The sequence below is a fragment of the Aquimarina sp. ERC-38 genome (assembly GCF_026222555.1).
GTDB lineage: Bacteria > Bacteroidota > Bacteroidia > Flavobacteriales > Flavobacteriaceae > Aquimarina.
In genome coordinates, this window is sequence record NZ_CP098511.1 from 2,070,660 (window position 1) to 2,128,330 (window position 57,671).

The following is a 57,671-nucleotide window of genomic DNA, read 5'->3' on the forward strand; positions in this document are numbered from 1 at the left end:
TTCCTTCCTTAATTCGGTTTTCAATATCCGGTTTTACCCAATATTTTACCCGTTCACCAATTTGAGGGCCACGTACAATCATGGTAACTTCCGCACCTTTTCGATAGCATTCTAAAGCCGCATCTACCGCAGAATTACTGGCACCTACCACCGCTAATTTCTGTTTCGCATAAAAATGAGGGTCATCATAATAATGCGAAACTTTAGGTAATTCTTCTCCGGGAACTTGTAAACGATTCGGAATATCATAAAAACCGGTAGCAATAATTACAAAGCTTGCCGTATACTGATCTTTATTAGTATGTATTAAAAACTCCCTGGTTTGTTTTGTAACTTCAATCACCTCTTCGAATAGATGAATATTTAAATTATTAGAAGTCACAATTCTTCGGTAGTATTCTAAAGCTTCATCTCTTTTAGGTTTCGCTTCCTTACTGATAAAAGGGATGGCATCCAGCTCCAGTTTTTCTGAAGAGGAGAAAAACTGCATGTTCTTAGGATAATTAAAGAGCGAATTGGTAATAGGTCCTTTTTCTATAATTACATAGGATAATCCTTTCTTTTTGGCTTCCAGCCCACAAGCAATACCAATGGGGCCACCACCTACAATAACAATGTCAAAGGTTTTCATACTGCCGTAAATTTTTTAAGTTCTTGAATGGTAGCAATAGGATCTGCACTTTTAAATACAAAACTACCAGCTACTAAGACATCAGCTCCTGCTTTTTTTAACTGCAAAGCATTCTCATCAGTAACACCTCCGTCAATTTCAATTTGTGTTGTTGCATTTTTTTTAAGGATCAGTTCTTTAAGAGCTTCCACTTTTGTGAACGTATTTTCTATAAAAGATTGTCCGCCAAATCCGGGATTAACGCTCATTATGCAAACCAGGTCAATATCCTTAATAATATCAGTTAATAACGATACGGGGGTATGCGGATTTAAAGCAACCCCTGCCTGCATTCCTTCTTTTTTTATAGCCTGTAAGCTTCGGTGTAAATGGGGACAAGCCTCATAATGTACAGTTAATATGTCACTACCCAATGCAGCAAAAGTACCGATATAACGGTCCGGATCCGTAATCATTAGATGAACGTCTATAGTTTTCTTAGCATATCGGGTGATAGCTTCTAAAACCGGCATTCCAAAGGAGATATTAGGAACAAAAACACCGTCCATAATATCAACATGAAACCAATCGGCTTCACTCCGGTTTACCATTTCAATATCACGTTGTAAATTAGCAAAATCAGCCGCTAATACAGAAGGAGCAATTTTTGTCATTATTTTTTATTTCAAAAATACTGTTTATCGGTTACATGATATAATTTCTAAAATGCAATTTTATTTTAAAAAATTATGGATTAAGTATTCATATTTTACGAATTCTTTAGGGGCGTTTGATTTTTCCAATTCTATAAATTGGCACAGTTCCTCATAGCTGTTATGATTCTTTTTTGCTGTTGCAAATAAACAATCGTACTCCGAAAAATGAAGTGTCCTGGTAGGTTTGTCTATAAATTTAATCAAATTGTGATGCCTGTGATCCTTTTCTATTCTGGCGTATAGTTGATTTACTTTATTACGTTCTCCTTCAATAATCTGAAAAAAGTTACCTTCTGAAAAGAGTAGAATACCATCAATACAATTAGCCATATTACGTTCTCTGGAATAGGTAAATAAGTTTTCTAAATTCAAACTGGAGAGATAAGAATGCGCAGTACTAACGTAGCTTATTGTTTTTTTGGTAGGTTCTGGCATAGTACTTAGATAAATATTCCCTATCAAGATATTGAACTCTATCTACCCATTTGTGTTTTAACAAAGAAAAGTATGCTTTCATCAAGATTTTAAAATGAAAAAACCTCCGGTAATCAGCCGGAGGTCATTCATCAATCAAAAAACGAACAGTTATATTGAAGTAACTGCTTGTGCTTGCAAGGTAATAAATATTTAGATAATTTATTAGCCTAAATAAGTTTTTAAAATTTTACTACGTGAAGTATGCTTTAAACGTCTGATTGCCTTCTCTTTAATTTGCCGAACTCTTTCACGGGTCAGATCAAAGGTTTCTCCGATTTCTTCGAGGGTCATCGGATGTTGATCTCCTAATCCAAAATATAACCGAATTACATCTGCTTCTCTGGGGGTAAGGGTTTCCAGAGCTCTTTCAATTTCTGTCCGTAAAGATTCATGTAATAAAGAACGATCAGGATTAGGTGATTCACCAGAATTTAAAACATCGTATAGATTAGAATCTTCACCTTCTACAAGAGGAGCATCCATACTTACATGGCGTCCTGAATTTTTCATGGATTCCTTAACATCGTTAATGGTCATATCCAACTCTTTTGCAATCTCTTCTGCACTTGGCGGACGTTCATGAGATTGTTCTAAAAAAGCATAGGTTTTATTAATTTTATTAATAGACCCAATTTTATTTAAAGGTAGACGAACAATTCTGGATTGTTCTGCCAATGCCTGTAAGATAGATTGTCTGATCCACCATACGGCGTAGGATATAAATTTAAAACCTCGGGTTTCATCAAATCGCTTTGCAGCTTTAATCAGACCTAGGTTCCCTTCATTGATTAAATCCGGAAGTGTTAATCCCTGATTTTGATATTGTTTGGCTACCGATACTACAAAACGTAAATTCGCTTTTGTTAGTTTTTCTAAAGCACGTTCATCACCAGCTTTAATACGCTGTGCTAATTCTACTTCTTCATCAGCCGTAATCAGGTCTACCTTCCCAATCTCTTGTAGATATTTATCCAGGGATGCAGTTTCCCGGTTGGTAACCTGCTTTGTAATCTTTAGCTGTCTCATCTAAATTTTTTAGGGGTTTGCAATTATGACTTCTGGAGCCCTTCTATACTAGTTATACGTAAGACGTTGCAAAAATGTTACAAAAAATTAATTTTAATTTAAAATTTTGTCAAATCTCGCTGGTTTTTACATAAATAATGAAAGAAAAGCTATCTTGTTTTTTACAAAACACTTACTTTTATAATAATACAAAATGAAAAAAAACACAAATTTAATTTGGACATTCATGTTCATTCTAACGGTAAGCGTATGTTCTTCCGGATTAGCACAAAATCAAAATCCTAAAACTCCAACTGAAGAACTTCTGAATTATTATAGGTTGTATAAAGAAAGAATTCAAAACAACAATCTTCAAAAAAAGAATGCAATAGGTAAGGAGTCATATAATATGCCTTTGGGAGTTAACCCTTATACCAGTTATTTTTCCGATAAAGGAAGTGCTGAACAATGGAGTAGGTATTATTATGAAATAGCACAAGCCAAAAACAAAAGTACACTTAGTAGAAAAATGAATATTGCTACTTTTAATGAGAAGGAAAGGCCAGGGGAAAATCTAAATGACACGAGCGATAACTCAGAATTTATTTCGAATTTCGGGAGTGGTCCAGATGATACAAATACATTTTTAATCAATGGTAACTTAGGCCCGGAAGAAAAACCTAAAACAGATTTACAAATATTTGAAACCGAAGAAGACAATGGTTCTATTCCCCTGGCGAATCCTATAGATCTTCCGGAACCTATCACTAACTATAATACAAGGGCCAGAATTGGAGATGGCCCGCAAGGATCAGAAAACGGGGGTAACGGCGATTTTGATTTTTACAAAGTTTCTTTACAAGAAGCAGAGCTGGTACAATTCAGTATTTTAGCAACCGATTCTATTCCGTTTAATCCGGCAGTTCTTATTTACAACGAAGAAGGAGAGATATTAAGGTTTGGATTTTCATTAACAAGACCTCAGATTTCTCTTGAATTTATCCCTCCTGTTGCAGGTACTTATTACTTTGGGGTATATGATTTTGAAACTTTATTTCAAACCATACCTTTTCAACCTTTTAATTCGGATTCAGGAGGAGGCGTAGTATTAGAAGGTAATTACATATTGCAACTTGGCTATTTTGGCAAAATTACAGATAGGGATTTCTATTCATTTTCACTTAAAAAAGGGGATGTGTTTGGGGTAGCTATTGACGGAATTACCAGAACAAATACCAACCTGTTTCTGACAGATGATAACCTGGGAGCGGGAACTCGTAATTTTACCAATTTTCAAACTCAAGGTTCCCCCTTACCGGATAACGGAGAAACTACGCTGTCTTATGTAATTCCTGAAGATGGTGACTATACCTTGTCCATTGGCACATCTGTAGGTCCGTACACCGCAGAGATTCTGGCTACTAGGTCCGGATTAGAGACTAATAATAAAGGAAAAAAACAAATAGTCTACTTAGATTATACGGGGTCAGAATTTAATCAAAGGGCATTTTTTAATGTTCCGGATACAATTGGGGTTAACGATGATGTTATAAACCAGGAACGTTTTTTATCTCCGTTTGAGGATTTTCTGGAAAATTGGGGGATTGAAAATACAACTTTAAACCGGGTACGGTTGATTCATGAAATTGATAAAGTAGTTAAAGAAAAGCTTAAACAGGAATTAAGAGAAAAAGGAATCAATCCCGGTCTTGATATATTAATACTTAGTGATTTAGGTAGTGATTTCTTAGGGAATACGATACCAAAGATTCTAAATAAAGCAAATATTCCATTTAGTAAAGTAATTGTAGGAGGTACTATTGAAGAATCCGGTATACGGACTATTGGTATTGCTAATGAAATTGACAGTGGAAATTTTAGTATTGAAGACGAAGCTCTAGTACTATTGGATCTATTAAGTAATACGGACCCTGAAGATCCTAATTCTATTAATAATATACCACGTGCGGATAATGTACCTATTGAAGAATTAGTAGCGGTTGTTGTTGGAAATGTAATTGCTCATGAAATTGGACACTATTTAGGAAACTACCATACTAATGCTGCTAATGACGTCTTTTCTATTATGGATGAAGGAGGTAACCTTAACGGAATAGCAGGCGTAGCCGGTGAAGCTGCATTTGGTGATGAGAGTACAGTAGATGTTATGTTTAGCAAAGATGCTTATAGCCTAGCCGAAGCTTTTCTCCCGGGAGGTTCAGACCAGACGGATGTAAATACTGCTTTTGCGCTAAGTTTTATTCCTTTTGGAAGAAAAAGCTCGGATGATAGTACGATAAAGGAAATATTAGCTTTAGAAAATCAGGTGTTAAATGATCTCCAAGAAGTAGTAAGCACGGAAATATTAAGTTATCCTAATCCGCAATCGACTTCAGGTATTGCTTCCTTACAATTAGGAACTGAGGTATACGGAGCTACTAAAGTTACAATACTTGATATCCATGGGAGAACCGTTCAAACGGTATTTGATGGGGTTATTAAGAAAGGAGAAAATAAAGAAATCATCACGGATGCTCAAAACTTAAACTTATCTCGTGGCGTGTACACTTATGCTATAAAATCAAATAATAAAACCTTTTCTCATAAGTTTGTAGTGAATTAAAAAAGCTTAAAACTTCAATTATTCAATTAGCTAAAATACAATAACGCCTTCAGATTTTGAAGGCGTTATATTTTCTACTTACTTGAACGACACACTTATAATAATTTGCGGAAGACTTTTTTGTAGATATCTATTATCTGAATAAAAAAATATGGGAAACCTCTCTCGGTGAAATTTTGAAGCAATATCAACTGTCAGAAATATAGCTTCCTAAATTACGCAAAGAAAATATTAAAAAACCTTAATTAATTCTAAAATTAAGTCAAAATACTCTCATTCTTCTTTATTGAATTGATAAAATTATGTATTATCGTTTACAATACTCACTTTTAAAACCTATATTATGAAAAAAAGTACCAATTTAGTTTGGACACTCGTGTTCATGCTAACCTTAAGTACATTCTATTCCGGATTTGCACAAATTCAAAATTCTAGAACAAAAGCTGAAGAATTCCGAAACTATGTTAGGCTGTATAAACAAGAAAAACAGAATCGTCTTCAAAAAAAGAGTTCAGAAAGTAAAGAGTCCTATCAAATGCCTCTTGGGGTTAATCCTTTTACCAGTTATCTTTCAAACAAAGGAAATGCCCGGCAATGGAGCAAGTATTACTATGATCTTGCACAAGCGAAGAAAAGAACTAAGCTAGGTAAAAAAAGAAGTATGGCTACTTTTACCGAAAAAGAGGAACCAGGTAAAAACCTAAATGACACTATTTCTAGTGCAGAACCTATTCCTAATTTCGGAAGTAGTCAAAATAATACTAATGAGTTTCAAATCAACGGAATTTTGGACAGGGAAGTAGGTCCTGATTTTAACTTTGAATTTTTTGATAGCGAAGAAGATAATGGTTCCATTCCTTTAGCTACGCCTATTGAGCTTTCAGAGCCTCTTACTGATTTTGTAACGCAAGCTAGAATTGGAGATGGTCCACAAGGAGCTGCTAGTGGGGGTAATGGAGATTTTGATTTTTATAAAGTTTCATTAAAGGAAACAGAATTAGTAGAACTTTCTGCTTTGTCATTAGATACTACGGCTATACGTCTTATTATCCTTGTATTTAATGAGCAAGGAGAAGAGTTGGATTTTTCTTTTCCGGCAGCTATAACTTTTATAGATTTCATAGCTCCGGCTACAGGTAATTATTATTTTGCTGTATATGACTTTGAAACTCTGATTGGATCAGAATCAGAAACAGAACCTCTTCAACCCTTTGATTCAGCTTCAGGTGGCGGAGTTGTATCAGAAGGGGATTACCAATTTCAACTGACTTATTACGGTGAAACTCCAGATACGGATTTTTATTCCTTTTCACTTAAAAAAGGAGATGTGTTTGGGATTGCTATCGATGGGATTACGCCTACAAATACCAGTTTATTTTTAGATGATAATGATTTAGGGATCGGTACTCGATTCTTTCAAAATTTTTTAACTCAGGAATCACCCTTACCTGATGATGGATTTACTTCTTTTTCCTACGTAATTCCTGAAGACGGTGATTATAAGCTATCTATCGGTGGATCGGTTGGTTCTTATACAGCAGAAATTATTGCTAGCAGACCAGGATTTGAAACTAATAAGAAAGGACAAAAACAGATTATATACCTAGATTATACCGGAGCTAAAACTACCCAAAAAGAACTTCTTGATATTCCTGATAGTATTGCAGTAGGTAATGAGGAGGTAAATAGAATACGGCTTTTATCTCCATTTGAAGATTTTCTTACTAACTGGGGAGTTGAAAATACAACCTTAAACCGGGTACGGTTAATTTATGAAATTGATAAAGTAGTTAAAGAAAATTTGAAAAAGGAACTAAAGGAACAATGGATCAATCCGGATCTTGATGTGTTAATACTTAGTGATCTTGGGAGTAATTTTCTAGGAGATAACATTCCAAAAATCTTAAATAGGGCTAATATTTCTTTTAGTAAAGTCATTGTGGGAGGTACCATCGAAGAATCCGGTATAGAAACTCTTGGTATTGCCAGTGCAATTGATATTGGGAACTTTAGTTTTGAGGATCAGGCTTTAGTATTGTTAGATGAATTAAGTAATGTAAATCCCGATAATCCAAATTCTATTAACAATATACTTCGTACAGATGATGTACCTATCGAAGAATTAGTTACGGTTGTTTTAGGAAATGTAATTGCTCACGAGATTGGCCATTATCTAGGAAATTTTCATACTTCTAACGAGAACGATGTATTTTCCATTATGGATGAAGGTGGTAATATAAATGGTCTTGCCGGAATTACAGATGGAGCTTTTGGCGATTCTAATACGGTAAACGTAGATTTTGCTAAAGATGTTTATAGTAATTTTGAAGGTTTTTTTCCGGAAGGATCTAATCAAACAGATGTAAATACCGCTTTTGCATTAGGTTTTGTTCCCTTTGGAAGAAAAAGTTCGTATGATAAGACCATTCCGGAATTACTGGCTTTAGAAAACCAAGTGTTAAACGAATTACAGGAAGTGGTAAGTGAAGAAATATTAAGTTATCCTAATCCACAATCAGTTTCCGGAACAGCTAGCTTACAACTAGGTACGGAGGTATATGGAGCTACTAAAGTAATGGTACTTGATATGCATGGAAGAACCATTCAAACCGTATTTGATGGAGTTATTAACCAAGGAGAGAATAAAGTAATTACCACAGATGCTCAAAACTTAAACTTATCTCGTGGGATGTATACTTATGCTATAAAATCAAATAATAAAACCTTTTCTCATAAGTTTGTAGTTAACTAATATCCTGAATGGATAAAATGCTTTTATCAGCTAAAAAACAACAACGCCTTCAAATTTTGAAGGCGTTGTTTGCTTCATGTTAAAAGGAAATAAACTAGTCCCTTCTTCTATTTTCACGAGGCTTACGGTCGTTTCCTCTTTTATTACGATCATTATTCCGGTCTCTGGGAGGTCGTTCTGTATAACCTTCCGGCTTAGGTAGAATAGCTTTACGAGAAACCTTCTTTGCGAATTTTTAAATAAAAAAGGCTAATTAAAAAAGAAATCTTATAAGTATTATAAATATTTTACTAAAATGTATTTCGTTTTTAAATTTTTGTCAAAGTTTATAGTTTTCCATATTAATAAAAAAAGAAAAGCTATATTGATGTTAGATAAAACACTCACTTCTAAATCACTACGAAATGAAAAAAAGTACAAATTTTGTCTGGATACTAGTATCCATTTTATCCTTAGGCGTATTTTCTTCAGGATTTTCACAAACTCAGATTGAAGAAACTCCGGCAGGAAGAGATTTGATGAATTATATTAATAGGTACAAAGAGAAAAAACAAAATAACCTTCAAAAAAAGAATTTTTCAGAGACAGATTCTTATCAAATGCCACTAGGGGTAAACCCTTTTACCAGTTACTTTTCAAAACAAGGGAGTACTCGACAATGGAATGAGTATTATTATGAATTAGCAAAAGCTAAAAATAAAGGAAAGCTTCGTTCAAAAATGAGCACGGTCAATTTTAACGAAAATGAAAGTGCAGGACAAAACTTAAATGATGCTATTGAAAATGCAGAAACTATTTCCAATTTTGGAAGTAGTAATGATGAAGCAAACACCGTATTTATAAATGGTACTTTAGCTTTAGAAGAAGTTCCTGACTTTTCTTTTCAGGTATTTGAAACTGAAGAGGATAATGGTGCAATTCCTTCAGCTAGTTTGATTGATCTTCCCGAACGTTTTGCTTTTTATTTTACAGAAGCAACTATAGGAGATGGTCCTCAAGGATCGGTTAACGGAGGTAATGGTGATTTTGATTTTTATAAAGTCACATTAGAAGAGTCAGAATTAACGCAGGTCATAGCCCAAGCAACAGATTCCATACCTATTAATCTAGCACTAATTATTTATAATGAACAAGGTCAAATTTTAGATTTTGATGTTCGACCTACACCTCAAACCGTTATTGAATTCATAGCTCCTGAAGCTGGTAACTATTACTTTGCTATTTATGAGTTTGAAACTTTATTTGGGGCACTGCCATTAAATCCTTTCGATCCTACTTCGGGGGGTGGGGCTGTAAATGAAGGTTCTTATGCACTGCAACTTAGTTATTTTGGCGAAACCCCAGATACGGATTCTTATTCTTTTTCCCTTAAAAAAGGAGACGTATTTGGAGTAGCAATTGACGGAGTATTAAGGACAACTGCAAGTCTTTTTTTAAGTGACAATACCCCTGGGATTAGTACTCGTGACTTTACTAATTTTTTATCTCCTAATTCTCCTCTACCATCTAATGGGCAAACTACTTTATCTTATGTGATCCCGGAAGATGGAAATTACACATTATCTATCGGTAGTTCCCTAGGACCTTATACCGCAGAAATTCTTTCTTCTCGACCAGGGCTGGAAGCTAATAGTATAGGAAAGAAGCAATTAATTTACTTAGATTATACAGGTTCAGAGTTTGTACAAAGAGAATTTTTTAGGGTTCCTGATACAATTTCAGTTAATGATCCGGTATTGAATCAAGAACGTTTCTTATCTCCATTTGAAGATTTTCTTACTAACTGGGGAATTGAAAATAATACATTCAACCGAGTACGTTTGATTCACGAGATTGATAAAGTTGTAAAAGAAAATTTAAAACAAGAATTACGTGAGAAAGGCATTAATCCAGAGCTCGATGTATTAATATTCAGTGATCTAGGTAGTGATTTTCTAGGTGATAGAATACCTAGTATTTTAAACCGGGCCGGAATTCCATTTAGTACTGTTATCGTAGGAGGTACCATTGAAGAATCAGGTATAGGAACTATTGGTATTGCAAATGAAATTGATAGTGGCAATTTTAGTATTGATGATCAAGCTTTAGTATTGTTAGATGAGTTAAGTAATGTAGATCCCAATAATCCAAATTCTATTAATAATATTCCTCGAGCAGATAATGTCCCTATTGAAGAATTAATTGAAGTTGTCCTAGGAAATGTGATCGCTCACGAAATTGGGCATTATCTTGGAAATTATCATACTACTAATTCTAATGAAGTATTTTCCATTATGGATGAAGGTGGTAATATAAATGGTCTTGCCGGGATTACAGATGGAGCTTTTGGTGATGCAAATACAGTTAATGTAGATTTTGCTAAAGATACTTATAGCTTAAATGAGTCTTTTAGTCCTTTAGGAATTGATCAAACAGATGTAAATACTGCTTTTGCTTTAAGTTTTATTCCCTTTGGAAGAAAAAGTTCAGATAATGTCACTACTGAGATTTTAGCTTTAGAAAATCAAGTATTAAACGAATTACAGGAAGTGGTAAGTACGGAAATAGTAAGTTATCCTAATCCACAATCAGCTTCCGGAACAGCTACCTTACAACTAGGTACGGAGGTATATGGAGCTACTAAAGTAATGGTACTTGATATGCATGGAAGAACCATTCAAACCGTATTTGATGGAGTTATTAACCAAGGAGAGAATAAAGTAATTACCACAGATACTCAAAACTTAAACTTATCTCGTGGGATGTATACTTATGTTATAAAATCAAATAATAAAACCTTTTCTCATAAGTTTGTAGTTAACTAATATCCTGAATGGATAAAATGCTTTTATTAGCTAAAAAACAACAACGCCTTCAAATTTTGAAGGCGTTGTTTGCTTCATGTTAAAAGAAAATAAACTAGTCCTTTCTTCTATTTTCACGAGGCTTACGGTCGTTTCCTCTTTTATTACGATCATTATTCCGGTCTCTGGGAGGTCGTTCTGTATAACCTTCCGGCTTAGGTAGAATAGCTTTACGAGAAACCTTCTCTTTACGGGTTCTGGAATCAATACCAAAATATTTGACATCAAAAACATCACCCATTTTTACTACATCACTTACATTCTCAGTGCGTTCCCAAGCGAGTTCAGATACATGTAGCAATACTTCATTACCCGGAGCATCCAGGTATTCTACCACTGCACCAAAGTCAAGCATTTTAATAACCTTTACTTCATATACGCTTCCTACTTCTGGTTTAAATGTGATAGAATCGATTTTTGCTAATACTTTATCAATACCGTTCTGATCAGTTCCCAGAATTTCTACTAATCCTTCTTCGGTTACCGGATCTTCGTTAATTACAATAGTCGTATTTGTTTCTTTTTGAAGTTCTTGTATAACTTTTCCACCCGGTCCGATCAATGCACCGATATACTCTCCAGGGATCTTAGTCGTTACCATTTTAGGAGCATGTGCTTTTACATCCGAATTAGGTTGAGCAATGGTATCTATTAATTTCTCTAAAATATGTAATCTTCCTGCGGCTGCTTGTTTTAAGGCATTTACCAGGATTTCATACGATAAGCCTTTGACCTTAATATCCATTTGACAGGCAGTAATTCCGTCTGCAGTACCGGTTACTTTAAAGTCCATATCTCCCAGGTGATCTTCATCTCCCAAAATATCACTTAATACTGCGTATTCGCCTGATTCTCCGTCTGAAATCAGTCCCATGGCAATACCAGAAACCGGTTTTTTTAACTGAACCCCAGAATCCATCAAAGCCATTGTTCCTGAACAAACCGTAGCCATAGAAGAAGAACCGTTAGATTCTAATACTTCAGAAACTACACGAACCGTATACGGACAATCCTCGGGGATCATTCCTTTTAAAGCACGTTGCGCCAGGTTACCATGTCCCACTTCTCGTCTGGAGGTACCCCGGATCGGACGTGCCTCACCCGTAGAGAAAGGGGGGAAGTTATAATGCAAATAAAATGTTTCTTCTCCTTCATAAGAAGGCATATCAATTTGGTTGGCTTCTCGCGAAGTACCCAGGGTAACAGTAGCTAAAGCTTGCGTCTCTCCACGGGTAAAAATCGCCGAACCATGTGTAGAAGGTAAATAATCCACTTCACACCAGATAGGCCTGATTTCATCCGGTTTACGGCCGTCTAATCGAAGTCCTTCTTTTAAGGTAAGGTCGCGAACCGCTGCTTTTTCTGCTTTGCGGTAATATTTGGAAACCAACTCTCCAAAATCTTCTAATTCTTCTTCAGAAAAAGTTTCTTTAATTTCTTCTTTAATTTCAGAGAAAGCTAAACCTCTTTCTTTCTTTCCATGTCCACCTTTGGCAACCGCATAAACTTTGTCATAAGCCATTTGGTGGATTTTCTTTTCTAATTCTTCATCTTCTCGTTCCGGGTCGTACTCTCGAACCTCTTTTTTACCAAAAGCTTCTGCTAGCTTAAGTTGTGCTTCACATTGCTTTTTGATATGTTCATGAGCGAATTTAATGGCTTCCACCATTTCTTCTTCGCTAATTTCTTTCATTTCTCCCTCAACCATCATTACAGAATCTGCGGATGCTCCGATCATCATATCAATATCGGATGCTTCTAATTGCTCTCGGGTAGGATTGATGATAAACTCACCATTTACCCGTCCGACCCTTGCTTCGGAAATAGCACATTCAAACGGAAAATCCGAAAGCTGAATAGCTGCAGAAGCTGCTAATCCGGCCATAGCATCCGGCATTACATTTTCATCATGAGACATTAATTGAATCATGACTTGTGTTTCAGCATGATAATCTTTAGGAAATAAAGGACGTAATACACGATCTACTAATCGCATGGTCAATACCTCTCCATCACTAGGCCGGGCTTCTCTTTTAAAGAACCCCCCGGGATATCTTCCTGAAGCTGCAAACTTTTCCCTGTAATCTACTGTAAGTGGTAAAAAATCAACGTCGCTCTGTTTGTAATTAGATACTACTGTACAAAGTAGCATACACTTACCAGACTGAACCACTACAGATCCGTGTGCCTGCTTTGCCAGTTTACCGGTTTCAATAGAAATTTCTCTCCCATCACCGAGGTCGATAACCTCGCGATATACCTTTGGAATCATATTTTAATTTTAGGTACTACTAGCTACGGTTATCATCTGAATAACCTGTAACAAGTATATTAAACATTGGTTTAGCCTTTATACTCTGGCTTGACGAGGTTGTGTTGTGTGTCGTAGTAAATGAACCAATGAAAAACTAATAAAGAAGTACGGCTTACACCGAAAAAAATAAGGAGAGACTAAAAAGCCTCTCCTTCGTCATGTTATTTTCTTAATCCTAATTCTTTAACAATAGCACGATAGCGCATAATGTCTTTTTTAATTAGGTAGTCCAGAAGGTCTCTTCTTTTTCCTACTAATTTTACTAAAGAACGTTCTGTATTAAAATCTTTTCTGTTCTTTTTTAAATGCTCTGTCAAATGTGTTATTCTGTAAGTAAATAATGCAATTTGACCCTCTGCCGTTCCGCTATCGGTTTTACTTTTACCGTGCTTTTCAAAAATTTCTTCTTTAACTTCTTTTGTTAAATACATTCCAATATTATTTAAATGATTTTTATGTATTGATCTTTTCAATCTGGCTGCAAATATACACTATTAATTATGTTGTACACTTATTGTGAACTAATTATTTTATCTAGTAAACTAAACCCTTTACCGATAATACTGTTTTCCAATAATTCTAAGTTTTAATCGGAGTTGTTAATCAAATTAATTTTCATAGTTCTCAAAATGAATGCGATATAAATGAATTTATAATGACTGAAGGATTGAAAAACTTTTAAATTCATAATAAGTAGGGGAAATTGTATATAAATTCCTATTAAAATTATTATAACAACGGTTATTTTTCTTTATTTGTATAATTCAAATTAAAAAAAACACACAAAATGAAATCAACTAACCTTACCCTTCTTTTTTGTTTTTTATACACCGGTATTTTCTACGGGCAACAAATTAAAGATACACCCACCCGGAACTGCGCTGCGGTAGAATATCTTAATAAAAAATTAGAAGATAATCCAAAATTATTAGTAAAAAAGGCCGCAATAGAAGCCGAAGTTCAGAAAAACATAAAAAGCCTGAACAAAAGTATTGACGGACAAATTATTACCATACCGGTAGTTGTGCATGTATTGTACAATACGCCACAACAAAACATTAGCGATGCACAGGTTTTATCTCAAATCGAAGTATTGAATGAAGATTTTAGGAGGTTAAATAGTGATCGTGATAATGTATGGTCACAAGCTGCGGATGTTCAGATAGAGTTTTGCCTGGCACAGGTAGATCCTAATGGAAATCCTACAAACGGGATTATTCGTAAGGCTACAAATGTAAGAGGTTTCAGTGGTGAAAATATGAAGTTTGATTCCAGTGGTGGATCTAATGCCTGGCCTACTGATCAATATATGAATATGTGGACGGCCAATTTTGCCCGTAGCGGGTTATTAGGTTTTGCCCAGTTTCCCGGATTAGGACCGGATGCTACGGATGGGGTGGTGATGGCTCCGCAATACTTTGGAAGCAGTGCCAAAGGAAACGGGTTCTTTTTGCGGGCACCTTTTGATTTAGGAAGAACGACAACGCATGAGGTTGGACACTTTTTAGGATTGCCTCATATTTGGGGTGATGGTAATTGCTCAAGAGATGACGGGATTAATGATACCCCTAATGCTAGCGGTCCTAGCGGAGGTTGCCCGATCGGTGCATCAAGTTGTGGTAGTTTAAATATGGTACAAAACTACATGGATTATTCAGATGACGGATGTATGAACTTATTTACGAGAGGACAGAAGAACCGTATGAGAGCCTTTTTACTAGGTAACGGATTCCGGGCAAAATTAGCACAATCTACTCGTTGTTCAAAAGATGCAGTAATAGATCCTGATCCTAAACCAGGATGTAGTGATGTACGCCTATCTTTTACTTTTGATAGCTATCCGGAAGATATTTCTTTTGAAATTAAAAATAGCAATGGAAACGTAGTTGCCAGTGGAGGTCCTTATACAGATCAAAATGCCGGAGCTTCTCTTAGTATTACCGAATGTTTGAATAACGCTTGTTATGAGTTGGTAATTACAGATTCCTTTGGGGATGGTTTGTGTTGTCAATATGGTCAAGGCTCTTATGAACTAGTAGGTAAAGATGGTACGGTCTTAGCTTCAGGTGCTGCTATTGGTAGTGGGGAGGCTACAGCTTTCTGTTTAGGTACAACTACTAATGTAATTAGTAATAGTAGTGCAAGAACAACTGAAACTGAGATTACACTATATCCAAATCCTGTTTTTGATACTGAAATCAATATAAACGGAGCTATATTAGGCGATCCGTATCAGATCATCAGCTTACAAGGACGTATCTTATCCAGTAGCACTTTAGATAATACAACACTTAATGTAGGTAATCTTACACCGGGTATGTATATTTTAAAAATTGGTAAAGATTTTTCTAACACCATACCTTTTGTAAAAAAATAAAGATATTTAATACAGTAATTAAAAAGGCTACCTAAACAGGTGGCCTTTTTTTAGTTAAGTAAATCTTGAAGGGCATTGTTATTTTATGAAATTTCATGATATCTAGCATTAATTTAGTGAAAAATCTTAGGAATAAAACACAAGCTAGTTTTAGCTTATTGAATGATAAGAAAATAGTGAGGTATTAATGATTTCAAGAAGAATTAACTCTAAATGATTATATTTAAACACAGTAAATACGTATAAAAAAGTAGTTATTTAATGAAAACATATCTGGAAGCAACAGCGGAGTCAGGACAGTTATTTTATCGTAATTTATTATCTAAAGGAGAATTTATAATGTTAAACTTGCTGCGTTATAATACTACTGCAGACTATAAAGCATATCCTCACCTACAACCTGCCCAACCCATTACAGGTGAAGCTGCCTATCAATTGTATATGAATGCAGTTATGTCTGAATTAAAAAATATAGAGAGTCAAGTGCTTTTTTACGGAGAAACTAACTATTTTCTGATAGGCCCACAAGAAGAAAAATGGGATGCCATGTTGTTAGTTAAACATAAATCAGTAGCCAGGTTTATGGAGTTTGCACAAACCTCAGTGTATTTAAAAAATAGGGGTCATAAAGTAGCAGCATTAAAAGACTTTCGGTTATTACCTAGTAAAGAAAAAGAAGGATTGCTATCGTTTAAGGATAGATAGCTTACTGGTATTTCAATTGCTTTAAATTTCAGTTAGTCTAAGCTTGTTAAAGTAGTTGAAAAGGTTCAATAATCTAACAAGCTCTTTCTAACTTATTTTTAATAATTTACTACACTTATTAATACTTGTAAAGTTATTACTACACTTGATTTAGCTAGTAGGTAATGGCCGATTCAGTATCAAATTCAGATATAAATTTATTTTTCGCTTTAGCTCCTGCCTGGGGGTGATAAAATCTAAAAAACCGTGCTCCAGTAAAAACTCCGAAGTTTGAAAGCCTTCGGGAAGTTCTTTTCCTGTCGTATCCCGTACTACTCGAGGACCTGCAAATCCAATCAAAGCTCCGGGTTCGGCAATATTAATATCACCTAACATAGCAAAAGAAGCCGTAGTACCTCCGGTAGTAGGATCAGTACATAAGGAAACATAAGGTATTTTGGCATCTGCTAATTGCGCAAGTTTAACTGAAGTTTTAGCCAATTGCATTAAAGACATGGCAGCTTCCATCATACGGGCCCCTCCGGATTTGGAGATAATAACTAATGGAATCCGTTGTTTTAGAGAATAATCTGCGGCACGTGCAATTTTTTCACCTACAACACTTCCCATAGACCCTCCTATAAAAGCAAAATCCATACAGGCTACTACGAGTTCATTACCATCAGATTTACCTACGGCAGTCCGTACGGCATCTTTTAAATTGGTTTTTTCCTGTGCAGCTTTTAAACGGTCGGTGTATTTCTTATTATCTTCAAATTTTAAAGGGTCTTTTGAAGTAAGATTTGCATCTAACTCCTTAAACTTATTATTATCAAAAATAATCTCAAAATACTCTTTACTTCCAATACGGACATGATATCCGTCTTCCGGACTTACGTAAAAGTTTTTTTCCAGTTGTTCGGCATCTACGATCTTACCGGTAGGAGACTTGTACCATAATCCTTTAGGAACGTCTTTTTTATCTTCGGTTGCGGTTTGAATTCCTTTTTGTGTTCTTTTAAACCAAGCCATACATTACTTACCTTATTACGTTGAAATCCTTTTTTGGTTACCTACCTCCGCTATAACGTTCCTACGTTATTTAAATCTTCAAAGGCTTTCTTTAAACGTTCTTTAAACGTAAGTTCACCTTCACGTAACCACTTTCTAGGGTCGTAATATTTTTTATTTGGTTCTTCAGAGCCTTCCGGATTACCAATTTGCGTTTTTAAATAGTCAATCTTACCGGTCATATAATCCCGGATACCTTCACAAAAAGCAAATTGTAAATCCGTATCAATATTCATTTTTATGACTCCGTATCCGATGGCTTCACGAATTTCTTCCAGAGTGGAACCGCTACCTCCATGAAATACAAAATCAATATGATTATGTTCAACTCCGTACTTCTCGGATATAAATTCCTGAGAATTTTTAAGGATTTTAGGAGTTAGTTTTACATTTCCGGGTTTGTACACTCCATGTACATTACCAAAAGCTGCAGCTACGGTAAACCGATGGCTTACTTTGCTTAATTCTTTATAAGCATAAGCTACTTCTTCCGGTTGGGTATATAATTTAGAATCATCAACATCACTGTTATCAACACCATCTTCTTCTCCTCCGGTAATTCCCAATTCGATTTCCAGGGTCATCCCTAATTTTTCCATTCGCTTCAGGTACTCCTTACAGACTGCAATATTTTCTTCAAGAGGTTCCTCGGATAAATCCAGCATATGCGAACTGTAGAGAGGCTTTCCTGTTTCTTTATAAAAAGCTTCTCCGGCATCTAATAGGCCATCAATCCACGGAAGTAATTTTTTTGCACAATGATCCGTATGCAAGATAACGGTCACTCCGTATGCTTCGGCTAACATATGTACGTGTCTTGCACCGGCTGTTGCTCCCGCAATTGCTGCTTTTTGGGCTTCATTTGATAGTCCTTTTCCGGCATTAAACTGTGCACCTCCGTTAGAAAACTGGATAATCACCGGACTGTTTAATTCAGCCGCAGTTTCCAGTACCGCATTGATAGAATTAGATCCTATTACATTGACAGCTGGTAAGGCAAAGCCTTTTTCTTTAGCATAGTTAAAAATCGCTTGAACTTCATCTCCCGTAGCAACGCCGGGTTTTAGATTATGACTCATAAGTGTTGATTGTAATTGTAAGATCACAAAAATAGTAAAATATCAGGACGCTAAAGGTTGTATTTAGTTTATTATAAAGAATTGTCATCTTCCATGGTTTTAAAAAGGATAGTTGATTCCGACATTAAAAACGGTTTTTGAAAAATTATAACCTCTAAACCACCTTTGATCCGCATTATTAGCCGGATTAAAAGTTTTAAAACCTAAATCCAACCTAACTACAAAAAAATCAAAGTCGTATCGTAACCCAAAACCGGATCCTACTGCTAGTTCCCGTAAGTCCCGGATGCCTTCAAACCTGGAGGCTTCATCAGTAATATTGTCCTGATAGTTCCAGATATTACCTATATCGGCAAAAAGCGCACCTTGTAAGGCTCCTAGAATGGGATATCGGTATTCAATATTAAAAGCAAGTTTTAAGTTGGCTTCATTAAACTCATCCTGTCCGCCACTACTACCTGGTCCTAACTCGTATGGTAACCAGGCGCGGTTATCATTGGGGCCACCGGCAAAAAAACTTCGGGCAAAAGGGATGCTATTTGCATTTCCGTAAGGAACCGCTAATCCGCCAAAAGTACGAATGGCAAAAATACGTTTACGCCCCAGATCCCAGTGTTTAATGTAATCCAACTCCAACTTGGCATACTGTGAAAATTCTACTCCGAAAATAGAAAAACGGTCATTTTCGTTTCTCTCCAGTTTGGCAAAATCAGCAATGGTGTTTAATAGGTTTCCGGCAGCAGCTAGTTTAGTTCGAAATCGGTAAAAAGTTTCATCAAAAAGATTTTCCCGTGTATTTTTAATAAAGGTATAACTGGTGGTAAAGATTAGATTGTCTTCGGTTAAGCGTTCTTTGCGTTCGTTGATATTTCGGATTTCCTGTAATTGGTCTGGCGTAATATCTTCATCAACCGTTTCAGGGTTTAGGGATTGAGCTAAAAAACTATCGGCTCCTACTGGAATTGATAGTGTATTTTCGGTATTCTCATTATTTTCATTAAAAAAGGCAGACCCGGGATTTAATACTGCTACGGCAATGGTATTTAACCGCTGAAATGAATTTCGGTAAATATTAAAGAAATTATTAGTGTTCAAGTTACGAACGTATTGTACGTTGATAACATCAACCTGATGGGTTAGGGTTTTGTTAGGTCGCCAGGTATAATTAAAAATACCGGAAGCATTTTGTTTATCCAAACCTATATTCTGTTGTGCATTAATTCCAAAAATTAGATTAGTGGTAGGCGACATGTATTTTGGTATAAAACGCTTTAGGTCAAAGGGGAAAATGATCTTTGGAAAGGTTAATTTAAAATCCATTCCAATTTCAGCAATATCAAAAAATTCACTCTCCGTATTGACCGGGTCCCGGGAAGAACCTACACTTCCTCTACCGCTGATTTCTAACAATTCTGCCCCCTTAAATACATTTCGGATCAACAAGGAACCCCCGAATCCCAGTCCGAACACTTGAATGGTAGACCTGGAAACATCAAATTCGAAATTTGCACTGTATTTTTTACGTGGAGTTAATAAAATAGTAGCAATCAGGTCTTCACCTTTAGGATCATCCAGATCGGGCTCGTACTTAATGTTAGGGTATTTAAAAATCCGTAGATTGCTTATTTGATTATAAGTAAGTGTTCTGTCCTGATCCCTGAAAATTTCTCCTGGAGTGATTAATATGGAGTTAGTAAGCGCTTTACGGGTAAATTTACGTTTCCCATAACTGAACATGCTGTATTTTCGGTAATTCGTAGTATCCTGCGGAATTTTATCGCGATTGGCATAGTTATAATCTGAGAAAATATGCACTTTACTGATTTTATGAACGGTAAAAGGATGTACATAGGTAGCGTCATCTTCAGTAACACTTTGATTATTAATTGAGAGGTTTAAATTGATCCTATGATCCGTATTAATTGTATCCGCATCATAAGTAATAAACTCTTTTTCAAAATGATAAAGTCCGGAATTTCGAAATAAGGTAGTCAAACGTTCGCGTTCAGCTTCTACATCAGCTGTTTTATACTGTGCCCCGGTTTTTAATAGGGATTCATCCAGATGCAGTTGGTAAATAGAATCAGCCACTTTAGAAGTAATACGAGTCTTTACGGCAGCTAAGGTATAAGGTTGGCGCGGTTGAATATAATAGTCAACAGTAGCTCTTTTATTATCAGAATAATCAATCTTATAACCAGTACTTACGTTAAACCATCCATTGTTCCAGTAATACGCCTGTAATCGTTTTTCTGATTTTATCGTTTTTGCACTATCAATGACTACAGGAGCCTGACCAGTTTCTTCCAGCCATTGATTAAAACCGGCATATCCCACACCTAGTCGCTTCACCTGTTTTTCTGATAATAACTTAGTTATGTTTTTTTTTAATTTGGGATGTGTTGATAACCACAGCGCATAAGCAGAATCAGGGTTTTTATTGGCAAGATTATAGATATGTAAACGTAAAGGACTGCCTAATAATTTGACATTGGGCTGTTGTGATAGCAGACTTTTTATTTTACTATCTTTGATTTTAACACTATCAACATAAATGGTATTTTCTTCAAGAAGATGGTCAGACCCGGCAACTTTTTTAACCGCATTACACGACTGTAAAAAAAGTAAAATGCTTAAAAAGCACCCTATTTGGAGAATAAAATATTTCAATCCGAACACATTATAGTTCAAAAATACATTATTTGAATGGTTAGTAAAAACCAAAAGAAACTTATCAAAAGTCTTGCTTTCAAAAAATATAGAAAACAACATGGTTTATTTATAGCGGAAGGGGTTAAGTTAATAAACGAGCTATTACAACAAGAGTTACAGGTACAAGCCATATACACTATAAACCCCGCACTATTTAGCCAGGTTACAGCAACCGTAGTAACGGTTACCGAACAGGAATTGCAGTCACTTAGCTTTTTAAAAAAATCCCAACAGGCTTTGGCTTTATTTTATGCCCCGGAGTATAACTTACAAAAGCAACCGGAAGTATTATTAACCCTGGATGATGTACAAGATCCGGGAAATTTAGGTACGCTTATTCGTTTATGTGATTGGTTTGGTATTAAAGACGTAGTTTGTTCTTTACACACCGTAGATGCCTATAATCCAAAAGTTGTACAGGCAACGATGGGTTCAATTGGTAGGGTTCGGGTTTTTTACAAGGAATTATCCGGGTTTTTTCAAACCTTATCAGAAGATACTGAAGTATACGGAACTTTTATGGAAGGTACCTCTATCTATAAAACCCGGTTTCAAAAACCTTCCGTATTCATATTAGGTAATGAAGGCAAAGGTATTTCTGATACGGTTAGCAAATGGGTCACACAACGAATTACTATACCCAAATATGATCGCAACAACCAGGTAGAAAGCCTAAATGTAGCAACTGCCGGAGCCATCTTACTAAATGAATTCCGACGGCAGTAATTTTAATTTTACTGAAAGGTAAAATTAATAAAAACTCCCTGTGTTCTCAATTTATCTATACCGGAAGTATAAGGACTAAACTCGTCATCATCCCTAACTAATTCATCAGAAGATGCAAAAATACCCCGAATGGAAGGAGTAAATTTAAAGTAATGCAGGTAAAAATCAATACCAAACCCTAATTCGAAGTAACTGGTGTTAGTAGTCATTCTGAACTGACCGTCCTGGTTATCGTCCGGATTGTCTTCATTACTGGAAAGATTGATCGAAGTGGATAATCCTCCTACAATAAAGGGTTTAAAGTTATTTAAACGTTTAGTGGATACTTTTAATAATAAAGGGATATGAATATAGGTAGAGCGTACCTCCCGCATCCTGAATTCTTCCCCAATATCCGGATCTGTAAATTCTAAGTTTCTTTGTGAAAAAGTAACTAGGGGTTCCAGGCGTAAATCGAGATAATCGTTGATTCTTAAATTTCCTAGTAGCCCAACATTAAATCCGGTGATTACATCATTTTGTACAATAATGTCATCATCAAATTCGTCTGCGGTATAATCAAAATTAAAGTTATAACTGTTAAACCCTAGGATATATCCGTAACTCAATCGTTTCTTATCAAAATTTTGAAGGTTCCGAACCCGTTCTTTTGAAAATAATTGCGCATTTACCACTTGCGAAGCGAAAGCAATCAGGATGATTAGTACTACTTTTTTCATTTGCATGTATTCTACGTACAGAATTTTAAGGTAAAACAACTTATTTTATAGCTTCATATATAGTAGCTACCCCTAGAGTTTGTGGCATGTCTTTACTACTAGTAAACCCAACTTTTAATAAAATATTGTTGAAAGCCTGTCCAAAAGGGAACACAGCAGCACTTTCACTTAAATATTCATAGGCGGTTCTATCTTTAGAAAATATTCTGCCTATCAGCGGAAGTATCTTTGAGGTATATAATCGATATCCTTGTTTAAATGGGGTTTTAGTAGGAACCGAAGTCTCTAGCACCAGTAAAGAACCGCCCGGTTTTAAAACCCGGTGTATTTCAGAAAGCCCTTTTTCCAGATCTTCAAAATTTCGAACGCCAAAAGCGACCGTTACCACGTCAAAATAAGCGTCCTCATACACTAAGTTTTCACTATCTCCTACCACCATAGTAATTTGCTTGTTCAGTCCTTTTTGCATCACTTTATTTTTCCCAACCTCAAGCATGTTTGGTGAAATATCAAGGCCTACGATCTCAGGGGCACCGGTTTCTTGCAGAGCAATGGCCAGGTCTCCCGTTCCGGTTGCAACATCCAGAATTTTTTGGGGATTTTTACGTTTCGCCAGTGCCACTACTTTTTTTCTCCAGGAGATATCAATACCAAAAGAAATAACGCGGTTTAAATTGTCGTATTCCCCAGATATGGTATCAAACATTTTTGTTACCTGGGCTTTTTTTGAACTGTTTTTGTCGTTGTACGGAGTAACCTGTTTGGCCATAGCTAAAATTTAAGCAAATATAAGCTATTGAAAATGACCAAAAGATTGCATTTCTATTAATAACTACCGTATTCCATAAAACAAAGCATGACTTTTTAACTATTTACAGAATGAGTTATGGAAACTATACTTAGGGTACTATATTATTTTATTTACAGTGCAAATTACATTATCTTTGCAACTCCTAAATAATTGTCATATAAATTCTCACAAAATAATTGATACCCGTGAAATCGTTAACTGTATATGATCAATAACTCAATTTATAAATGAAAATAATTATTGCCGGTGCTGGTGAAGTCGGATTTCACCTGGCAAAATTGCTATCATTCGAATCACAAGATATTACTCTTATTGACCCGAATAAAGAATGTTTACATTACGCTGATAGTCATCTGGATATTAGAGTAATTAAAGGTGATGCCACTTCAATTTCTATTTTAAAAGAGGCCAGGGTTCAAAATACGGATATGGTTATTGGGGTAACGGCCAGTGAAACTACTAATATCACCGTATGTGTGCTGGCAAAACAATTGGGAGCTAAGCGGACGATCGCCCGTATTTCTAATTCCGAATTTATAGAAAATAAAGAAGAAGTAGGGTTTACTCGTTTTGGAATTGATGAATTGATTTCGCCGGAAGCACTGGCAGCTAATGAAATTGAACTCTTACTAAATCAATCTGCCTTTAGTGATACTTACGAATTTGAAGATGGTGCTTTAACCATGGTAGGTACCACCTTATCCGAAGATGCACATTTTATTGGTAAAACAGTTCGGGAAGCTGCAGAAGTATTTCCAGAGTTACATTTTATGCCTATTGCCATACAACGGGCAGGAACTCAGTATACCATTATTCCCAGAGGAGATACTACTTTTAAAGAAAATGACCAGGTATACTTTACCACTTCAAAAGGAGGGGTAGAAGAGTTGTACGGTCTGATCGGTAAAGAAAAAGAACAGATTAAGAAAGTAATGATCCTGGGCGGAAGTAAGATAGGATATCGGACTACCTGTGATCTTTGCGACCATAAATTCAGGGTAAAATTGATTGAAAGTGACAAGGATAAAGCTTTTGACCTGGCAGATGAGCTTCCTTCGGCTTTAGTAATTAACGGGGATGGTAGAAATGTAGAACTGCTGGAAGAAGAAAATATTAGCGATATGGACGCTTTTATTGCAGTTACCGGAAATTCTGAAACTAATATTATGTCCTGTCTGGTAGCTAAATCTAAAGGAGTACACAAAACAATTGCTCTAGTAGAAAACATGGATTATTTTCAATTATCGCATTCTATTGGGATTGATACTTTAATAAATAAAAAATTATTAGCGGCTAATAATATATTCCGGTTTGTACGGAAAGGGGAAGTGGTAGCAATGACCAAACTCAACAATATGAATGCGGAGTTATTGGAATTTATCGTGCAACCCAGTTGTGAGGTCGCCAGTACTGCTATCCGGGAATTGGATTTTCCTCGATCGGCTATTATTGCCGGGGTCATTCGTAACGGGAAAGGAATGATCCCACTAGGGGATTTCTTTATTCAGCCCGGAGATCGGGTAGTGGTTTGCTGTCTACCGAAGGCTATTAAAAAAATTGAAAAGCTGTTCCTGTAGATGCCGAAGCTTAATTATAAAATTATCATCCATATCATGGGACTATTGTTGCTTTGCAACGGTGGTTTTATGTTACTTGCCACATTGGTTAGCTTTATTTATGCCGATGGGGTGACTGTTCAAATTATGGCTGCTTCTCTGGCAACCATGATTGTCGGGGTCATCATGATGTTTATAACCCGGGAACATAAAAAAGCTTTAGATAAGCGTGAAGGTTATATTGTGGTATCCTTTGGATGGATATTCATGTCTTTAAGCGGGATGTTACCTTATTTGATATCCGAAGCAATTCCTACGGTAACTAATGCTTTTTTTGAAACCATGTCTGGATATACCACCACCGGTGCCTCGATATTAAACGATATAGAAATTGTACCTAAAGGTATTTTATTTTGGCGTAGCCTTACGCACTGGATAGGCGGGATGGGGATTATTGTATTAGCCGTGGCAATTTTACCTTTATTAGGAATAGGAGGAATGCAGCTTTTTGCCGCCGAAGCCCCAGGTCCCAGTGCTGATAAATTACATCCTAGAATTACCGATACTGCCAAACGTTTATGGCTTATTTATTTCGGTTATACCGCAGCACAAACACTTTTTTTAAAGTTGGCCGGGATGGACTTCTTTGATGCAATCAATCATGCATTAAGTACCTTATCTACTGGAGGTTTTTCTACTAAAAATGCAAGTGTTGCCTACTGGAATGATCAACCGTTGATTCAATATATTATCATCCTTTTTATGTTTTTAGCAGGGATGAATTTTATTTTAAGCTACTTTGCTTTTAAAGGAAACTTTAGAAAATTTTTAAAAGACGAAGAGTTTAAACTATATAGTTTTTTTACCGTATCTTTTACTTTAATAGCTGCCGTCATTATTTATCTAAAAGCAGACCCTTCTATGTCAGTTATTGATCATCCTATGGTTTTAGGAGAGGGAGAGAGCGCCTTTAGGCATGCATTATTTCAGGTGTTGGCAGTTGTCACAACAACTGGATTTGTCTCAGCAGATTTTACGGTATGGACCCCTTTTTTAAAAATTTTCTTCTTCGGGTTGATGTTTTTAGGAGGTTCCGCAGGTTCAACCTCTGGGGGGATGAAAGTAGTACGCCATTTAATTACCATCCGGAACGGAATCATGGAGTTTAAAAGAACCCTACACCCTCGGGCGGTACTTCCGGTACGGTACAATGACCGGGCAATTTCAAAAGAGATTGTTTTCAATATTCTCGGTTTCTTTATTCTCTATATGCTAGCTTTTATTATAGGTTCTTTAGTATTAGGAACGATGGGACTTGATTTTGAAACGGCTATTGGTGGTGCTGCTTCTTCTTTAGGAAATGTAGGGCCTGCTTTTGGTAAGCTGAGTCCGGTAAATAATTTTGATGTATTACCGGATGCTGGAAAATGGTGGTGTTCCTTTTTGATGCTAATCGGACGTTTGGAATTATTTACGGTTTTGATTTTATTAACTCCTTTCTTCTGGAGAAATCGGTAAGAACTAATTAAAAAACTAAAGAAATAAGGGAAATATATATTTTATCAACATAATAAATTTGATTTAAAATATGAAAGAAAAGAAAAAGAAATTCTGGATAAGTTTTGCAATTGGGGTAGTAGTAGGTGTTATCGTTTATCAAATTGTGTTTAGGCTTGTGTCATAAAAAAGGAAAAACAAGACTGTTTAAAAAGCCTAATCTACTATTATTTCGAGCGCAGTTAAAAATTATAACAACTTTAATTATCAGATAATCCACGACAATCTACACTGAAGCTAGAGGATGAGCTTAATGTAACTTAATAGTAAATAGACCACTTTTTAAACAGCCAATTTTAGCATTATTTTTCTTAAATTAAGAAACCGATTCCTTAATTCGGCTGATGGCTTCTTTTATTTGATCAGTACTTGCTGCATACGAAATCCGAATACAATTTTTGTTTCCAAAAGCTTCTCCGGTCACCGTTGCTACATTAGCATGTTCTAGTAAATACATAGAAAATTCAGAAGCGTTGTTAATAGTAGTTCCATTTAAGGTTTTACCAAAATAATGCGAAATATCCGGGAATACATAAAAAGCACCTTCAGGTTCGTTACATTCAAAACCTTTAATGTCTGATAGTAGATTAAGGATTAAAGACCTTCTTTCTTTAAATTCATCGACCATGTATTGAATTCGGCTTACCGGTTCTTTTAGCGCAGTAATTACCGCTCTCTGTGCGATACAATTTGCTCCGCTTGTTACCTGTCCCTGTATTTTATTACAAGCTCTAGCAATTGCGGTAGGTGCTCCGATATATCCGATTCTCCATCCGGTCATGGCAAAAGCTTTAGCTACCCCATTTACCGTTACCGTACGATCATACATATCTTCAAATTGTGCCATAGAAGCATGATCTCCTACATAGTTAATATGTTCATAGATTTCATCACTTACTACAATAATATCCGGGTATTTTTGTAAAACATCGGCAAGTGCTCGTAATTCTGACTTACTGTAAATAGAACCACTAGGATTACAAGGTGAACTATACCAAATCATTTTGGTTTTGTCTGTAATAGCATTTTCCAGTTGTTCTGCCGTCATTTTAAAATCGTTATCAATAGAAGTGGTTACTTCTACCGGTACACCTTCGGCCAGTTTTACAATATCACTATAACTTACCCAATACGGGCAGGGTAGGATTACTTCATCTCCCGGATTTATATATACCTGTGCCACATTATATAAAGATTGTTTAGCCCCGGTAGAAACTACAATTTGAGAAGCATCATAAGTTAAATTATTATCACGTTTAAATTTAGTAATAATAGCTTCCTTTAACTCTACGTATCCGTCAACCGGAGTATACGAATTATAATTATCGTTTACCGCCTGTATGGCAGCATCTTTAATGTAATCCGGAGTATTAAAATCCGGTTCTCCTAAGCTTAATCCGATAATGTCTTTACCTTCTGCTCTTAGCTCTCGTGCTTTGGCAGCCATTGCCAGGGTAGCAGAAGCTTTTAATTGATTGATTCTGTCAGATAACTGTACGTTAGTTTTTGTAGAAGTACTCATAGGTATAAAAAAAGTAATAAGCTGGTTTATGACGATAGTGCCGGATTCATCCCCATTTCTTTTAAATGTTTAAAATGAGAGATAATCGCACTACGCGTGGTTGAATATTCATTATACGGCAAATTAAATTCTTTTGCCGTCTGCTTTACAATTTTGGATATTTTAGTATAATGAACATGACTGATATTTGGAAAAATATGATGTTCTACCTGATGGTTTAAGCCTCCCGTAAACCAATTGACCAACCGATTCTTTGTGCTAAAGTTAACTGTAGTAAACAACTGATGAATTGCCCAGGTGTTTTTCATGGTTCCCGTATTGTCCGGTAACGGCATTTGTGCTTCTTCTACCATATGTGCCAATTGAAAAACCACACTTAAAATAAGTCCGGCAACATAGTGCATTACAAAAAATCCAATAAGAATCTTCCACCAGGCAATAGCTAAAAATAGCATAGGGATTACAATCCATACTACGGCATATATAATTTTAGTTACTACAACCGTGCTCCATTGTTTTAGCGGACTTGGTAATTTACCATACGATAGTTTTTTAGCCAGGTAACGTTTGGTTTGTTTAAAATCCGTAGTAAGTGCCCAATTAAAGGTAAGTAGCCCGTATAAAAAAACAGAATAATAATGTTGAAATTTATGAAAACGTCGCCACTTGGCATGTTTTGTAAAACGAATGACCCTCCCGGCATCCATATCCTCATCATGCCCGTGAATATTAGTATAGGTATGATGCAGTACATTATGTTGTACCTGCCAGTTATAAACGTTACCCGCAAGGATATACATGCTACTGCCCATTAACTTGTTGATCCATTTCTTTGATGAATACGAACCATGATTCCCATCGTGCATCACGTTCATCCCTACGCCAGCCATGCCTACTCCCATAATAATAGTTAACAAAAGCATCCACCACTGGGATATATCAAGGGTAAGAATTAGAAAATACGGAGTTAAAAAGATTGAAAACATAATAATAGTCTTCACATGAAGTTTCCAGTTTCCAGTCCTCTTTAAATTGTTTTCCTTAAAGTACGTGTTGACCCTTTTATTTAAAGTTCGAAAAAATTTAGCCGAATCAACTCGACTGAATTTCACATTAGCATTTATCATGAGCAAGTTTTTTAAAGAGTCAAATTTGATTTATGTTAAATCAAAGGTAAATTTAAGTATTTCTATACATCTACCTTGGGTTGTGAACGTGAAATATTGAAAGAACGTGTATTTTTGTGAGTTTAATTAATAAATTGTGGAACTTTTACTTAAATATTTTCCGGACTTAACAATTGTTCAACTTCAAAAGTTTGAAAAGCTTCAATATATTTACAAAGATTGGAATGCAAAAATCAATGTAATTTCTAGAAAAGATATTGATTTTTTATACGAACGTCATATTTTACACTCGTTAGGAATTGCAAAAATTCAAAGGTTTAAACCTAATGCTTCGATATTAGATGTAGGTACCGGAGGTGGATTTCCAGGAATACCTTTAAGTATTCTTTTTCCGGAAAGTTCTTTTCATTTAATTGATACGATTGCTAAGAAAATCAAAGTGGTAAAGGAAGTAGCTAGCGCACTGGAACTGGATAATGTGTTAGCCGAACAAAAAAGAGCAGGAACTTTTGATGGTAGGTATGATTTTATTGTAAGCCGAGCGGTAACTAATATGCCTGATTTTGTAAAATGGGTTCGGAAAAATACTAGAAAGCAATCCAAACACCCATTAGCAAATGGTGTTTTATACTTAAAGGGCGGAGATTTAACCGAAGAACTAGCTTCGTTTCCTAAAGCCACGGAATATTTATTATCTGATTATTACGAAGAAGCCTTTTACGAAACTAAGAAAGTAGTGCATTTGCCAGTAAAGTATAAATTGTAGATGCAATTATTACGGGAAAGTTTAAAACTATAAACTGATTGTCCGTTCAGCGTAATTTACAAGCTGTCTTTTTACTTATTACAATACGATACATAATTCGTTATGGGAACTATGATTTATCTGGTTTTAGCTATTAATGCGTTATACTTCGTTATTTGGAGGACAAAAAATAATCCGGTTGAATGAAAAACATACAACCGGATTGTTCTAAATTTTAATAAATATATAAAACTATAGTTTGATTATTTTTTCAGTCGCAATCGCTTTGTTTGCTTCAGAACCATTTATAATCTTAATAAAATAATATCCTGAAGAAAGGTCACTCATATTAATAGTAGTTTGGTTATCTTCAAATTTAACCTCTTTTTGTAACATTCCCAAGGTGTTATACACTTTTGCATAAGAACCTGCTTGAATGCCATCTATAGTAAGTATATCCTGCACCGGATTAGGATATACCTTTATTTCGGTATTTTCAATATTATCTGCTTTTCCGGATTTATAGGTAATCAATAACTGGGGAGGTTTGTTACCTTTATGCTCCTTAGATTGGAAGGCAAAGTCATTGCCTGAAACCGCACTCATAACCAGGGTTAACTTACGTCCATTAGTAATTTGAGTAGCATCCAAAGAAACTTTTCTAGTAGTCCCAATAGGATACGTAGCATTTATATTACCTAATAATCTGGTAGCACGAGGTTTATTGGCATTAGAAATATTAGTTTCGGTCCAATTATTGGCATTCCCCTTATGAATATTTACACTACCATTACCTGCATCCGAATCTACGGTAAAATTTAAATCTACTTTTTCAATAGTACCTTTGATAGAAGAAAGATCAAACATAAGATAAGCAGTTCTTCTATTTTGATCTAGTCTTACAATAGATTCATTGTACCTGGTAGATCCTTGTAAGTAGGCATCGTGTATTGGAGATAATCTCACAACTTGTGCACGAGAAGCTCCCTTCTTAACGACTATTTTATCGATATTAAATAAGAACCCTGCTTTTCCTTTATAACGTAGTTGTAGATTTTTCTCTCCGTTTGATAGTAATACTCTTTTACTGTAATTCTTATAAGTATCCCATTGACCTGTGACCGGAATATTGATAGTACCGACTACCTTACCAGCTTCCAGAATTTCTACAGTTCCACCGGTACCCGCACTAGAAGCATAAATATCAAATTTATATGCACCACTACCGTTTACTTTTACTTTATATTCCGTAGCATCTCCGTTTCTTATATATCCAAGATTTTTACCTGACGGTCCAGGTAGGTTTTCTACTCTTACGCTTCCTGATTTTGAAAGAAAATCTTCTGCCTCAAAACTACCGGGAATCGCGATTGCCGAAGTCGGAGGAGGGGGAGGAGGTGTAAGCGTCTTATCGTCCACAAACGGATTGCTGTTGTGAGGAATCGGATTAGAATCCTGACCCTTATTATTGTTAGTTCCGTCATCTTTTATAAATCGTATATACCCCTCATGGATTCCTTTAGTTCGATTCATAATTTTCACGTATAGATCTCGACCGGATTTAAAATAAGCATCACGTTTTGAATCTCGTAAAGCTTTTAAACTCTTTAGCTGTGGTAAATCTATATTGTTAATAGTTCCTCTTGGTTTTATTACATTCCCCATATTAACCATACGTAATACTACCCCTAGGCTATTACGAGGTCTTGACCACTGGTGGAAGGTCAACTCTAATTTATGTCGTGATGCATTATAGCCGTCTGGAAATTCCATTTTATATTCCGAATTCCAACGAAGCTGCGCTCTTCTATGTCCATGACTGGCTCTAATATACTGTTCTCTTGTTCCATTAGGTCCGGTTAGAAATATATTGGGCATATCATTATCGTTCCCACCATGGCGTGTTTGTAAATTACCAAATCTCTGTCTGGACAATACCCATTCAAATTCACTTGAAGGTGGAGTTTCTCCTAATCTTGTATCGACTGTCCAGGGGTTGTTACCTATAAATGAATACCCACGACCTCCACCAAAACCAGTGGTTAAAGAACCATCTCTATCAAAAATAGCTCTGGTATCTCTTATATTAGTTCTGTTTGCTTTTTTCATATTTTTAAAGGTACCGTCGCCTTCGAAGCTTAAACCTTCTACTTCAAATGACGGACGTACACGGTTTCCTCCTATGGTTTTAAACATAGTAGTAAATCGACTATCTCCAAAGCCACCTATATGAACATTTTTTATAATAGTGCTTCCATGATAAAATACAGAACCTACTGAACCCCCTTTACGCTTATTCCCTCTACTCAATCCTAGAATTAATCCTCCGTCAAAAAGGGTCGGGTCAGAATCAAAATTTGTAGTTCCATTATCCGAAGCTTTAAAATTCTTAAAGATATGTGTGATATTGGTCATTAAAGGATAAAGCCCTACAGATGTTTGGTAAACCGTAAGATTTTCAAAGGTAGGATGCACATTACCGAAAAACTTTTCTTTTTGTTTAAATTCCCCAGCATCTTTAGGTCCTCTAGAAAGGGTTACAAAACCGGTAACTGTAGAATGTACCGAATTATCTTTAAATATAGATAATGGTATTTCTTTAGGTTTATAATTGCGATATTCCGGCATGCCACCAGCTGCACCTCTGGGCTCTGATGGTGGAGCGTACCAGAATCCTGAACCTTGTGAACCGGCGCAAATATTACCTATAAAATCATTATTAGCATTTGCAATCCAAAATGCTGCGGTAGTTCTAAACCGGTCTCCACCATCATGAAAAGTATCAGTTTCATCAACTATAAAAGCACTACCTTGAAAAGCATCCACTTTGCTTACTCGGTGTACCCCAAAAGCAATATTGTTTATAAACTTGTTTCCTTCTTCAACTCCATCTTCGGTAAAGAAACCATGACCGTGTAAATCATGTGCTACAATACCTTCAACTAACACATTATCTGTAGTATGAACCACAACGGCTCTATTATTACTATTAGTGATACTTGAATTTTTAAAAACATCTCCTGCTCGGTCTCTTGCGATATGCCAATGAAATGGGTATCTTCCTAATCTTCCGGATTGTCCCATTAAATGAAGCTGTACACCTTCTACTTCAATACGACCCGCTGTAGGCATAATCATAACATGCCCTCCAACTCCGTTAGAGGCTTTTCCATTACTGATTTTTAAGCGTTTTCTGTCTCCAAAATTAGTATCAGTATCTTGTGATGCTAATCCTTGTATTTTAATATTTCTACTTAATAATGCAACCTCTGCCCGCATATCGATAGGTATTGCCTTACGATTTTTATTAAAACTTTTAGGATCAAATTTAGTTGCATACGTTTCTATAGCTCCGTAATGACGATAAGACAGACTTCTATTTAAAGTCAAACGAGAATTACCTCCTAAGTTTTCAATCTTAGTAATGGTTCGTACATCTTCCTCATTATATTTATCAGAACTACTGGCAATTACAATCTCGTCGCCAACTTCCCAATTAAATACTCCATCCCTATTAGCAGATAGCGAACCGTCATGATTTCTATCTATAACATTAGCAACCACAATGGTATTGGAACCTGCATTGGCTGTTTGTGAAAGCTTAGTAAAACTTATTTTTTCTTTTCCATAAAATATAAGTCTCCCATTTCCTCCGGCCATTAAAAAACCGTCGTTACCAGTAATGTTCATGTCTTGGCCATTTGCCATAGGAATGCTATGATTTGAAGTAGGATTGGTGCCGTTTAAAGTAAGTGTAAATGTTCCTCGATCAAAACGGTTATTAGCAGTACCAATCTCAAAAATACCTCCACTATTTACATGGACCCAACGAGTGGTTAGTGCTTTGTTCCAGGTTCCAGTTTTAAAAACACGTAAGCGTCCATGAACAACAACTTCTTTGGCTTGGTGAGCACCTGTAATATTTACAGTAACTCCTTGTTTAATAATAACTCTATTAGAGGATTTAGGGATACCTTTGTCCCAGGTACTGGCGTCAGACCAATTACCACTTTTTATAGCAGTATGAACCTGTGCAAGAATTGAATTACTGGTAAAAGTAAATAGCAGGAATAAAAATAGGGCGTGAATCGCAAGATAACTTTTGACTCTTTTTTTGTGTAATTTCATAATTAATTATAAAAATAAGTTGAGTAAACAATAAAATTAACAAAATTCACCTGGTCTATTTATTAATATGTGATATTCGAATAGGTGCTTCTAGTATACGTAGGCATTCTCCTAGTAACTGTTATAAATTACTTTTAACAATTAACATGTTTATGGATAAACCTTATATGGAGTAGAATTAGATTTAAAACTAATTTTGAACATCCGTAGTTGCTTATAATCCTGAACGTCTTATTATTTTTACAATAGTAGCAACGATGATTCTATTCGCTTTTAGCTCCTACTTTGAAGATAGGAGCATCTTAAATATAATAGGATAAAATTAAAGTAATTCTAATAAATGTAATAGTAATCAATATTACTAAACATAATTTATCCAATTATTACAAGAAAAAGTATTTTACCGAACTTATAAAGTAATGTGCTTACTAGTGAAGTATAGGTTATCAATGTTGTTATAAGTAAAGTTTGAAACTATAAAATGGTTTCTGACTTAAAATAGTTTAACGGATTGCGTTTTTCTCACTTAGTCTTTTAATAATTTGAAGTGTTCCTGACAATACATTGTTAGAATCCTTATTTGTATAATTCACAGCGATGGATGCGTTGTATTTTGGGATATGAACAACAGTGGTATTCCAAAAACCAGTATGTAAATAAATGACAATTTTAGACTTTTCAGTAGTTATTTTTCCTATCCCCATACGAGAATCTTCATTGCTTTTTCCTTCTGGTGTAATTGGATTTGGTGACAACATTAAAGATAATGTTTCTTTTTCACGAAATATCTTATGATTAAAAAGAGCATGATAGAACTTAGCCAAATCTTGAGTAGTCGCGTACAATCCCCCACCACCATAAAGATCAATAGAATTATCCCATAGGGTAGCGTCTATATTATCAAAATATCGATGAACTTCGGGTAATGCTTCTTTTGGTCTAGGTTCTAAGCTTTCCAGCCAGGTATCTTTCAACTGTAAATCTTCAAAAGACAATAAATTTCGTAAACCTTGTGCAAGTGTGGAGTTATTCACTTTCTCTATAATTTCTCCTAAAAGAATATAACCCGTATCGCTATATCCATAAACTGTTCCCGGTTCTCCAAGTGGATCTCCGTGATCCATTGCAAATTGTAATTGTTCTGTTCTTGTCCACCTTTTTCTGGGGTTTTTCTTGGCTTCTTTAATATAGTCTCTATTACCTTCAGCATAATCAAAAAGACCTGAGATATGTTGCAAACAATGTCTTATAGTAATTTGATTCGGGGCATAACCATCTGCTTTTAAAATGGATTGATGCTCTTCTGAAATATAATCGGCAATTGGATCATCAATACTTAATTTGTTGTTTTCATGCAATCTCAATATGGCTACTGATACGAATGTTTTGGTAATACTTGCAACCCTAAATGGTTGTTGAGCTGAAAGGAGATGATCTTTTTCGGTACTGTCAAAACCATAAGCTCCGGACCAGTTGATGTCCAAATTCGAAGCGATTACGGTCATGGAAACTCCTGAAAGCTTACCTTTAGAATTATTAATTTCAAGCTGCAAAAGTTCCTTAAAAGTTTTTTCAGGATTTTGATAATCTGTTTTTAAAACGATTGGTCTTGCGCAGTTTGTAAAGATAATAGCGGTAAAGAGGGTTAAAAATCGGAATAACATACTTTTTAATTTTAAACAAAATTCAGTTAGAAATTTTTAATCCCATTGTAAAAATTCGTCATAAGTTTATAGAGGACGAATTTCTGTAAAACTTGGAAGTGTTAGGATTTGTTTAGGAGTTAAAGAAGTATATCTTTTAATCTCTTTGATGAAATGCGATTGGTCGTAATAGTGGTATTTATTAATATAATATTGCCAGTCTGTATTTTTTGTACGGCAAATTTCTTGTACTGCGGATTTATAGCGTTGTAAAGACTCGTATTTTTTTGGTGTCAAACCAGTATCCCTTTTAAAATGCCTTTCTATAGTCGAATAAGAGTACTTTGTCATACGCATCATTCTCTGCAAGTCAAACCTGTCATCTGCTTGATCCATTATAGCAATGGTCAATCCTTCTCTTTCTTTCAGATAATTAGATAAAAACCAATGATCCAGTTCTTGCACTATTAACGAATCATCCGTTGTCTTTAATTTGCTTAAAAAAGACATAAAATGTTTTTTGCATATTTCATGAACCGGAATAATTGGGTTTTGCATTATTTTACTTGCATCAAAAGGAACAAAAGGTAATAAGGATGATAGTGCTTTTGATTTGAATTTAATTAATATGAATGACTTCAACCCTGATAAATCAACCTGTAAGGTTTGATCTATAAAAGAAAATAGTGTACTCACATTACTTTTAAACTCAATTCCTCTTGTTTTAAACATATAATATCCATCTAATACAAGTAGCATATCAGGCGTAATACCGGGATATGCATAGATCGTTTGAGGTATTTCCTTTAAGATTGTACTGGATTCGTTAACAATCCAGTAATAATCGATATGTTTTTGAATGCTTGTATGTTGGGGGAAGTATAGCATACTACATTGCCATAACTTTACGATTTATTTTTAGAAACTATCTTATCAAGCTGAAATAAAACCATTTTATCAAAAATACGGTCTCCCAAATATTTTCTTAGAAAAGGAAGAAGTGTCGAATATTTTCCGGCAGTATATCTTGTTTTTGGTTTGCGATCATGAACTGCTTTGATAATCTCGTCTACAATAACTTTTACCGGCGAACCTCCGTTTTTCTTAGTAAAACTTTCTTCTGAAGCGATGGCTACCGCCTTTGCCATCTCGTGATATGCAGAATTTCCAGAATATTTCAATAAAGGTTCGGACATCACATTGCCAAAATCTGTTTGAATTACCCCGGGTTCAATAAGTACTACATCAATATGAAAAGGCGTTACATCAAGTCGAAGACTATCTGACCAGCCTTCAAGCGCATGTTTGGTTGCATAGTACCAAGCTCCCAACGGACTGTAAATCTTTCCGCCGATGGAAGAAATATTTATAATCCTTCCTGCTTTTTGTTTACGCATATAGGGCAGACAAAGTTGCGTTATACGAGCTAAGCCGAATAGATTGACTTCAAATTGCTTACGGGCATCTTCTATGGGAATATCCTCAACTGCACCGTACAAACCATAGCCTGCATTGTTGATCAATACATCAATGCGTTGCTCTTTTTCTATTACTTTACTCACCACGTCTTGAATATCCGTATCAATAGTAATATCCATGGGTAAGGCGTGCCCTCCGGCTTCAACTAATTCTTTCATTTTTTCTACCCGCCGTGCTGCTCCGTAAACAATATGCCCTTGTTGTAATAAAGAAAGCGCAGTAGCTTTTCCAATACCCGAAGAAGCTCCGGTGATCATAATAACTTTTGGTTTCATGTGATAATTAGTCTTCCCCTAAAAACGGATAGCGGTAATCTACCGGTGATACGAAGGTCTCTTTAATGGTTCGTGGCGATACCCAACGTAATAAATTCAGGTAAGATCCGGCTTTATCATTAGTTCCGGATGCCCGAGCCCCGCCAAAAGGTTGTTGTCCGACTACCGCCCCGGTAGGTTTATCATTGATATAAAAATTACCAGCTGCATTTACTAAAGCTTCCGTAGCTTCTGTTGCCGCATAGCGATTTGTAGAAAAAACAGCTCCGGTCAGTGCATATTCTCCGGTAGTATCTACCAGTTCCAAAGTGTTAGCCCAATCCGAATCTTCATATATATAAATGGTAATTACCGGGCCAAAAAGTTCGGAACACATGGTTGTGTATGTAGGATTTTCTGTAACGATCACCGTAGGTTCTATAAAGTAACCTTCGGATTTATCGTAAGTACCGCCAATAATAATAGTAGCGTCCGTATCTTTTTTTGCCTGGTCAATATATGTAGCCAATTTATTAAAAGAACCTTCATGAATAACCGCCGTGATAAAGTTACTCATATCTTCCGGACTTCCCATTTTTAAAGAAGCTAGATCTTCTTTAAGGAATTTTAAGACTTCATTCCATAAACTTTTAGAAATGTAAGCTCGTGAAGCCGCACTACATTTTTGTCCCTGAAATTCAAAAGCCCCCCTTACAATTCCAGTAGCAACCTGTCTGGCATCCGCACTGGAGTGTGCAATAATAAAATCTTTTCCTCCGGTTTCCCCAACAATCCTGGGGTAGGTTTTATAGGTATGAATATTAGTTCCGATCTTTTGCCAAATATCTTTAAAAACATGCGTACTACCGGTAAAATGGATTCCGGAGAAATCCGGACTTGCTAGTATCGTATCCGTAATCATTACCGGATCTCCGTAGATTACATTAATAACCCCGTCCGGCACACCAGCTTCTTTAAAAATATCTACAATCACCTTAGCAGAATAGGCCTGACTGTCGCTGGGTTTCCATACTACTACATTTCCCATTAAAGCGGCACTTGCAGGTAAGTTTCCGGCAATCGCTGTGAAATTAAAAGGAGTGATAGCGTAGACAAATCCTTCCAAAGGTCGGTATTCCAATCGGTTCCATGCAGCAGATGTGGATTCGGGTTGATCTGCATAAATTTGAGTCATAAATGCTACGTTGAACCGTAAAAAATCAATAAACTCACAAGCAGCATCAATTTCAGCCTGAAAAATATTTTTAGACTGTGCTAGCATGGTCGCTGCATTAATTTTAGCCCGGTAAGGGCCCGCAATAAGTTCAGCTGCTCTTAAAAAAATAGCAGCCCGTTGTTCCCAGGGCATACGACTCCAGGATTTTCTGGCTTCCAGAGCGGTATCAATCGCTTGTTGTACGTGTGTCTTTTCTGCTTTATGAAATACCCCAAGCGTATGTTTATGATCGTGGGGAGGTGCCATTCTTGTAGTATCCCCCGTAGTAATTTCTTTACCGTTAATATAAAGAGGAACTTCAATTTCCTGAGCATACATTTTTTTATAAGTTTCCAGTACTCGTTTTCGTTCCGGTGTACCGGGAGCATATGATAAAACAGGTTCGTTTACCGCTTTTGGAACTTTAAAAAATCCTTTACTCATGATCGTATAAATTTAGTATGAAGGTTTGATTTTACTTTTTAAAAATCGAAACCAAAGATAAAAAATTAAGATGCGAGGCTAATTAATATTAACTTTTATTCTCTGTTTATTTCCTTTATTAATTTTTTTGTAAGTTGCCATGCTAAAACACGAACAAATATACATGTGTACGGTTACCTTATTACCTCTTTCTGAAGATAGCTTTATTTTAACGTCCAACCGGGATGAAAGTATTTCCAGAAGAACAATTTATCCTAAAATTTATGAAGAGAAGGATGTTACGATCTTGTATCCTAAAGATAAAGAAGCCGGAGGTACCTGGATCGGAATCAGTAGCCGGAAAAGAATGATTTGTTTATTAAATGGAGGTTTTAAAAAACATAACCGAAAACAAGCTTATCGTAAAAGTCGGGGTATCGTAGTTACGGACTTACTTAAAGTATCAAATTTTGAAAAAGGAATTGCGGCTTATAATTTTTCTGACATTGAACCCTTTACCCTGGTGGTTGCCGATTGGAACGCTACCTTAACTTGTAATGAAATCGTATGGGACGGTAAGGTATTACATAAGCGTAAGTTAGAACATAAAATACACATTTGGTCTTCTTCTACTTTGTATACAGATGATATGAAAGAGAAAAGAAAAGAATGGTTAAACTCTTTTGTAAATACTACTGTAATGGATGCAAATTCTCTATTAGATTTTCATAAGTATGGTGGACAAGGATATAAATCCTACGATATACAAATGGATCGAGGAGAATTAAAAACCAGAAGTATTACTCAAATTATAAAGTCAAAAGAGGAGATTGAAATGCGTTATGAAGATTTGATTAATGAAGAAGTCAAAACCATTTCTTTTGAAGGAGCTACCATCTATTAGAGGTAAAATTTCATCGTATGTCTCCTAAAAATAAAGTGTATACCGGTAAGATCATCGTGCTGGCATTTCCTGATACTTTTGTACAGTTTTCTCATGAAAAGGTTGCCAGGTTACTTCCATTAGTAGGTTTAGGTCGTAAAGGTATTATCAAGGCGGGACATGCAGCTTTTATTTTAATTGAAAATAAAACCGGGAATGCATTTTATTATGATTTTGGCAGGTATATCACTCCTTTCCGGTACGGAAGGGTACGAAGTGCAGAAACTGATGTCGAATTACATATTCCGTTTAAAGCAGAAGTAAATGAGTCTGGCAAACTGGAAAACCTGAATGAATTCTTACTTTGGCTGGAAGCTCATCCGGAAAAAACCCATGGAAATGGTCGATTAATTGCTTCCGTTTGTTCATATATCGACTTTCAAAAAGCCTTTGATTTTGTAACTTCCTTACAAGATCAGGGTAGTATTTTGTATTATACTTTTAAAAAGAAAGGAACAAACTGTTCGAGGATTGTAACTGATACTATTCTTGCAGCAACACAAGAGGTTCGTATTATTAAACCCTTATTAAGAAATAAAAAATTTACACCAAGTCCACTGGGTAATGTGGAGAAAGGAAGTATGGGCAGTCCTATCTATAAAGTAGAAAACGGCAGTATTTCGCATTACAATAATAAGGTGCTTAAAGAGAATATAACTAACTATTTTAAAAGACAAAAAGAACAACAGAACGAGAATTCAGTTGAAAAAAGTCAGGAGATACGGCCAGCAAGTGGAAGCAAACAATTACTCACTGGTATAGGAAGTAGTGCGTATTTCGAAATTTGCCCAACCCCTACTACCGATAAATTTATTATCAAACGATATACAGATACCTTAATAAAGGATTTTGAAGGAATATTTATACCAGATGCCACTTTCTTTATAGAGGAACCTTATGAATTCACCTATGACTCTCATTGCAAATATTGTCATATCATACAAAAAGAGAAGACTATTAAATTTAATCGGGAATCTATTCTATTTCCGATTAATTGATAGCGAAAGGAGCACTTAATCTAAAAACCGGAATGGTTACTTTAAAGGTATCTGCCGTAGCAAAATTAACCATTTGATAATATCCTTTCATAGCTCCAAAAGGGGATTTTAACAGGCAACCACTGGTGTAGGTATGGGATTCACCTGGTTGCAACACAGGTTTTTTACCAATAACACCATCACCCTGTACGACTTCTTTTATTTTTAAAGAATCATAAATTTCCCAAAACCGGGAAGTCAATTGAACAGCATTCTTACCTTGATTTTCTATAGTAACCTCATAACCAAAGGCGTAGAACAACTGGTAATTTTTAAAGAACGTACCTTCAAAATTAGTTGCTACTGAAATTTTAATGCCTTTTGTAACCTGTTGTACCATATCAATATAAAATCGCTGCTCCCAAGAGCGTAATAATACTTCCGACTACTGCTAAGATAGAAAATAAAAAATTTGCTAACAAAAATTTAACAGTAGTCTTTATTTTTCCTTGACCATAGAATTTCTTCATAGCTAAAAAAAGATAGATTAAAAAAGCAAGTAGGATAGAGTTATTTGAAGTATCAGTGTTAAAGGTAATGTCCAATAACATACCAAATCCAAGTAAAATAAAAAATACAGTTTGTTGATGAAAGGTAAAGACAAGATGATCCATATAGTTAAAAGGTCTTCTAATGTATAACAACCACAACACAAGTGCAAATGCCGGTAGAAAAAAGAATATAATTATTGGTAGTTTTGAAAGAAGGTAACTTATAACACCACTTACCGAAAAATTAGTTGCATTGAATTTTTTAATACGTGAATATAAAGTGCGGTTGAACCACGTGTTCTCTTGTTGTAATTGTTTTAATGCTTCTTTGGTTGAAAGTTCTTTATGCTCCTGATGAAAATCATAATAAGTATCAATTTTATTTTCAAAAACATTTCCAAAATCAGTTTCTCTAGATGTAGTCTTAGAAAAGTCTATGTTTAATGCTTTTTTGTCGTTTAAAGAATCAGTCACGTATTTTCCAGCGGTCAAAATACTATCTTTTTTTTGAGAAAACTTTAAGTCAGAGAAATTCTTGTGAGTTCCAAATTGCATACGTAAATTTTGGTCTGCTTTTTCTAATTCTTCATTGATAAGCAATCCGTTTAAAAGAAAAAATACAATACTGATGCTTAGGTAAAACCGAAAAGGGTTGGCATATCGCATTCGTTTACCGCTAGTATAATCCTTTGTAATTTTACCCGGAATAAAGAGGGCAGCAATAGTTCGACGTAAACGGGAATCATAAGAGAAAATACTGGCGAAAAATTCGGCTATAAAATCAGAAAAGGAAATTTTCTTCGTGGAGTTGATTTGTCCGCAGTAATGACAATATCTATCTGCAATGTCCAGAGGGGTTTGACAATTTAAACATTTATCAGAACGATATGCTAAAGCCTTTCTTTTAGATATTATTTTAGAATGAAAAAAAGATACCTTCTTCATCAAATTATACCTAAATTTTAATTTCTTATATTTCGGGAGTTGCCCATACCTCGTCCGATCGCCCGGTCATACCTTGCCGTAGGAGCACGGTAATAAGCAACCACCATATAATCATTTTCGGTTTCATCAAAGTTACCACTTACAAATCCGGGCTCCAGCGTACCGTCCGGTTTTAATAAAACATAGGTATAATTGTAAAAGCCTTGTTTAAATAAAATGCTTGTTTGATAAAGCGCAGTTTCCTTATTAAAGGTAAGGCGAGTAGTATCATCCAGGATAAAATTATTAAAGTTTCCGAACACATGTAATTCTCCGTCTCCAATAGGGGCAAAACATTCCAGGCTAAAATGCATTTGAACATAATCTGCTTGAGTGTTACTGTCATCTGCTCTTAAGTTTCTAACTACAAAACTTCCATTAACATCCGGATTGTACGTATAAGGCCGGTTTGCTCTCATAATATCGGTAAAAAGATAATTGTGATATATTTCCTGTAGATCAATTCTCTGAATATTAGCCGTTGCGGTCCGCACCTCTTTATTATCAAAAAACAAATATTCATTTCCTCCCCAAAAACTGGCTTCCTGGTCATACTTATAAACCAAACTGGTACCAATGGTAAATTGTGGAACTAAATCAGTTATTGCAGTTTTTAAATTATTGTTTTGAATTACCAAAGTACGAACGGTACGATTGGGATTACGTAAAATCTCCGTAGGAGAATTGATTTCAAATTGAACCACCTGCTTGGTATCAATAAAATTCAGATCTCGGGAGCGTTTTATAGCAACACCAATCGTAGTGATATCTTCATACAAGATAAATTTTCTGGAAAATATCAGGTCGTCGCTATCATTATATATTTCTAAAAGGTAATTTCCGCTAACCTTTAAACCGTTGGTATCATCATTGGGAATCCGTAAGCGGTAATGACTGTATAATTGATAGGCGTTAAAAGAATTTTCATAATTAAAAATACGGATGCCATCCATTCCGTCCAGAAATTCATTTTTATAAAGTTGTGATGGGGTCCAGTCAAAGTTGTAATATGAAATCTTATAATAATAGTCTTCTTCATTTCCGTTAATATCATCAAAAGTTAAGATGATAGGTTCGCCTAGTTTAAAAACAGATGTTCCGGTAAAGTCACCTTTACCTTTTAATTTGATAGTTTTGATATGAGGAGGAGGCACTAATTCTTCTACCACATTTTGAGCTAAAAGAAATGTACAGAAAAAAAATAAGCAAAAAGCAGCACGTAAGGAGGGTTTAATCAATATCATTATGGTAAAGTTGTAAAAATCAAATATAAACAAAATGTATACCGGAATAGCTCCTATCCTCACCAAGTTTAACTAATTTATTTAGAATAGTTATAAATAACATACTAGATTAAAGCCTTTTTTTACTTACCCTTTTTAATTAGTAAATTTGCACGATTTTTATAGTTAATTAACATAGACTATCTATATGTCAAAAGACATTCGAATTAGAAAAGGTTTGGACATAAAATTGGTAGGTGCCGCTGAAAAAACGCTTTCAGAAGCTACCAGAAGTAATATTTATGCCATCAGGCCGGATGATTTTCATGGGATAATCCCTAAAATTGTCGCCAGGGAAGGTTCTGAAGTAAAAGCCGGACAAGCTTTATTTCATGATAAAGCTAACGCAGAACTTTTATTTCCTTCTCCTGTTAGCGGGGAGGTGGTAGAAATTGTAAGAGGTGCCAAACGTAAAATTCTACTGATTAAAATTCTGGCGGATAAGCAACAGGATTTTTTCGATCATGGGGTTAAAAACCTAGATAGTTTAAGCAGAGAAGAGATTATTTCGCATCTACTTTCTTCAGGTTGCTGGCCTTTTATCAAGCAACGTCCGTATGACGTAATTGCTAATCCTGCAGAATTGCCAAAGTCTATTTTTATCTCCGGATATGCCACCGCTCCTCTGGCAACAGATTTAGATTTTGCATTATCAGGCAAAGAGAAAGAATTGCAAACCGCAGTAACGGCATTAAGTAAATTAACTGAAGGTGCTGTACATATTTCTATTGGTAAAAAGGATAATTCCCCTTTATCAGGACTTCAAAATGCAGTAATTCATAAAGTAAGCGGTCAGCATCCGGCAGGTAATGTAGGAGTGCAGATTGGTAAAATAGATCCGATTAATAAAGGGGAAACCGTCTGGGTCGTACAACCACAGGATTTAGTTATTATCGGAGAACTATTATTGACTGGTAAGTTTAATGCGGAGCGTATTGTTGCCGTTGCTGGTTCTTCTATTAAAAAACCACAATATTATAAAGCTAAGATTGGAGCGGAAGTTGCTACAATGATCTATGATGCTGGGGTCAATGAAAATAATATTCGGGTGATCAGCGGCGATGTATTGACCGGAGTTAATGTAAAACCGGATGGATATTTGGGCTTTTATAACAACCTGATTTCAGTAATCCCCGAAGGTAATGATTATGAATTTTTTGGATGGAATAAACCGGTTTTTGATAAGGTGTCCGTAACCCGGTCACTTACTTTTTCCTGGTTGATGCCTAATAAAAAATATAAACTGGATACGAATACAAACGGAGAACACCGGGCTTTTGTAATTACAGGGATTTATGAAGATGTATTTCCTATGGATATCTATCCTTTACAATTGTTAAAAGCATGTCTGGTAAGTGATCTGGATGCTATGGAACAGCTGGGAATGTATGAAGTAGCGCCTGAGGATTTTGCGCTAACTGAATTTGTATGTATTTCAAAACAACCACACCAACAAATAATCAGAGAAGGTTTAGATTTAATGATAAAAGAAATAGGATAAGGTTATGGGATTGAAAGAAAAATTACATGAACTAAAACTAAAGTACCAGGACAAAAAAATGGCTCCTGCGTTTAATGCATTGCATACTTTTTTATACATGCCAAATGAGGTTACCCATTCCGGGTCACATGTTCGTGCGGTAGATGATTTAAAGCGTACGATGAATATCGTTATTGTTGCTTTGATTCCTTGTTTGATCTTTGGAATCTTTAATGCGGGGTATCAACATTATTCTGCAATAAACGGATTTCCGGAAGATTTTAAATTATTTGAACATTTTATTAATTGGGAAAACCTGGTTTTAGGTGCCTGGACGGTATTGCCTCTGGTAATTGTATCGTACGGAGTTGGACTTGCTGTTGAATTTTTATTTGCAGTTATTAAGGGTCATGAAGTAGAAGAAGGATATTTGGTTACCGGGATGTTAGTACCTTTAATCGTACCTATTGATATTCCATTATGGATGTTAGCTATTGCCGTAATTTTTGGAGTGGTGATTGGTAAAGAAGTATTCGGAGGTACCGGGATGAATATATTAAATCCTGCTTTAACTATTAGAGCCTTTTTGTTCTTTGCTTATCCTACGTGGATGTCCGGAGATAAAGTATGGGTTCATGGTGCGGTGGACCGTGCCGGAACAGCGGATGCTATTTCGGGAGAAACGATCCTGGGTGGTTTAGCACAAGGAAAAGAAATTATTGGAAATACCGCTAGCGTTGCTAACAACGCTATTGCAAAAGCAGGGGCAGCAGGTAACGAAGTGGTTTATACCGTATCCGAAGCCTTTAATGGTTTTATACCAGGTTCTGTAGGTGAGACATCTAAACTTTTAATTCTTTTAGGAGCCGCCTTTATGATTTTTACCAGGGTAGCTAGTTGGCGAATTATCTTAAGCGGATTTATCGGAGCTGCGGTAATGGGTCTTATCTTCAACGGTATTGTAGATGCCGGATGGATTACAGAAAGTAGTAAGTTTTACGGATTGATGAGTACACCATTCTGGCAACATTTAATTATCGGAAGTATTGCTTTTGGGGTAGTATTTATGGCAACCGATCCGGTATCCGGTTCGCAGACCACAAAAGGTAAATGGATTTACGGTTTTTTAATCGGATTCTTTTCCATTATGATCCGGGTTTTTAATCCTGCTTATCCGGAAGGGGTATTTCTAGCTATCTTGTTAATGAACGTATTTGCTCCGACCATTGACCATTACGTGTTACAAGGAAATATTAAGAAACGTATGAAACGTTTAAAATTAAAAACGGCATAATATTATGGCATTAGACACTAACAAAAATTCGTATACGATTATCTTTGCCATAGCAATGGTAGTGGCAGTTGGTTCTTTATTAGCCTTTACAGCATCTTCTTTAAAAAGTAGTATTGCTGCAAATAAGCGAACTGAAAAACAACAAAATATCCTTTTTACCATGGGTATTACGGATCCGGAAGATCCGGAAGCTTTTGTTCCGGCAGATCAGGCAGAAGCTTTATTCCAAAAGTATATCGGAGATGAGCAGTACATTGTAACAAATGGTGAAGCTAAAAAATCAAACGAAGCTTTTGATATTGTAGTAAAAAAAGAAGGTGACCGGGTTAAGGATGATCCGAATTATTTAAGAAAAATGCCGTTGTTTGTGGGTAAAAAAGATGGTGAAGAATATTATATTGTTCCATTACGTGGAAATGGCTTATGGGATGCTATTTGGGGTTATGTAGCCTTAGATAAAAATTTCACCGAAATCAAAGGTGCTTACTTTGATCATAAAGGAGAAACCCCTGGATTAGGTGCAAATATTGTAGAAGCATATTTCAGAGATGATTTCATCGGTGAAAAAATTGTCGATAAAGCTGGAAATTATATGGGTGTTACGGTCAAGAAAGGAAATTCAGATCCTAAAAATGACCGAAAAGATGATAATGCGGTAGATGCCTTAGCGGGTGCGACTATTACCGGAGACGGAGTAACTGCCATGATTAAAAATGGCGTTAAGATGTATCAAAACTACTTTAAAAACTTAAAAAGTTAATTATGGCTGAAGTTGCAGAACAAGAAGTAGTAAAGGTTAAAGAAACAAAAGAACCTTTATTTTCAAAAAAAAATAAAAAACTATTATCTGATCCTTTAACGGATAACAACCCGATTACCATTCAGGTGTTAGGGATTTGTTCGGCCCTTGCTATTACTGCTCAGTTGAAGCCTTCGATTGTAATGTCCATCTCGGTAATTTTTGTGTTGGGGATAGGGAATGTAGTGATTTCGCTAATGCGAAATATTATCCCTTCAAAGATTCGAATTATTGTACAATTAATTGTGGTAGCTACCTTAGTAATTATTGTAGATCAAGTATTACAGGCTTTTGCTTATTCTTTAAGTAAAGAATTATCTGTTTTTATTGGTCTGATTATTACCAACTGTATTATTATGGGACGTTTTGAAGCCTTTGCCTTAGGTAATGGACCCTGGAAATCCTTTTTGGATGGTGTAGGGAATGCTGCGGGTTATGGAGTGATATTAATCATCGTTGCCTTCTTTAGAGAGCTATTGGGAGCTGGAACTTTGTTTGGTATAAAGGTACTGGGGGATCCGATAGAAAAAACCGGACTATATGCTTTGGGATATGAAAATAATGGCTTTATGGTGTTGGCACCAATGGCTTTAATTACCGTAGGAATCCTAATTTGGATTCAACGAAGTAGGAACCCAGCTTTAATCGAAGAACATTAAAATTATTTTCAATATTATTGATCACGTTATAAATCAAACACTATGGATTATTTAGAGTTACTTTTAAAATCTATATTTATTGAAAATATGGTTTTTGCTTTCTTTCTTGGGATGTGCTCTTATTTAGCAGTTTCTAAAAAAGTATCTACGGCGGTAGGACTGGGAGCAGCAGTTATTTTTGTATTAGCTATCACGGTACCGCTTAACTTTTTACTAAATAAGTACGTGTTACAAGAAGGAGCGTTGCGATGGCTAGGACCGGAATATGCGGGGTACGATCTTAGTTTTTTGACTTTTATTTTGTTTATCGCTACGATTGCTACTATGGTACAATTAGTTGAGATTATTGTAGAAAAGTTTTCACCTTCTTTATATAATTCACTAGGTATCTTTTTACCGTTAATTGCGGTAAACTGTGCTATTTTGGGAGGTTCTTTATTTATGCAACAAAAAGAATTTGCAACCATAAGCCATGCCGCGGTATACGGAGTTGGTTCGGGAATTGGATGGTTTTTAGCGATCCTTGCGATTGCAGCTATCCGTGAGAAAATCAGATATTCAAATGTTCCTGCCCCTTTAAGAGGTTTGGGAATTACGTTTATTCTGACCGGGTTAATGGCGATCGGCTTTATGAGTTTTGGTGGAATGCTTACCGGAGATGACCCGGAAGATGAAACAGTAGCAAAAGAACAAAATACGGTCGAAGTAATTATTGACGAAGAGAGCAAAGACGTAACAAAGAAGACAGTATCAACTATTAATAAAATACAGTAAGCTATGATTTTTTTAGTGTCTACTACAGGAACTATCACTATTACTATAATTTCATTTTTAGTACTAACTTTAGTATTAGTTGGAATTTTATTATTTGCAAAAGATAAGTTGTTACCATCAGGACCGGTAAAAATTACTATCAACGGTGAAAAAGAAATTGAAGTAGCTTCCGGCGGAACTTTATTATCCACCTTAGGTAATGAAAAGATATTTTTACCTTCCGCATGTGGAGGAGGTGGAACTTGTATTCAATGTGAATGCCATGTACTGGAAGGAGGCGGTGAAGCATTGCCTACAGAAACACCACATTTCTCTCGGAAAGAATTACAACATGGTGCACGCCTTGCCTGCCAGGTAAAGGTGAAACAAGATATGAATATCGAAATTCCGGAAGAGGTATTTGGTATTAAAAAATGGGATGCGGTTGTTGTACGTAATTATAACGTAGCTTCTTTTATTAAAGAATTTGTAGTTCGTATTCCCGAGGATATGAATTATAAAGCAGGTGGGTATATTCAAATTGAAATACCTCCTTGTGTGGTAAATTATAAAGATATTGACATTACTGCCCATCCGGAAGAACATGATGTCCCAGATAAGTTCCAACAGGAATGGGATAAATTTGGGTTATGGTCATTAACCATGAAGAATACGGAAACGGTAGAACGAGCTTATTCTATGGCTTCTTATCCTGCCGAAGGTAGAGATATCATGCTAAATGTACGTATTGCTACGCCACCGTGGGATCGAGCTAAAAATGCCTGGATGGACGTAAACCCGGGAGTTGCTTCCTCCTACATTTTTAATTGTAAAGAGGGTGATAAAGTAGTTATTTCCGGTCCTTATGGAGAATTCTTTATCAATGAATCCGAAGCAGAAATGCTATACGTAGGTGGAGGTGCTGGAATGGCGCCCATGCGATCACATTTATACCATCTATTTAAAACCTTAGAAACAGGTAGAAAAGTTACATATTGGTACGGAGGGCGTTCAAAAAGGGAGTTGTTCTACTTGGAACACTTTTATGAATTAGATAGAAAGTTTGATAATTTTAATTTCTATTTAGCTTTATCCGAACCTTTAGAAGAAGATAATTGGAAGGTTAAAAAAGACTTGGATGATGAAGGAGACGGGTTTGTAGGATTTGTTCATAACTGTGTTATTGACAATTATTTAAGCAAACACGATTCTCCCGAAGATATAGAACTGTATTTCTGTGGCCCGCCACTGATGAATAAGGCGGTTCAAAAAATGGGAGAAGATTTTGGAATCCCTGATGAAAATATTCGTTTTGATGATTTTGGTGGATAATTATCTGAATTTTTAAATATATAAAAAGCCTTGTCAAGTTTTAACTGACAAGGTTTTACTTTTTTATTAAGATATGGCGAGACCTTTATCAAGGCAGGAATTACATAATTTGGCAATGAATATTGTAGGCAAGGAGTTGGAAAAGAAAGGTTTTGAATTTCTAGCGGTCAATAGTACCTTAGGAAGACATCCTCAATTCGTATGTATTGATGTTAAGAATACTAATTATTTCGTATTAGTAAAAGCGGTGTTGTACCCGGATAATCCGCATAATTATGATATGATCTGGATGGAGACTTTTAAACAACATGCCATCAAGCAAAATGCTAAAATATTTTACGCAGGGGTAGGTTTACAAAATGCGGAAGATCCTACAAAGCCAGTATTACTCAATCAGGAGTATACACTGGAATTTGCAGGTTTACAACCGGTTGAACTTTCTTTAAATTAAACCTATGATACAGCGTTTACTTATAATTGTTGCTTTTATATGTGCGATTTCTTGTCAAAAAGATAAAAAAGAGAGCGTGGTAGCTTTTACAGGTAGCGCATTTGGCACTACGTATAGTATTCAATATTTTCCTGGAGCGTTTTCTAAGAAGGTATCTAAGAAAGCAGTGGATAGCATTATTGAGGTGATCAACTATTCTATGTCTACTTACCAGGACAATTCTTATATATCAAAAATCAACAAGGGAGATACCGTAGTAGTGGATGCTCATTTTATTCAGGTTTTAGACGCTTCTAGGGAAGTGTATCGACAAACAGATGGAGTTTTTGATCCTACCATTGGTAATTTGGTTAATGCCTGGGATTTTGGTCCGGAAAGCCAGATTGTGGCTATTGATAGTGCTATGGTAGATAGTATGTTGGTTTCTGTAGGCCTTGATAAAATTGTTTTAAATGATCATAAAGTCTATAAGAGCCATCAAGGTACGTTTTTAGATTTTAATGCCTTAGCTAAAGGTTATGCTGTAGATGTAGTAGCGGATTATTTTACAGATTTAAATTACCAGCATTTTCTGGTAGAAATAGGCGGAGAAATACGATCAAAAGGTAAAAACAAAACAAAGGATCAACCCTGGAAAATAGGGGTAGAAGACCCTAATTTTGACGGAACCCGTTCCTATAGTAAAGTAATACCTTTGACAGATGAGGCTATGGCCACTTCCGGAAGTTACCGTAAGTTTAAAGTAGACGATAAGGGGAATCGTTTTGCTCATATTATCGACGCAAAAACAGGGCATCCCTTACGTTCTAATTTACTAAGCGTATCCGTAATTACTCCTACCTGTATGTTAGCTGACGCCTATGCTACGGCTTTTATGGCCATGGGTTTGGAAAAATCCAAAGCTTTTTTAAGTCAGCACAAAGAAATAAAAGCCTTTTTTGTGTATGCAGTTAGTGATGAACTGGAAACTTTAAGTTTGAATGGGTTTCCGGATTCCAAGTGATTTCAGGTAATAAAATAGTATCAATATTATAAGCAGCAATAGTATAATAAGTAAAATGTTTGATATGGACAGCGTTGTATTTGCTTTAGTAAACTCAATGGGATCGGTATTACCAACTATATAGAACCCCGCCCAGTAGAAGGGGGAGGCGAATTGAGGTTTTGAACTGTTTAAAAAAGTTAGTTTGGCTTTCTGCAAGGCTTGCGCTTTGTTCATTCCTTTCTTTAGGTTACTATAGAATAACCTCATCAGTTCCGGGGTGGTCTTATCTGATATTTCCCAATTGCTCAGTAATAAACTCTTAGTACCTGCATATTGAAATGCTTTTCCCAGACTCATCACCCCTTCCCCTTTGTTAATTTTACCGCTACCTGTATTACAAGCACTCAATACGGCTAATTCCGCTGGTATTTTTAAGGCAAAGAGTTCGTGCATGTATAACTGGTTGTCTTCAATACTGTCTTTAGTTTTGGTAAAAAGGAGTTTTGAGTTCTCTGGGTTTTGATGGTTTACCTCGCCGTGTAGTGCTAGATGTAAGATTTTGTATTTGTCTGCATTCTTTTTAAAGTTAGTCTCTGCCGCTTCATTCCCATAGAAATAGTCCCCATCTACTATAGAAGATATAGCTTTGATCTCTTTACGGGTTCCCGGTAGGTCAACCTTTGCATCCCTAAGGGCAGTAAGGCTTATTTGTTGCCTACTTTTAGTTTGAATAGAATCCGAAAAAGAAAAAGCAAGGCAGTCTTTAGTACGGTACTTCCCGGTTTGCTTTACTTTATTTTTAGTAATCACTTGTCCTTGATACCAACTAGTAGCAGAATTAGCATAAGAGATTGCATACTTATGTGCCAGATAACTAAAATTCTTAGGGTTATTAGAATTAGTATTTTGGGTCAATAGTAAATCAAAATTAAGTTGCCACAACACCCCATCAGGGATAATAATCAGGTTTCGGGCTTTTATCTTATGTTCAAAAGGCATGATAAGTTGTTGGTACAATCTAGTTGCATATTTTTTGTATTCAGAATTGTTTTTAGAAACGACACTTTGGTTTAAGGTAGTAATATCTTTTTCCAAATCAGGTAGCTGATAGGTATATTGATAGATGTTATTGTTATCTACTAAAAAAGCATATACCTTTTCCTGGTACGTAAAAAACTGTAATACAGAAGTTTTATCATCTAACTTTGTTTGAAGTTGTGGTACAGATACTACTTTAGGATTATGCTTTAGGTTAAAATACTCTGGAAATTTTTCTTTGATAAGATTAGTTAGTGAATCTTGTGATCTTCTAAGGGAGAAAATTGCGCTGTTTACCTCTTGTATTTTACTAGTATCCTTATCAGTGCTACTCTCTAAACTTACCAGTTCAGATTTGTAGAAAGCCAGGTTAACTTTAGTTTCCTTTTCTTTTTGTTGTATTGAATCCGGTATTAACCCAAGGTTTTTCAACTCATTATCTGCTAAAGCTTCCCTAAGGAACATAGCTTTGCTTCTTTCCGTTAAGTAAAAGCAGTAGTTTGGGTCGGAGTGGTTTGTTAGTCCTTCTACCGAAAGGGCACCAGCATAGACTTCCTTAATTTGATCCGCTTGTTCTAGTTTATCCTGGTAGGTAGTTGAGGTTTTATTCAATTCCTTTAAAATCTGGTCTGACCTAACGAAAGCATCTTGGGCAAGTTTAAGGTATTTAGTATTACAGTGGTCATTAAACATAGCTGTATAGGTATTGGCGAGTCCACGGTAAGATGCAATAGCTGCGTGTGGATAAAAAGGAGCAACCTCAGCTTTATAATTACTATTAGAGGGATTTGCATTATCTTCAACAGCCTTTGTATAATATTCTAAAGCTTTAGTATAATCTTTATTTTGATGATACATAGAAGCAATATTGTTGATAGCTTCTAATGTTTCCGGATGGGAAGGGCCGTAGTATCTATTTAGAGTTTTCAATTCTTTTTTAAAGTAAAGCATTGCTTTAGTATGGTTTCCAAGACCTTTATAGATATGGCCATAATTTTTATAGCAATAGGCAAAGTATAAACTGGAAGATCCAAACAACTTCTTTCTTATGGAGAAAGATTGATCAGTCAATTCTAAAGCTTTTTTATAACTTTCAACCTGAATTAAAGTATAAGCTTTATTGTTTATTAATCTTGCATATCTTAGGTTATTTGTACCTACTTTGTATTTAATGATACGAATTGCTTTATTGTAAAAATAAAATGCTTTTTTAAAATCTTTTTTTTGATCATATATATCGCCAAGATTATTTAAGATATAAGTAGATCTGATAGATGATTCACCATATTTACTACTCATTATATTTAGAGATTTGAAGTAGTACATAATAGCTTGATCTAAGTTGTTCATTTCTTTGTAAGCTATTCCAAGTCCATCAAAAAAGTTTGCCATATATATATGTTTTGATAAATTGATCTGTCGAAATATTTTAATTGCTTTTTCATACATACTAATACCTAAATGGTATTGACCTGTTTCTCGGTAGATATCTGCTAAATCAGTATAATTCAGAGCTTCATTCCTTAAATTATTATTTTTTTTGTTGTGCTTTAATGATTTGAATAAATTTTTTTCAGCTTCATTAAATTTTTTTGTTTTTTTATAAATATGAGTTAAATAAGTATAAGCGTTGGGAATCACGTACCTATCCATTATTTTACTATTTTCAGCTTTTTTTACAGCATCTTTAGCATAGGCTAATGCAAATTCGATATTATTAAAATTCAGGTGACAGGAAGAAATTGATTGTAGAATATAAGATTTATTAAATTCACATTGATGGACATCCACTAAATATAAAGCCTTTTTATAATAAGATAGTGCTTCCTTTATATCGAGATTTGAATCATAATACTTTCCTATATTATGAAATGCCTTAATTTTTTCAGAACTTTTTTTGAGAAATTTATTACATACTTTTAAAGCCTTTTTAGCAAATTTATATGAGTATTCATAATCAGCGTTATTACGATAAGTTTTAGAGATTTTATTATAACATCTTGCAACCCCCTCCCAATAGGTCACTGACTGGTATTCTTCCTGTGCTTTTTTATAAAAGTTAATGGCTTCCAGATATCGATAATTATTCTTAAAATCTTCCGCATGTTTATAGAATTCATAAGCAGAGAGTGTATCAATAGTAGGTTTTTTATTTGCAAATAGGGTAGTGCAAATCATACAAACCAAACTTAAAAATAAAAATGCTTTCTTTTGCTTCATAGATCAATAATGCATTTCTTATTTAATTAGTAACAAAGAAAGTAAAATTGTTACTTTTATGAACCTATGAAACATGTTAAACTTGAATGAGTTTCCAGATTCCAAATGATTTCAGGTAATAAAATAGTATCAATATCATAAGCAGCAATAGTATAATTAGTAGGATACTTGATGTAGATAACATTGCAGTTGTTGCTTTAGTTGTAAACTCAATGGGATCGGTATTACCAACTATATAGAATCCCGCCCAGTAGAAGGGGGAGGCGAATTGAGGTTTTGAACCATTTAGAAAAGTTAGTTTGGCTTTCTGCAAGGCTTGTGCTTTGTTCATTCCTTTCTTTAGGTTACGATAAAACAACTTCATCAGTTCCGGGGTAGTCTTATCTGATATTTCCCAACTGCTTAATAGTAAACTCTTAGTACCTGCATATTGAAAGGCTTTTCCCAAGCTCATCACCCCTTCCCCTTTGTTAATTTTACCACTACCTGTATTACAAGCACTCAATACGGCTAATTCCGCTGGTATTTTTAGGGCAAAGAGTTCGTGCATGTATAACTGGTTGTCTTCAATACTGTCTTTAGTTTTGGTAAAAAGAAGTTTTGAGTTCTCTGGGTTTTGATGGTTTACCTCGCCATGTAGTGCTAAATGTAAGATTTTGTATTTGTCTACATTCTTTTTAAAGTTAGTCTCTGCCGCTTCATTCCCATAGAAATAGTCCCCATCTACTATTGAAGATATAGCTTTGATCTCTTTACGGGTCCCCGGCAGGTCAACCTTTGCATCCCTAAGGGCAGTAAGGCTTATTTGTTGCTTACTTTTAGTTTGGATAGAATCCGAAAAAGAAAAAGCAAGGCAGTCTTTAACACGGTACTTCCCGGTTTGCTTTACTTTATTTTTAGTAATCACTTGTCCTTGATACCAACTAGTAGCAGAATTAGCATAAGAGATTGCATACTTATGTGTAAGATAATTAAAATTCTTAGGGTTATTAGAATTAGTATTTTGGGTCAATAGTAAATCAAAATTTAGTTGCCACAACACCCCATCAGGGATAATGATTAGGTTTCGGGCTTTTATCTTATGTTCAAAAGGCATGATAAGTTGTTGGTACAATCTAGTTGCATATTTTTTATATTTAGAATTGTTTTTAGAAACGACACTTTGGTTTAAGGCTATAATGTCTTTTTCCAAATCAGGTAGCTGATAAGCGTATTGATAGATGTTATTATTATCTACTAAAAAAGCATATGCCTTTTCCTGGTACATAAAAAACTGTAATACAGAAGTTTTATCATCTAACCTGGTTTGAAGTTGTGGTACGGATACCACCGTTGAATTGTGTTTTAAGTTAAAATATTCAGGGAATTTTTCTTTGATAAGATTAGTTAACGAGTCCTGTGATCTTCTAAGGGAGAAAATCGCACTGTTTACCTCTGGTATTTTATTATCATCTTTATCAGTGCTACTTTCTAAACTTACCAGTTCGGATTTATAGAAAGCAAGGTCGATTTTAGTTTCCTTTTCTTTTTGTTGTATTGAATCCGGTATTAACCCTAGGTTTTTCAACTCATTATCTGCCAAAGCTTCCCTAAGGAACATAGCTTTGCTTCTTTCCGTTAAGTAAAAGCAGTAGTTTGGGTTAGAGTGGTTTGTTAGTCCTTCTACCGAAAGGGCACCAGCATAAACTTCCTTGATTTGTTCTGCTTGTTCTAGTTTATCCTGGTAGGTAGTTGAGGTTTTATTCAATTCCTTTAAAATTTGGTCTGACCTAACAAAAGTATCCTGTGCAAGTTTAAGGTATTTGGTATTACAGTGGTCATTAAACATAACTGTATAGGTATCAGCAAGCCCTTGGTAAGAGGCAATAGCCGCGTGGGGATAAAAAGGGGCAACTTCCGCTTTATAAGTGCTTTTAGAAGGGTTTGCATTATTTTCAATAGCCTTCATATAATAATTTAAAGCTTTAGTATAATCTTTATTCTTATGATACATAGAAGCAATATTGTTGATAGCTTCTAATGTTTCCGGATGGGAAGGGCCGTAGTATCTATCAAGAGTTTCTAACTCTTTTTCGAAGTAAAATATTGCTTTATTATAATCCCCTAATCCTTTATGGATATGACCATAATTCTTATAGCAATAGGCAAAATGTAAACTAGAAGAGTCAAACAACTTCTTTCTAATAGAAAAGGATAAATTAGTCAACTCTAAAGCTTTTTTATAACTTTCAACCTGAATTAAAGTATAAGCTTTATTATTTATTAATCTTGCATATCTTAGGTTATTTGTACCCACTTTGTATTTAATGATACGAATTGCTTTATTATAAAAATAAAATGCTTTTTTAAAATCTTTCTTTTGTTCATATATATTACCAAGATTATTTAAGATATAAGTAGATTTAATATAGAAATCTCCATATTTTTGAACAATTATGTTTAGAGCCCGTTGATAATACAAAAGTGCTTTATCTAATTTATTTATTTCCTTATATGCTATTCCCAGACCAACAAAACAGTGTGCTATATTTGTATATTTAGATAAATTATTTTGTTGATATGTTTTTATACCTTTTTCATACATATTAATACTTAATTGGTGCTGCCCTGTTTCCCTATAAATGTCAGCCATGTCAATATAGTTAAGAGCTTCATTTTTAAATTCTTTCTTTTTTATATTTTGCTCTAGTGATTTAAGTAAATAATCTTTTGCTTTACTATAATTATTAGTCCTATTATAAACTCTAGATAAG

Annotated in this window: 42 protein-coding genes (2 of these 42 cut by a window edge); 19 read left to right on the forward strand and 23 right to left on the reverse strand. The window is 35.4% G+C overall.

Annotated elements, in window-relative coordinates; genetic code table 11:
- The 4 genes from NBT05_RS08675 to NBT05_RS08690 all read right to left on the reverse strand — a co-directional run.
- Positions 1 to 631 carry the 5' portion of a YpdA family putative bacillithiol disulfide reductase gene (locus tag NBT05_RS08675; protein WP_265773094.1) on the reverse strand. It extends 359 nt beyond the left edge of the window, so 631 of the gene's 990 nt are visible here — the first part of the coding sequence; it begins with the start codon at positions 629 to 631; its stop codon lies off the left edge, out of view.
- On the reverse strand, positions 628 to 1,284 hold the full coding sequence (gene rpe, locus NBT05_RS08680; protein ID WP_265773095.1) for a ribulose-phosphate 3-epimerase: 657 nt from the start codon (positions 1,282 to 1,284) through the stop codon (positions 628 to 630). Before rpe ends, NBT05_RS08675 begins: the two co-directional genes overlap by 4 nt.
- 60 nt (positions 1,285 to 1,344) lie before the next feature.
- A complete protein-coding gene (locus NBT05_RS08685; protein ID WP_265773096.1) occupies positions 1,345 to 1,761 on the reverse strand; it encodes a BLUF domain-containing protein in 417 nt (138 codons plus the stop codon).
- 204 nt (positions 1,762 to 1,965) lie between these two features.
- Positions 1,966 to 2,829 (reverse strand): sigma-70 family RNA polymerase sigma factor, encoded by an 864-nt coding sequence (locus tag NBT05_RS08690; protein ID WP_027395748.1) that lies wholly within the window; start codon positions 2,827 to 2,829, stop codon positions 1,966 to 1,968.
- A 193-nt stretch (positions 2,830 to 3,022) separates the two neighbouring features.
- Between NBT05_RS08690 and NBT05_RS08695 the strand changes: the two genes are divergently transcribed.
- The 3 genes from NBT05_RS08695 (at position 3,023) to NBT05_RS08705 (ending at position 10,987) form a co-directional block, all read left to right on the forward strand.
- On the forward strand, positions 3,023 to 5,431 hold the full coding sequence (locus NBT05_RS08695) for a pre-peptidase C-terminal domain-containing protein (RefSeq protein WP_265773097.1): 2,409 nt from the start codon (positions 3,023 to 3,025) through the stop codon (positions 5,429 to 5,431).
- Positions 5,432 to 5,774: 343 nt separating this feature from the next.
- On the forward strand, positions 5,775 to 8,183 hold the full coding sequence (locus NBT05_RS08700) for a T9SS type A sorting domain-containing protein (RefSeq protein ID WP_265773098.1): 2,409 nt from the start codon (positions 5,775 to 5,777) through the stop codon (positions 8,181 to 8,183).
- Positions 8,184 to 8,587: 404 nt separating this feature from the next.
- Positions 8,588 to 10,987 carry a T9SS type A sorting domain-containing protein gene (locus tag NBT05_RS08705; RefSeq protein WP_265773099.1) on the forward strand — a complete coding sequence of 800 codons (2,400 nt, stop codon included), beginning with the start codon at positions 8,588 to 8,590 and terminating at the stop codon, positions 10,985 to 10,987.
- A 94-nt stretch (positions 10,988 to 11,081) separates the two neighbouring features.
- On the opposite strand, the gene NBT05_RS08710 is transcribed toward NBT05_RS08705, so the two are convergent.
- Together NBT05_RS08710 and rpsO are read right to left on the reverse strand one after the other, a co-directional pair.
- Positions 11,082 to 13,298 (reverse strand): polyribonucleotide nucleotidyltransferase, encoded by a 2,217-nt coding sequence (locus NBT05_RS08710; protein ID WP_265773100.1) that lies wholly within the window; start codon positions 13,296 to 13,298, stop codon positions 11,082 to 11,084.
- A 203-nt stretch (positions 13,299 to 13,501) separates the two neighbouring features.
- Positions 13,502 to 13,771 carry a 30S ribosomal protein S15 gene (gene rpsO, locus NBT05_RS08715; RefSeq protein ID WP_265773101.1) on the reverse strand — a complete coding sequence of 90 codons (270 nt, stop codon included), beginning with the start codon at positions 13,769 to 13,771 and terminating at the stop codon, positions 13,502 to 13,504.
- A 356-nt stretch (positions 13,772 to 14,127) separates the two neighbouring features.
- On the opposite strand from rpsO, the gene NBT05_RS08720 reads away from it, so the two are divergent.
- Entirely contained in the window at positions 14,128 to 15,717 is a 1,590-nt protein-coding gene (locus NBT05_RS08720; RefSeq protein ID WP_265773102.1) for a M43 family zinc metalloprotease, read from the forward strand.
- 261 nt (positions 15,718 to 15,978) lie between these two features.
- Complete coding sequence (locus NBT05_RS08725; protein WP_265773103.1) at positions 15,979 to 16,422, forward strand: DUF1330 domain-containing protein; 444 nt, start codon at positions 15,979 to 15,981, stop codon at positions 16,420 to 16,422.
- A gap of 150 nt (positions 16,423 to 16,572) precedes the next feature.
- On the opposite strand, the gene accD is transcribed toward NBT05_RS08725, so the two are convergent.
- The 3 genes from accD to NBT05_RS08740 form a co-directional block, all read right to left on the reverse strand.
- Positions 16,573 to 17,433: an acetyl-CoA carboxylase, carboxyltransferase subunit beta gene (accD, locus tag NBT05_RS08730; protein WP_265773104.1), complete on the reverse strand. Its 861-nt coding sequence runs from the start codon at positions 17,431 to 17,433 to the stop codon at positions 16,573 to 16,575.
- Between the two features lie 50 nt (positions 17,434 to 17,483).
- Positions 17,484 to 18,551, reverse strand: a complete 1,068-nt coding sequence (gene fbaA / locus NBT05_RS08735; RefSeq protein ID WP_265773105.1) for a class II fructose-bisphosphate aldolase — start codon at positions 18,549 to 18,551, stop codon at positions 17,484 to 17,486.
- 99 nt (positions 18,552 to 18,650) lie between these two features.
- Positions 18,651 to 21,221, reverse strand: coding sequence for a BamA/TamA family outer membrane protein (locus NBT05_RS08740; protein ID WP_265773106.1), 2,571 nt, complete (start codon positions 21,219 to 21,221; stop codon positions 18,651 to 18,653).
- Positions 21,222 to 21,257: 36 nt separating this feature from the next.
- Here NBT05_RS08740 and NBT05_RS08745 point away from each other — a divergent pair, with 36 nt between their 5' ends.
- Positions 21,258 to 21,989: an RNA methyltransferase gene (locus tag NBT05_RS08745; protein WP_265773107.1), complete on the forward strand. Its 732-nt coding sequence runs from the start codon at positions 21,258 to 21,260 to the stop codon at positions 21,987 to 21,989.
- Between the two features lie 8 nt (positions 21,990 to 21,997).
- Here NBT05_RS08745 and NBT05_RS08750 read toward each other — a convergent pair whose 3' ends face one another.
- A complete protein-coding gene (locus NBT05_RS08750) occupies positions 21,998 to 22,708 on the reverse strand; it encodes a porin family protein (protein ID WP_265773108.1) in 711 nt (236 codons plus the stop codon).
- Between the two features lie 40 nt (positions 22,709 to 22,748).
- Positions 22,749 to 23,477 carry a bifunctional demethylmenaquinone methyltransferase/2-methoxy-6-polyprenyl-1,4-benzoquinol methylase UbiE gene (ubiE, locus tag NBT05_RS08755; RefSeq protein ID WP_265773109.1) on the reverse strand — a complete coding sequence of 243 codons (729 nt, stop codon included), beginning with the start codon at positions 23,475 to 23,477 and terminating at the stop codon, positions 22,749 to 22,751.
- 269 nt (positions 23,478 to 23,746) lie between these two features.
- On the opposite strand from ubiE, the gene trkA reads away from it, so the two are divergent.
- Positions 23,747 to 25,096, forward strand: a complete 1,350-nt coding sequence (gene trkA / locus NBT05_RS08760; RefSeq protein ID WP_265773110.1) for a Trk system potassium transporter TrkA — start codon at positions 23,747 to 23,749, stop codon at positions 25,094 to 25,096.
- Positions 25,097 to 26,593, forward strand: a complete 1,497-nt coding sequence (locus tag NBT05_RS08765) for a TrkH family potassium uptake protein (protein ID WP_265773111.1) — start codon at positions 25,097 to 25,099, stop codon at positions 26,591 to 26,593.
- Between the two features lie 355 nt (positions 26,594 to 26,948).
- Here NBT05_RS08765 and NBT05_RS08770 read toward each other — a convergent pair whose 3' ends face one another.
- Both NBT05_RS08770 and NBT05_RS08775 read right to left on the reverse strand, forming a co-directional pair.
- Positions 26,949 to 28,154, reverse strand: a complete 1,206-nt coding sequence (locus tag NBT05_RS08770; RefSeq protein WP_265773112.1) for a pyridoxal phosphate-dependent aminotransferase — start codon at positions 28,152 to 28,154, stop codon at positions 26,949 to 26,951.
- Between the two features lie 26 nt (positions 28,155 to 28,180).
- Complete coding sequence (locus NBT05_RS08775) at positions 28,181 to 29,281, reverse strand: fatty acid desaturase family protein (RefSeq protein WP_265773113.1); 1,101 nt, start codon at positions 29,279 to 29,281, stop codon at positions 28,181 to 28,183.
- Between the two features lie 136 nt (positions 29,282 to 29,417).
- Between NBT05_RS08775 and rsmG the strand changes: the two genes are divergently transcribed.
- Positions 29,418 to 30,047 (forward strand): 16S rRNA (guanine(527)-N(7))-methyltransferase RsmG, encoded by a 630-nt coding sequence (rsmG, locus tag NBT05_RS08780; protein WP_265773114.1) that lies wholly within the window; start codon positions 29,418 to 29,420, stop codon positions 30,045 to 30,047.
- 231 nt (positions 30,048 to 30,278) lie between these two features.
- On the opposite strand, the gene NBT05_RS08785 is transcribed toward rsmG, so the two are convergent.
- The 5 genes from NBT05_RS08785 to pruA form a co-directional block, all read right to left on the reverse strand.
- Complete coding sequence (locus NBT05_RS08785) at positions 30,279 to 34,154, reverse strand: carbohydrate-binding protein (RefSeq protein WP_265773115.1); 3,876 nt, start codon at positions 34,152 to 34,154, stop codon at positions 30,279 to 30,281.
- Positions 34,155 to 34,657: 503 nt separating this feature from the next.
- Positions 34,658 to 35,818 (reverse strand): serine hydrolase domain-containing protein, encoded by a 1,161-nt coding sequence (locus NBT05_RS08790; protein WP_265773116.1) that lies wholly within the window; start codon positions 35,816 to 35,818, stop codon positions 34,658 to 34,660.
- Between the two features lie 66 nt (positions 35,819 to 35,884).
- Positions 35,885 to 36,685 carry a helix-turn-helix domain-containing protein gene (locus NBT05_RS08795; protein WP_265773117.1) on the reverse strand — a complete coding sequence of 267 codons (801 nt, stop codon included), beginning with the start codon at positions 36,683 to 36,685 and terminating at the stop codon, positions 35,885 to 35,887.
- Positions 36,686 to 36,702: 17 nt separating this feature from the next.
- The gene (locus NBT05_RS08800; protein WP_265773118.1) at positions 36,703 to 37,551 is read right to left on the reverse strand and encodes an oxidoreductase; all 849 of its coding nucleotides are present in this window, start codon (positions 37,549 to 37,551) and stop codon (positions 36,703 to 36,705) included.
- A gap of 7 nt (positions 37,552 to 37,558) precedes the next feature.
- Positions 37,559 to 39,190, reverse strand: coding sequence for an L-glutamate gamma-semialdehyde dehydrogenase (gene pruA, locus NBT05_RS08805; RefSeq protein WP_265773119.1), 1,632 nt, complete (start codon positions 39,188 to 39,190; stop codon positions 37,559 to 37,561).
- Positions 39,191 to 39,353: 163 nt separating this feature from the next.
- On the opposite strand from pruA, the gene NBT05_RS08810 reads away from it, so the two are divergent.
- Together NBT05_RS08810 and NBT05_RS08815 are read left to right on the forward strand one after the other, a co-directional pair.
- Complete coding sequence (locus NBT05_RS08810) at positions 39,354 to 40,073, forward strand: NRDE family protein (protein WP_265773120.1); 720 nt, start codon at positions 39,354 to 39,356, stop codon at positions 40,071 to 40,073.
- Positions 40,074 to 40,090: 17 nt separating this feature from the next.
- Positions 40,091 to 41,110: a DUF6695 family protein gene (locus NBT05_RS08815; RefSeq protein ID WP_265773121.1), complete on the forward strand. Its 1,020-nt coding sequence runs from the start codon at positions 40,091 to 40,093 to the stop codon at positions 41,108 to 41,110.
- On the opposite strand, the gene apaG is transcribed toward NBT05_RS08815, so the two are convergent.
- Genes apaG through NBT05_RS08830 form a run of 3 tightly spaced genes read right to left on the reverse strand, consistent with a single transcriptional unit; the run spans position 41,103 to position 43,868 of the window.
- The gene (gene apaG, locus NBT05_RS08820; protein ID WP_265773122.1) at positions 41,103 to 41,489 is read right to left on the reverse strand and encodes a Co2+/Mg2+ efflux protein ApaG; all 387 of its coding nucleotides are present in this window, start codon (positions 41,487 to 41,489) and stop codon (positions 41,103 to 41,105) included. The two genes, NBT05_RS08815 and apaG, sit on opposite strands and share 8 nt — an antisense overlap.
- Before the next feature lies 1 nt (position 41,490).
- Complete coding sequence (locus NBT05_RS08825) at positions 41,491 to 42,585, reverse strand: DUF3667 domain-containing protein (protein WP_265773123.1); 1,095 nt, start codon at positions 42,583 to 42,585, stop codon at positions 41,491 to 41,493.
- Between the two features lie 17 nt (positions 42,586 to 42,602).
- The gene (locus NBT05_RS08830) at positions 42,603 to 43,868 is read right to left on the reverse strand and encodes a DUF5103 domain-containing protein (RefSeq protein ID WP_265773124.1); all 1,266 of its coding nucleotides are present in this window, start codon (positions 43,866 to 43,868) and stop codon (positions 42,603 to 42,605) included.
- Positions 43,869 to 44,055: 187 nt separating this feature from the next.
- Between NBT05_RS08830 and NBT05_RS08835 the strand changes: the two genes are divergently transcribed.
- The 8 genes from NBT05_RS08835 to NBT05_RS08870 all read left to right on the forward strand — a co-directional run bounded on the left by NBT05_RS08835 (position 44,056) and on the right by NBT05_RS08870 (position 51,678).
- A complete protein-coding gene (locus tag NBT05_RS08835; protein WP_265773125.1) occupies positions 44,056 to 45,408 on the forward strand; it encodes a Na(+)-translocating NADH-quinone reductase subunit A in 1,353 nt (450 codons plus the stop codon).
- 4 nt (positions 45,409 to 45,412) lie between these two features.
- On the forward strand, positions 45,413 to 46,681 hold the full coding sequence (locus NBT05_RS08840) for an NADH:ubiquinone reductase (Na(+)-transporting) subunit B (RefSeq protein ID WP_265773126.1): 1,269 nt from the start codon (positions 45,413 to 45,415) through the stop codon (positions 46,679 to 46,681).
- Positions 46,682 to 46,685: 4 nt separating this feature from the next.
- A complete protein-coding gene (locus NBT05_RS08845; protein WP_265773127.1) occupies positions 46,686 to 47,441 on the forward strand; it encodes a Na(+)-translocating NADH-quinone reductase subunit C in 756 nt (251 codons plus the stop codon).
- Positions 47,442 to 47,443: 2 nt separating this feature from the next.
- Entirely contained in the window at positions 47,444 to 48,139 is a 696-nt protein-coding gene (locus tag NBT05_RS08850; protein WP_265773128.1) for an NADH:ubiquinone reductase (Na(+)-transporting) subunit D, read from the forward strand.
- A 42-nt stretch (positions 48,140 to 48,181) separates the two neighbouring features.
- Positions 48,182 to 48,913, forward strand: coding sequence for an NADH:ubiquinone reductase (Na(+)-transporting) subunit E (gene nqrE, locus NBT05_RS08855; protein ID WP_265773129.1), 732 nt, complete (start codon positions 48,182 to 48,184; stop codon positions 48,911 to 48,913).
- Between the two features lie 3 nt (positions 48,914 to 48,916).
- The gene (gene nqrF / locus NBT05_RS08860; RefSeq protein ID WP_265773130.1) at positions 48,917 to 50,224 is read left to right on the forward strand and encodes an NADH:ubiquinone reductase (Na(+)-transporting) subunit F; all 1,308 of its coding nucleotides are present in this window, start codon (positions 48,917 to 48,919) and stop codon (positions 50,222 to 50,224) included.
- Positions 50,225 to 50,297: 73 nt separating this feature from the next.
- A complete protein-coding gene (locus tag NBT05_RS08865; protein ID WP_265773131.1) occupies positions 50,298 to 50,675 on the forward strand; it encodes a Na(+)-translocating NADH-quinone reductase subunit F in 378 nt (125 codons plus the stop codon).
- 4 nt (positions 50,676 to 50,679) lie between these two features.
- The gene (locus tag NBT05_RS08870; protein ID WP_265773132.1) at positions 50,680 to 51,678 is read left to right on the forward strand and encodes an FAD:protein FMN transferase; all 999 of its coding nucleotides are present in this window, start codon (positions 50,680 to 50,682) and stop codon (positions 51,676 to 51,678) included.
- On the opposite strand, the gene NBT05_RS08875 is transcribed toward NBT05_RS08870, so the two are convergent.
- Both NBT05_RS08875 and NBT05_RS08880 read right to left on the reverse strand, forming a co-directional pair.
- A complete protein-coding gene (locus NBT05_RS08875; protein WP_265773133.1) occupies positions 51,646 to 54,918 on the reverse strand; it encodes a CHAT domain-containing protein in 3,273 nt (1,090 codons plus the stop codon). The genes NBT05_RS08870 and NBT05_RS08875 overlap by 33 nt on opposite strands.
- Before the next feature lie 76 nt (positions 54,919 to 54,994).
- On the reverse strand, positions 54,995 to 57,671 hold the 3' portion of the coding sequence (locus tag NBT05_RS08880; protein ID WP_265773134.1) for a CHAT domain-containing protein. 602 nt of this gene lie beyond the right edge of the window; 2,677 of the gene's 3,279 nt are visible here — the last part of the coding sequence; its start codon lies off the right edge, out of view — the gene reads right to left on this strand; it ends in the stop codon at positions 54,995 to 54,997.

Bases quoted from the DNA above. Each gene is read 5' to 3' on its own strand.
- NBT05_RS08790 (WP_265773116.1), bottom strand. From the start codon at position 35,818: ATGTTATTCCGATTTTTAACCCTCTTTACCGCTATTATCTTTACAAAC.
- NBT05_RS08870 (WP_265773132.1), top strand. From the start codon at position 50,680: ATGATACAGCGTTTACTTATAATTGTTGCTTTTATATGTGCGATTTCT.
- NBT05_RS08810 (WP_265773120.1), top strand. From the start codon at position 39,354: ATGTGTACGGTTACCTTATTACCTCTTTCTGAAGATAGCTTTATTTTA.
- nqrE (WP_265773129.1), top strand. From the start codon at position 48,182: ATGGATTATTTAGAGTTACTTTTAAAATCTATATTTATTGAAAATATG.
- nqrF (WP_265773130.1), top strand. From the start codon at position 48,917: ATGATTTTTTTAGTGTCTACTACAGGAACTATCACTATTACTATAATT.
- NBT05_RS08865 (WP_265773131.1), top strand. From the start codon at position 50,298: ATGGCGAGACCTTTATCAAGGCAGGAATTACATAATTTGGCAATGAAT.
- trkA (WP_265773110.1), top strand. From the start codon at position 23,747: ATGAAAATAATTATTGCCGGTGCTGGTGAAGTCGGATTTCACCTGGCA.
- NBT05_RS08845 (WP_265773127.1), top strand. From the start codon at position 46,686: ATGGCATTAGACACTAACAAAAATTCGTATACGATTATCTTTGCCATA.
- NBT05_RS08875 (WP_265773133.1), bottom strand. From the start codon at position 54,918: ATGAAGCAAAAGAAAGCATTTTTATTTTTAAGTTTGGTTTGTATGATT.
- ubiE (WP_265773109.1), bottom strand. From the start codon at position 23,477: ATGGCCAAACAGGTTACTCCGTACAACGACAAAAACAGTTCAAAAAAA.
- NBT05_RS08690 (WP_027395748.1), bottom strand. From the start codon at position 2,829: ATGAGACAGCTAAAGATTACAAAGCAGGTTACCAACCGGGAAACTGCA.
- NBT05_RS08765 (WP_265773111.1), top strand. From the start codon at position 25,097: ATGCCGAAGCTTAATTATAAAATTATCATCCATATCATGGGACTATTG.
- NBT05_RS08830 (WP_265773124.1), bottom strand. From the start codon at position 43,868: ATGATATTGATTAAACCCTCCTTACGTGCTGCTTTTTGCTTATTTTTT.
- NBT05_RS08775 (WP_265773113.1), bottom strand. From the start codon at position 29,281: ATGATAAATGCTAATGTGAAATTCAGTCGAGTTGATTCGGCTAAATTT.
- NBT05_RS08685 (WP_265773096.1), bottom strand. From the start codon at position 1,761: ATGCCAGAACCTACCAAAAAAACAATAAGCTACGTTAGTACTGCGCAT.
- rpe (WP_265773095.1), bottom strand. From the start codon at position 1,284: ATGACAAAAATTGCTCCTTCTGTATTAGCGGCTGATTTTGCTAATTTA.
- NBT05_RS08770 (WP_265773112.1), bottom strand. From the start codon at position 28,154: ATGAGTACTTCTACAAAAACTAACGTACAGTTATCTGACAGAATCAAT.
- NBT05_RS08705 (WP_265773099.1), top strand. From the start codon at position 8,588: ATGAAAAAAAGTACAAATTTTGTCTGGATACTAGTATCCATTTTATCC.
- NBT05_RS08825 (WP_265773123.1), bottom strand. From the start codon at position 42,585: ATGAAGAAGGTATCTTTTTTTCATTCTAAAATAATATCTAAAAGAAAG.
- NBT05_RS08850 (WP_265773128.1), top strand. From the start codon at position 47,444: ATGGCTGAAGTTGCAGAACAAGAAGTAGTAAAGGTTAAAGAAACAAAA.
- fbaA (WP_265773105.1), bottom strand. From the start codon at position 18,551: ATGAGTCATAATCTAAAACCCGGCGTTGCTACGGGAGATGAAGTTCAA.
- rpsO (WP_265773101.1), bottom strand. From the start codon at position 13,771: ATGTATTTAACAAAAGAAGTTAAAGAAGAAATTTTTGAAAAGCACGGT.
- accD (WP_265773104.1), bottom strand. From the start codon at position 17,433: ATGGCTTGGTTTAAAAGAACACAAAAAGGAATTCAAACCGCAACCGAA.
- NBT05_RS08815 (WP_265773121.1), top strand. From the start codon at position 40,091: ATGTCTCCTAAAAATAAAGTGTATACCGGTAAGATCATCGTGCTGGCA.
- NBT05_RS08840 (WP_265773126.1), top strand. From the start codon at position 45,413: ATGGGATTGAAAGAAAAATTACATGAACTAAAACTAAAGTACCAGGAC.
- pruA (WP_265773119.1), bottom strand. From the start codon at position 39,190: ATGAGTAAAGGATTTTTTAAAGTTCCAAAAGCGGTAAACGAACCTGTT.
- NBT05_RS08745 (WP_265773107.1), top strand. From the start codon at position 21,258: ATGGTTAGTAAAAACCAAAAGAAACTTATCAAAAGTCTTGCTTTCAAA.
- NBT05_RS08725 (WP_265773103.1), top strand. From the start codon at position 15,979: ATGAAAACATATCTGGAAGCAACAGCGGAGTCAGGACAGTTATTTTAT.
- NBT05_RS08835 (WP_265773125.1), top strand. From the start codon at position 44,056: ATGTCAAAAGACATTCGAATTAGAAAAGGTTTGGACATAAAATTGGTA.
- apaG (WP_265773122.1), bottom strand. From the start codon at position 41,489: ATGGTACAACAGGTTACAAAAGGCATTAAAATTTCAGTAGCAACTAAT.
- NBT05_RS08695 (WP_265773097.1), top strand. From the start codon at position 3,023: ATGAAAAAAAACACAAATTTAATTTGGACATTCATGTTCATTCTAACG.
- NBT05_RS08750 (WP_265773108.1), bottom strand. From the start codon at position 22,708: ATGAAAAAAGTAGTACTAATCATCCTGATTGCTTTCGCTTCGCAAGTG.
- NBT05_RS08795 (WP_265773117.1), bottom strand. From the start codon at position 36,685: ATGCTATACTTCCCCCAACATACAAGCATTCAAAAACATATCGATTAT.
- NBT05_RS08700 (WP_265773098.1), top strand. From the start codon at position 5,775: ATGAAAAAAAGTACCAATTTAGTTTGGACACTCGTGTTCATGCTAACC.
- NBT05_RS08720 (WP_265773102.1), top strand. From the start codon at position 14,128: ATGAAATCAACTAACCTTACCCTTCTTTTTTGTTTTTTATACACCGGT.
- NBT05_RS08710 (WP_265773100.1), bottom strand. From the start codon at position 13,298: ATGATTCCAAAGGTATATCGCGAGGTTATCGACCTCGGTGATGGGAGA.
- NBT05_RS08785 (WP_265773115.1), bottom strand. From the start codon at position 34,154: ATGAAATTACACAAAAAAAGAGTCAAAAGTTATCTTGCGATTCACGCC.
- NBT05_RS08800 (WP_265773118.1), bottom strand. From the start codon at position 37,551: ATGAAACCAAAAGTTATTATGATCACCGGAGCTTCTTCGGGTATTGGA.